Consider the following 40,396-nt stretch of genomic DNA (forward strand, 5'->3'; position numbering starts at 1 on the left):
AGAGAAGACACCTGATCATATTGCTTTGGTGTATGAGGATGTAAAGTTAACGTATAGAGAACTTAACGAAAGATCAAACCAATTGGCTCATTATCTTTTAGAAACATACAAAATCCAGCCTGATGAACTCATTCCCTTATGTTTAGAAAGATCGGAGCAGATGCTGATAGGAATCTTAGGAGTTTTGAAATCAGGGGGAGCGTATGTTCCTATGGATCCTAATTATCCTATGGATAGAATAGAACATATTCTGGGAGATACCAAGGCCAGAATGGTACTTGTTGAAGAAAATACAAAAGACAGATTATATGAGTACAAGGAACTAACAGCTACAGAAACAGAATCTTCAAACCTGAGTATTATAAGTCTGGATTCTTCAGAGATGAAAGCTGAAGTGAGTACTTGTTCTACGGACAATCCGAATGCAGAAGTAAGTTCAGGTGATTTATCGTATGTTATTTACACGAGTGGAACAACAGGAAAGCCAAAAGGAGTGATGATCGAACATAAGAGTGTGGTTCGTTTATTCAGTGCTACAGATCACTGGTATGGATTTACGGATAAAGATGTATGGAGTTTATTCCATTCGTATGTTTTTGACTTTAGTGTATGGGAGATGTGGGGCGCCTTGCTTCATGGAGGAAAGCTATTGATTCCTAGTTTAGAACAAACCAAAGATTTATATTTATTTTTTGATGTATGTCATAGGGAAGCAGTAACGGTATTAAATCAAACTCCCACAGCATTCTATCAATTTACAGAAGTGGCTTTATCTAAGGATGTAGAACTTTCTAGCCTTCGTTATGTCATATTCGGAGGAGAGGCTTTGAACTTTGCTTCTTTGGAACCTTGGTATGGTCGTTATTCTGAGGCTCCTCTTTTAATCAATATGTATGGAATCACTGAAACTACGGTTCACGTTAGCTATAGACCCTTAGATTCAGAAGAATTAGGAAGTGCTTCTATCGTAGGAACTCATATTCCGGATCAACGTATTTATGTATTAGATGAGTATTTACGTCCAGTACCCGTAGGAGCCGTAGGAGAATTGTATATAGGAGGAGCCGGTTTATCAAGAGGTTATTTGAATCTTGCTGAGCTTACCTCAGAGCGTTTTCTCTTGAATCCTTTCCAGAGTGAAGAAGAGAAGTCCATAGGTTATAATGATCGTATGTATAAGACTGGGGATTTAGGGCGTTATCTTTCGGGAGGAGATTTGGAATATATAGGCAGAAATGACTTCCAGGTAAAGATACGAGGGTATAGGATAGAGCTTGGAGAGATAGAAAACGCCTTATTGAGTTATGAAGGTATTCGTCAAAGTGTTGTACTGGCAAAGGAGAATAGTTCAGGCTTGAAATACTTGGTTGGCTATTATGTATCGGATGTTGCGGTGGATCATGAAGACTTATCTGTGTATTTATCAGGATTACTTCCAGAGTATATGGTTCCTTCTGTGTATGTTGATTTAGAAGAGCTTCCTCTTACAATTAATGGTAAGTTAGATCACAGGGCTTTACCTGAACCTAACTTCACAGGAGATAAAGAATATATTGCACCAGAAACTTCTCTTCAGCGAGATCTGGCAGCAATCTATAGCGAAGTATTGGGTTTACCTGTAGAAAGTATCGGTTTACACGATGATTTCTTCCGCTTGGGAGGAAATAGTATTATGGCTATTAAACTGATTAGCAAGATTCATCAAGGATTGGGCTTACAGGCCAGTGTAGCGATGGTGTTTAGCCATAAAACCATCTTTGGATTAGCAGGTGCACTTGAAGGTTTATCAATTGATATTGTAGAGATGATCCGTCCTATAGCGGTTCATCATCCTGAGCAGCAACTTTTATCTTTTGCTCAGGAGCGTTTATGGTTTATTGATCAATATGAAGGAGGAAGCTCTGCGTATAATATTCCTATGGTTTTTGGCTTGTCATCACAAGTTGATCTTAGCATTTTAAAAGAATCTTTTAAAGTTCTTCTATCAAGACATGATATTCTACGTACCTTGATTTTGACCAATTCAGAGGGAATAGGTTATCAGTATGTGAGTAATGAGGAGTTTAATATTAAAGAAACTGATGTATTTAACTCTAGAGAATTAGAAGATCTTATCTCTCAAGAAATCACTAGGGTTTTTAATTTGTCCCAAGAACTTCTTATTTCCGTTCAAGTATTTCATGAGAAAGAGAAGGCTAAAAATAATAATGATTATATCTCTTATATCAGTATTGTAATTCACCATATCGCCTTTGATGGCTGGTCTAGTGATATCTTTTTAGAAGAGCTGGGTGTTATCTATAGGGATTTGTTATCAGGTCATCCGGTTTCTTTACCCTCGTTACATATTCAGTATAAGGATTTTGCTTTATGGCAGAGATCTTATCTTCAAGGTGAAGTATTAGATAGACAGTTGAATTATTGGAAGACTAAACTTTCTGGAGTTGAGTCTCTAAATCTTCCTTTAGATTATGCTCGTCCTTCGGTTATTTCTTATGAAGGAAATACGGTACATTTTAGTATCGCAGATACTTTAGGTGAAGAACTTCGATTCTTGTCTCGAGATTTAGGAGTGAGTTTGTACAGTGTGATGCTAGGAGGTTACTATTTGTTATTATCCTCTTATTCGGGACAAAAAGATATTGTATTAGGCACTGTGGTAGCGAATCGTCATCATGCAGGTTTAGAGGATCTGATCGGCTTTTTTGTGAATACATTGGTTCTTCGAGAAGAGATTGATTATGGAGTATCAGTAAGAGATTTTATTTTGCAAGTTTCGGATTCAGTATCTCAGGCTCAGATGCATCAGGATGTTCCCTTTGAGAAATTAGTAGAAGAGTTGGGAGTGGTTCAGGATGTATCCCGTCATCCTTTGTTCCAGGTGATGTTTGGTTTACAGAGTTTTGGAAATGAAGTAAAGCAGAAATATGGAGATGGCTCTTTGTTTCATAAATTTGAAGGAAATGTTTCTTATGATGTAGCCAAGTTTGATTTAAGTGTTATGATAGATGATGGAGATTCTCTGTCAGGAAGCTTTAATTATGCTACCCATCTATTTAAAGAAAGTACGATTGATTATATGATTAAGACGTATGTATATCTTTTAGAACAGATGGTATGTCATCATAAAGAAAGTGGTTCAAAGTTACTGCTTGAAGACATATCTTGGATAAGAGAAGAAGAGCATAGGGGAGATGGAATCTTCTCCAATCTTTTGGACACTTATTCAGAATATGACACAACTGCTACCCTTCATGAGTTATTTGAGAGGCAAGTAGAGAAGACTCCTGATCATATAGCATTGGTGTATGAAGATGTAAAGGTAACGTATAGAGAGCTTAATGAAAGATCCAATCAGTTGGCTCATTATTTATTACAAAACTATCAAATCCAATCTGATGAATTGATAACCTTATGTTTAGAAAGGTCTGAGGAGATGTTAATTGCAATCTTAGGAGTCTTGAAATCAGGCGGAGCGTATGTTCCAATGGATCCTAATTATCCCATGGATAGAATAGAACATATTTTGGGAGATACCAAGGCTAGAATTGTAATCGTTGAAGAGAATACAAAAGACAGATTATATGAGTATAAGGAACTAATAGAAACAGAATCTTCAAACCTGAGTATCATAAGTCTGAATGGTTCAGAAATGAAAGCTGAAGTGAGTACTTGTTCTACGGATAATCCAAATATTGAAGTGAGTCCGGAAGCTTTAGCTTATGTAATTTATACCAGTGGCACAACAGGTAAGCCTAAAGGAGTAATGATAGAGCATAGGAATATAAATAGATTTATCCATTCTAATTTTACTAAAATAGGAGAATCAGATAATGTTTTAAGTCTATCGAGTTATCAATTTGATGGATCTATTTATGACTTCTTTTATCCTCTAGTATATGGAGGTAGTATAATCCTTTCAGATAAAGAGGAATTTCTTAATCCTGATGGTCTAAATGTTTTGTTGGAAAAGTATGCTATTACAAATTTGTTTATGACAACGGCTTTATTTAATATTGTAGTTGATTCACATTTATCCGGATTGACAAGATTGGATAGTCTTCTTTTTGGAGGAGAGCATGTATCAGTGAAACATGTGTCTAAGTTTAGAGATTTATATAAAGATACGAATTTAGTGCATGTATATGGTCCTACCGAATCTACTACGTTTGCTACCGCATATTCTGTTAATGTGTGTAATGAGGGATATATAAATTCAGTACCTATTGGATGTCCCATATCTAATACCACCACCTATGTTTTAGATGAGTATTTACGTCCAGTACCAATAGGAGCTGTAGGAGAATTGTATATAGGAGGAGCCGGTTTATCAAGAGGCTATCTGAATCTTCCTAAGCTTACTAAAGAGCGTTTTCTATTAAATCCTTTCCAGAGCAAAGAAGATAAAGAGATAGGTTATAATGGGCGTATATATAAAACGGGAGATTTAGTACGTTATCTTTCTGAAGGAGATTTAGAATATATAGGTCGTAATGACTTCCAGGTTAAGATCAGAGGGTATAGAATAGAGTTAGGAGAGATAGAAAGCGCTTTGTTGAGTTATGAAGGTATTCGTCAAAGTGTTGTATTAGCTAAAGAACATAGTTCAGGATTAAAATATTTGGTAGGTTATTATGTATCGGATACTTCATTTAATCCTGAAGACTTATCTGTATATTTATCAGGATTACTTCCGGAGTATATGGTTCCTTCTGCTTATGTTCATTTGGAATTATTCCCCATGACACTCAATGGTAAATTGGACCGAAGAGCCTTACCAGAACCTAACTTCACAGGAGATAAGGAATATATAGCACCAACAACGGTTCTTGAAAAACAATTAGCAGAGATTTATAGTGAGGTTTTAGGTTTACCAGTAGAAAGTATAGGTATCCATGATGATTTCTTCCGCTTGGGAGGAAACAGTATTATGGCTATTAAACTGATTAGTAAGATTCATCAAGGATTAGGCTTACAGGCAAATGTAGCAATGGTGTTTAGCCATAAAACTGTCTTTGGGTTAGCAGGAGTACTAGAAGGTTTAGAATCAGGAGTTAGTGAAATGATCCATCCTATAGCGGTTCATCATCCTGAGCAGCAACTTTTATCTTTTGCTCAGGAGCGTTTATGGTTTATTGATCAGTATGAAGGAGGAAGCTCTGCGTATAATATTCCTATGGTTTTCGGATTATCTTCAAGGGTTGATCTTAGCATTTTAGAAGAGTCCTTTAGAATTCTTCTGTCAAGACATGAGATTCTACGTACTTTGATTGTAACCAGTTCAGAGGGAGTAGGGTATCAGTATGTGAGTAATGAGGAGTTCAGTATTAAAGAGACTTATGTAGAGAGTTCTAAGCAGTTAGAAGATCTTATCTCTCAAGAAATCACCAGGGTTTTTGATTTATCTAAAGAACTTCCTATTTCAGTTTGTGTATTCCATGAGAAAGAAAAGACTAACACTAATAAAACAAAGAAAAAGCAGGATAACCAAAATAAGAGTGAGATTACTTCTTATATCAGTATAGTTATTCATCACATTTCTTTTGATGGTTGGTCTAGTGATATCTTTTTAGAAGAATTACGTGTTATCTATAGGGATTTGTTATCGAATAATCCGGTTTCTTTACCCTCGTTACGAATTCAATATAAGGATTTTGCTTTATGGCAAAGGGGTTATCTTCAAGGTGAAGTATTAGATAGGCAGTTAGAATACTGGAAAGGTAAGCTTTTAGAAGTAGGACCATTAAATCTTCCTTTAGATTATCCTCGTCCCTCAGCTATTTCTTATGAAGGAAATACAATACATTTTAGTATTTTAGATACTCTAGGTGAAGACCTTCGATTATTGTCTCAAGACTTAGGAGTTAGTTTATACAGTATAATGCTGGGTGGTTACTACTTGTTATTATCCTCTTATTCGGGACAAAAGGATATAGTATTAGGCACTGTGGTAGCGAATCGTCATCATGCAGGCTTAGAGGATTTGATAGGCTTTTTTGTGAATACATTGGTCCTTCGAGAAGAGATTGATTATGGGGTATCAGTAAGAGATTTTATTTTGCAAGTTTCAGCTTCAGTATCTGAGGCTCAGATGCATCAGGATGTACCCTTTGAGAAATTGGTCGAAGAGTTGGGAGTAGTTCAGGATGTATCTCGCCATCCTCTATTCCAGGTAATGTTTGGCTTGCAGAGTTTTGGAAGTGAAGCAAAGCAGAAATATGGAGATGGCTCTTTGTTTTATAAATTTGAAGGAAATGTTTCTTATGATGTAGCCAAGTTTGATTTAAGTGTGATGATAGATGATGATGGGAAAAGTTTATCTGGAAGTTTTAATTATGCTCAAGGATTATTCAAGGAAAGTACGATTGATCATATGATTAAGACGTATGTATATCTTTTAGAGCAGATGGTGTCTCATTCAAAAGATAATAGATCAGAGTTAAAACTTGAAAACCTCTCTTGGATAAGAGAAGAAGAGTATAGTGGGGATGGAATCTTCTCAGGTCTTTTGGATACTTATTCAGAATACGACACAAGTGTTACAATTCATGAGTTATTTGAGAGACAGGTAGAGAAGACTCCGGATCACATTGCTTTGGTGTATGAAGATGTAAAGTTAAGTTATAGAGAGCTTAATGAGAGATCAAACCAATTGGCTCATTATTTATTAGAACATTATCAGATTAGTCCAGATGAACTCATTCCTTTATGTTTAGAAAGATCCGAGCAGATGCTGATTGGAATCTTAGGGGTCTTAAAATCAGGGGGAGCGTATGTTCCCATGGATCCTAATTATCCTATGGATAGAATAGAACATATTCTGGGAGATACCAAGGCCAGAATGGTAATCGTTGAAGAAAATACAAAAGACGGATTATATGATTATAAGAAATTAATAGAAACAGAAGAAGAAGCTTTAGATATCATAAGCTTGAATAATTCAGAAATGAAAACTAAGCTTAGTAAGTGTTCCAATGATAATCCAAATGCAGAAGTAGGTTCAGGTGATTTATCTTATGTTATTTACACCAGTGGCACAACAGGAAAGCCAAAAGGAGTGATGATAGAACATAAGAGTGTGGTTCGTTTATTCAGTGCAACAAATCACTGGTATGGATTTACAGATAAAGATGTATGGAGTTTATTCCATTCATATGTTTTTGATGTGAGTGTATGGGAGATGTGGGGCGCCTTACTTCATGGAGGAAAATTATTGATACCCAGTGTAGAACAAACTAAAGATTTATATTTATTTTTTGATTTATGCTATAAGAATAATCTTACTGTATTATGTAAAACCCCTACAGCCTTTTACCAGTTTATAGAAGTGGGTTTATCTAAGGATGTGAATCTTTTTAAACTTCGTTATGTCATCTTTGCAGGAGAGGCGTTGAACTTTGCTTCTTTGGAACCTTGGTATGGTCGCTATCCTGAGAGTCCAAGTTTAATCAATATGTATGGTACAACTGAGACTACAGTTCATGCGAGTTATAGAGTGCTTGATTCGGGAGAGTTGGGGAACTCCTCTATGGTAGGAAAAAGTATTCCGGATCAACGGATTTATGTGTTGGATGAGTATTTACGTCCTGTACCCGTGGGAGCCGTAGGAGAATTATATATAGGAGGTTCGGGATTATCAAGAGGTTATTTAAACCTTGCTGAGCTTACCTCAGAGCGTTTTCTATTGAATCCATTCCAGAGTGAAGAAGAGAAAGCAATAGGTTATAATGATCGTATGTATAAGACTGGAGATTTAGGCCGCTATCTTCCGGGAGGAGATTTGGAGTATATAGGTAGAAACGATTTCCAGGTAAAAATACGAGGTTATAGGATAGAATTGGGAGAGATAGAGAATGGTTTATTGAGTTATGAAGGGATTCGTCAAAGTGTTGTACTGGCAAAGGAGAATAGTTCAGGATTGAAATACTTAGTAGGTTATTATGTATCGGATAATGCAGTTAATCATGAAGACTTATCTGTGTATTTATCAGAACGTCTTCCAGAGTATATGGTTCCTTCTGTGTATGTTCATTTGGAAGAGTTTCCTCTTACGATTAATGGTAAGTTGGATCGCAGGGCTTTACCTGAACCTAACTTCACAGGAGATAAGGAGTATATCGCACCAACGACTGTTCTTGAAAAACAATTAGCAGAGATTTATGGCAAGGTTTTAGGTTTACCATTAGAAAGTATCGGTTTACATGATGATTTTTTCCGCTTAGGTGGTAATAGTATTATGGCTATTAAACTGATCAGTAAGATTCATCAGGGATTAGGTTTGCAGGCAAGTGTAGCGATGGTGTTTAGCCATAAGACTGTCTTTGGATTAGCAGGAGTACTGAAAGATTTAGACTTAGAAGGAGGTGATATGATCCGTCCTATAGCGGTTCCTAATCCTGAGCAGCAACTTTTATCTTTTGCTCAGGAGCGTTTATGGTTTATTGATCAGTATGAAGGAGGAAGCTCTGCGTATAATATTCCTATGGTTTTTGGATTATCTTCCAGAGTTGATCTTAGCATTTTAAAAGAATCTTTTAAAATTCTTCTATCAAGACATGATATTCTACGTACTTTGATTGTAACCAGTTCAGAGGGAGTAGGATATCAATATGTTAGTGATCATGAACTTAGTATTAAAGAGACTTATGTGGAGAGTTCTAAGCAGTTAGAAGATCTTATATCTCAAGAAGTTAATAGAGTTTTTGATTTATCCAAAGAACTTCCTATTTCTGTTTGTGTATTCAATGATAAAGATGAAGTAACTTCTTATCTTAGTATAGTCATTCATCACATTGCTTTTGATGGTTGGTCTATCGATATATTTTTAGAAGAGTTATTATCTATCTATCAAGATTTGCTAACGAATAGTTCCGTTTCTTTACCCTTGTTACGTATTCAGTATAAAGATTTTGCTTTATGGCAACGGGATTATCTTCAAGGGGAAGTATTAGACAGACAGTTGGATTATTGGAAAGTTAAGCTTTTGGAAGTAGAACCTTTAAATCTTCCCTTAGATTATGCTCGTCCCTCAGCTATTTCTTATGAAGGAAATACAGTACATTTTAGTATTTCAGATACTTTAGGAGAGGAACTTAGACTCCTGTCTCGAGATTTAGGGGTTAGTTTATACAGTGTAATGCTGGGAGGATATTATTTACTATTATCTTCTTATTCGGGACAAAAAGATATTGTATTAGGTACTGTTGTGGCGAATCGTCATCATGCAGGTTTAGAGGATCTGATCGGCTTTTTTGTCAATACCTTGGTCCTTAGAGAAAAGATTGACTATGGAGTATCAGTAAGGGACTTTATTTTGCAAGTTTCGGATTCAGTATCTGAGGCTCAGATGCATCAGGATGTTCCCTTTGAGAAATTGGTCGAAGAGCTAGGAGTAGTTCAGGATGTATCCCGTCATCCTCTATTCCAGGTGATGTTTGGACTGCAGAGTTTTGGAAGTGAAGCAAAGCAAAAATATGGAGATGGCTCTTTGTTTTATAAATTTGAAGGAAATGTTTCTTATGATGTATCTAAGTTTGATTTGACAGTGATGATAGATGATGGAGGAGATTCTCTGTCAGGAAGCTTTAATTATGCTACCCATCTATTTAAAGAAAGTACGATTGATCATATGATTAAGACGTATGTATATCTTTTAGAACAGATGGTATGTCATCAAAAAGAAAGTGGCTCAAAGTTACTGCTTGAAGACTTATCTTGGGTAAGAGAAGAAGAGTACAGTGTAGATGGAATCTTCTCCAATCTTTTGGGCTCCTATTCAGAATATGATACCACGGTTACGATTCATGAGTTATTTGAAAGACAAGTAGAGAAGACTCCAGATCATATTGCTTTGGTATATGAGGATGTAAAGTTAAGTTATAGAGAGCTTAATGATAGATCAAACCAATTGGCTCATTATTTACTACAAAATTATGAGATTAAGCCCGATGAATTGATCCCTCTATGTTTAGAAAGATCGGAGCAGATGCTGATCGGAATCTTGGGAGTATTGAAGTCAGGCGGAGCGTATGTTCCGATGGACCCTAATTATCCCATGGATAGAATAGAGCATATTCTGGGAGATACTAAGGCTAGAATTGTAATAGGAGAAGAGAAGACTAAGGGTAGACTTTATGAATACACGAGTTTAATGGGCAGAGAGGGAGAATCTTTAAATATTATAAGCTTGACTACTTTAGACATGAAAGGTTCACTGAGTGCTTGTTCCAGAGAAAATCCGAATACACGCGTGAGCTCGGAAGCTTTATCGTATGTCATTTACACCAGCGGAACAACAGGAAAGCCAAAAGGGGTGATGATAGAACATAGAAATGTAGTTAATCTAATCGAGCAGCAGTCTATTCTATTTAGCTTGAATACAGTTCATTCTTCTTCAGATCCACAGAAAAGAGCATTATGGTATGCCAACTATGTTTTTGATGCTCATGTGTGGGATGTTTATTGTTTTCTTGCGTTTGGTCATTGCTTACATCTAATAAATAAAGAAATACAGAAAGATTTAAGTACATTACATAGATATATAGCTGAAAATGCTATACAGATAGCTTCTATTGCTCCTGTATTACTTACGAAAGAGTTAATCTTACCATTGGATACCCTTATTGTAGCAGGAGACATTACCCATCCTGATGTAATGGAGTGTTATACAAAGGAAGGGGTTGATATTGTTAATGGTTATGGTCCTACCGAGTCCACGGTATGTACTACTTATCATCATTACCATGAGGATCATAATCCTCTAAATATAGGTCGTTCTATCTCTAATATTATAACATACGTTTTAGATGGGTATTTACGTCCAGTACCAATAGGAGCTGTAGGAGAATTGTATATCGGAGGGGCTGGTTTATCAAGAGGGTATTTGAATCTTCCTGAGCTTACTAAAGAGCGTTTTCTGGTTAATCCTTTCCAGAACGAAGAAGATAGAGAGAGAGGTTATAATCGTATATATAAGACAGGAGATTTAGTACGCTTCCTGGCTAACGGGGAAATAGAATATATGGGCAGAAATGACTTCCAGGTCAAGATCAGAGGGTATAGAATAGAGTTAGGAGAGATAGAGAACAGTTTATTGAGTTATGCAGGCATTCGCCAAGGTGCAGTTTTAGTTAAAGAACATAGTTCAGGATTCAAATACTTAGTAGGTTATTATGTATCGGATGTTGCGGTGGATCATGAAGACTTATTCCTATACTTATCAGGTCTTCTTCCTGATTATATGGTTCCTTCTGTGTATGTTCATTTAGAAGAGCTTCCAATGACACTCAATGGTAAATTGGACCGCAGGGCCTTACCAGAACCTAGCTTCACAGGAAATAAGGAATATATAGCACCAACAACAGTTCTTGAAAAACAATTAGCAGAGATCTATAGCGAGGTTTTAGGGTTACCAGTAGAAAATATAGGTTTACATGATGACTTCTTTAGATTAGGTGGTAATAGTATTATGGCTATTAAACTGATTAGTAAGATTCATCAAGGATTAGGTTTGCAGGTGAGTGTAGCGATGGTGTTTAGCCATAAGACTGTCTTTGGATTAGCAGGTGCACTTGAAGGTTTATCAATTGATATTGTAGAGATGATCCGTCCTATAGCGGTTCATAGTCCTGAGCAGCAACGTTTATCTTTTGCTCAGGAGCGTTTATGGTTTATTGATCAGTATGAGGGAGGAAGCTCAGCGTATAATATTCCTATGGTTTTTGGGTTATCTTCCAGGGTTGATCTTAGCATTTTAAAAGAATCTTTTAAAGTTCTTCTGTCCAGACATGAGATTCTACGTACTTTAATTGTAACCAGTTCAGAGGGAGTCGGGTATCAGTATGTGAGTAATGAGGAGTTTAATATTAAAGAGACTGATGTATTTAACTCTAAAGAATTAGAAGATCTTGTATCTCAAGAAATCACCAGGGTTTTTGATTTATCCAAAGAACTTCCTATTTCAGTTTGTGTATTCTATGAGAAAGAAAAGAATAATAACCATGAGCTCAGCTCTTATATCAGTATAGTAATTCATCACATTTCTTTTGATGGTTGGTCTATCGATATATTTTTAGAGGAATTAAGAATTATCTATCAAGATTTATTATCAGGAAACCCGGTTTCTTTACCCTCGCTTCCTATTCAATATAAGGATTTTGCTTTATGGCAGAGATCTTATCTTCAGGGAGAAGTATTAGAAAAACAATTGGATTATTGGAGGACTAAACTTTCGGAAGTAGCGCCTCTAAACCTTCCTTTAGATTATGCCCGTCCTTCGGTTATTTCTTATAAAGGAAATACAATACATTTTAGTATTTCAGATACTCTAGCTGGAGACCTTCGATTCTTGTCTCAAGACTTAGGAGTTAGTTTATACAGTGTAATGCTGGGAGGTTACTATTTGTTATTATCTTCTTACTCGGGACAAAAAGATATTGTATTAGGCACTGTGGTAGCGAATCGTCATCATGCAGGCTTAGAGGATCTGATCGGCTTTTTTGTTAATACACCTGTCCTTCGAGAAGAGATTGATTATGGAGTATCAGTAAGGGACTTTATTTTACAAGTTTCTGATTCTGTATCAGAAGCTCAGGTGCATCAGGATGTACCCTTTGAGAAATTGGTAGAAGAGTTGGGAGTAGTTCAGGATGTATCCCGTCATCCTCTATTCCAGGTGATGTTTGGTTTGCAGAGTTTTGGAAATGAAGCAAAGCAGAAATATGGAGATGGCTCTTTGTTTCATGAATTTGAAGGAAATGTTTCGTATGATGTAGCCAAGTTTGATTTGACAGTGATGATAGATGATGGAGGAGATTCTCTGTCAGGAAGTTTTAATTATGCTACCCATCTATTTAAAGAAAGTACGATTGATCATATGATCAGTACATATATTTATCTCTTAGAACAAATCGTATCTAATCAGAAAGGTAGTCACTCTGAATTACAACTCCGAGATTTATCTTGGGTAAGAGAAGAAGAATATAAAATAGAAGGAATGTTATCCGATCTTTTGGATGCTACTATAGAGTATGATTCTACAGTTACGATTCATGAGTTATTTGAGAGACAAGTAGAGAAGACTCCTGATCATATTGCTTTGGTGTATGAAGATGTAAAGTTAACGTATATAGAGCTTAATGAGAGATCTAACCAGTTGGCTCATTATCTTTTAGAAACATACAAAATCCAGCCTGATGAACTTATACCTTTATGTTTAGAAAGATCGGAGCAGATGCTGATTGGAATCTTAGGAGTCTTGAAATCAGGAGGAGCTTATGTTCCGATGGATCCTAATTATCCTATGGATAGAATAGAACATATTCTGGGAGATACTAAGGCCAGATTGGTAATTGTTGAAGAGAATACAAAAGATAGATTATATGAGTACAAGAAATTAATAGAAACAGAAGAAGCTTTAGATATCATAAGCTTGAATAATTCAGAAATGAAAACTAAGCTTAGTAAGTGTTCCAATGATAATCCAAATGCAGAAGTAGGTTCAGGTGATTTATCTTATGTTATTTACACCAGTGGTACAACAGGAAAGCCCAAAGGAGTCATGATAGAACATAAGAGTGTGGTTCGTTTATTCAGTGCTACGGATCACTGGTATGGATTTACAGATAAGGATGTATGGAGTTTATTCCATTCGTATGTTTTTGATGTGAGTGTATGGGAGATGTGGGGCGCCTTACTTCATGGAGGAAAGCTATTGATTCCTAGTTTAGAACAAACTAAAGATTTATATTTATTTTTTGATTTATGCTATAAAAATAATCTTACTGTATTATGTAAAACCCCTACAGCCTTTTACCAGTTTATAGAAGTGGGTTTATCTCAGGATGTGAATCTTTCTAAACTTCGTTATGTCATCTTTGCAGGAGAGGCCTTGAACTTTGCTTCTTTGGAGCCTTGGTATGGTCGCTATCCTGAGAGTCCAAGTTTAATCAATATGTATGGTACAACTGAGACTACAGTTCATGCGAGTTATAGAGTACTTGATTCGGGAGAGTTGGGGAATTCTTCTATGGTAGGAAAAAGTATTCCGGATCAACGGATTTATGTGTTGGATGGATACTTACGTCCGGTACCCGTGGGAGCCGTAGGAGAATTGTATATAGGAGGGGCTGGTTTATCAAGAGGGTATTTAAATCTTGTAGAGCTTACAGAGGAGCGTTTTCTATTGAATCCTTTCCAGAGTGAAGAAGAGAAAGCAAGAGGTTATAATGATCGTATGTATAAGACGGGGGATTTAGGGCGTTATCTTCCGGGAGGAGATTTGGAATATATAGACAGAAATGACTTCCAGGTAAAGATACGAGGGTATAGGATAGAATTGGGAGAGATAGAGAATGGGTTATTGAGTTATGAAGGGATTCGTCAAAGTATTGTACTGGCAAAGGAGAATAGTTCAGGGTTAAAATACTTAGTAGGTTATTATGTATCGGATAATGCAGTTAATCCTGAAGACTTATCTGTGTATTTATCAGAACGTCTTCCAGAGTATATGGTTCCTTCTGTGTATGTTCATTTAGAAGAGTTTCCTCTTACGATTAATGGAAAGTTAGATCGCAAAGCTTTACCTGAACCTAACTTCACAGGAGATAAGGAGTATATCGCACCAACGACTGTTCTTGAAAAACAATTAGCAGAGATTTATGGCAAGGTTTTAGGTTTACCATTAGAAAGTATCGGTTTACATGATGATTTTTTCCGCTTAGGTGGTAATAGTATTATGGCTATTAAACTGATCAGTAAGATTCATCAGGGATTAGGTTTACAGACAAGTGTAGCAATGGTGTTTAGCCATAAGACTGTCTTTGGATTAGCAGGAGTACTGAAAGATTTAGACTTAGGAGGAGGTGATATGATCCGTCCTATAGCGGTTCCTAATCCTGAGCAGCAACTTTTATCTTTTGCTCAGGAAAGGCTATGGTTTATTGACCAGTATGAAGGAGGTAGTCATGTGTATAATATTCCTATGGTATTTGGATTGTCTGAAGATATAGATATGAGAGTTTTAAAAGAGTCCTTTAGAATTCTTTTATCAAGACATGAAATTCTACGTACTTTGATTTTGACCAATTCAGATGGAATAGGTTATCAATATGTTAGTGATCATGAACTTAGTATTAAAGAGACTTATGTGGAGAGTTCTCAGCAGTTAGAAGATCTTATATCTCAAGAAGTTAATAGAGTTTTTGATCTTTCTAAAGAACTTCCTATTTCCGTTCAAGTATTTCATGAGAAAGAGAAGGCTAAAAATAATAATGATTATATCTCTTATATCAGTATTATAATTCATCATATCGCCTTTGATGGTTGGTCTATCGATATATTTTTAGAAGAGTTACGATCTATATATCAAGACTTGTTAACGAATAGTTCCGTTTCTTTACCCTCGTTACGAATTCAATATAAAGATTTTGCTTTATGGCAACGGGAATATCTTCAGGGGGAAGTATTAGACAGGCAGTTGGATTATTGGAAAAATAAGTTAATAGGATTAGAGGCCTTACATCTTCCTTTAGATTATGCCCGTCCTACACGGCTTTCTTATGAGGGCCATACAGTATGTTTTAATATTCCAGAGAGCTTAGATGAAGACCTTCGATTGTTGTCTCGAGATTTAGGAGTTAGTTTATACAGTGTGATGCTAGGCGGTTACTATTTGTTATTATCTTCTTATTCGGGACAGAAGGATATTGTATTGGGAACAGCAATTGCTAATCGCCATCATGCAGGTTTAGAGGATCTGATCGGATTTTTTGTAAATACCTTAGTCCTTAGAGAGAAGATTGATTATGGAGTATCAGTAAAAGACTTTATTTTGCAAGTTTCAGATTCTGTATCAGAAGCTCAGATGCACCAGGATGTTCCCTTTGAGAAACTGGTAGAAGAGTTAGGAGTAGTTCAGGATGTATCTCGTCATCCTCTATTTCAAGTGATGTTCGGATTACAAAGTTTTGGAAGTAAAGCTAAGCAGGAGTATGGAGTAGACTCTCTTTTTCAACAAATTGAAGGAAGGCTTACTTATGATGTAGCCAAATTTGATTTAAGTGTGATGATAGATGATGATGGAGAAAATTTATCAGGAAGCTTTAATTATGCGATCGGTTTATTTAACGAAATTACGATTGCTCATATGATTAATACATATGTATATCTTTTAGAGCAGATGGTATATCATCATAAAGAAGTTGGTTCAAAGTTACTGCTTGAAGACTTATCTTGGATAAGAAAACAAGAATATGGGGCAGAGGGAATTTTAGATACCTATTTAGAATATGATAGGACAGTTCCGCTTCATGAGTTATTTGAGAGACAAGTAGAGAAGACTTCGAATGATATTGCTTTGGTGTACGAAGATGTAAAGCTAACGTATAGAGAACTTAATGATAGATCTAACCAATTGGCTCATTATCTATTACACAATTATAAAATTCAATCGAATGAACTCATTCCATTATGTTTAGAAAGGTCAGAGGATATGCTTGTTGCCATCTTAGGAGTCTTAAAATCAGGCGGAGCGTATGTTCCTATGGATCCTGGTTATCCTATGGATAGAATAGAGCATATTCTTAAAGATACCAAGGCGAGATTGGTAATAGGAGAAGAATATACTACTCAAAATTTCGTTGAATTTAATCTTAGTGTTATAAGTTTAGATAGCCCAGACATAGAAAACTCACTCAATAGCTGTTCCACAGAAAACCCAAATACAGAAGTAAGTTCAAGTGATTTATCTTATGTTATTTATACCAGTGGAACAACAGGAAAACCAAAAGGGGTAATGATAGAACATGGTGGGGTTGTGAACTTGGTTTCTGATTTATATTCTCGTTATGACTTAAATAGCGCAGATGTTATTCTTCAGTTTGCTAATTATGTTTTTGATGCCTCTGTTGAACAAATGTTTTTGGCTCTTTTACATGGGAATACTTTAGTTTTGATCAAAGATAAAAGCTACTTGAATGAAGAATTATTTTTGAAAACGCTTTCTGATCATAAGGTATCTTATATGCATTTAACCCCTTCCGTATTAAAAGGGATGGATGTCACAAAAGTTAAGAGTTTACGAATATTAAATTCAGGAGGAGAACATTTAGCTGATGATTTATATAATCGATTACAGAATAAACAATTTAGACTGGTCAATTCCTATGGCCCAACAGAAACAACAGTTACTTCTATAGTTAATACGGGAAATGGCTTTAATAACATAGGACGTGCTATAGCCAATACGACAACCTATGTCTTGGATGAGTATTTACGTCCAGTACCCGTAGGAGCTATAGGAGAATTGTATATAGGAGGAGTTGGTTTATCAAGAGGTTATTTGAATCTTGCTGAGCTTACAGCAGAGCGTTTTCTATTGAATCCTTTTCAAAGCGAAGAAGAGAAAGAGATAGGTTATAATGATCGTATGTATAAAACAGGAGATTTAGTCCGTTATCTTGCTAATGGAGATTTGGAATATATAGGCAGAAATGACTTCCAGGTTAAAATCAGAGGATTTAGAATAGAATTAGGAGAGATAGAGAATGGGTTATTGAGTTATGCAGGTATTCGCCAAGCAGTAGCCTTAGCTAAGGAGAATAGTTCAGGATTCAAATATTTAGTAGGATATTATGTGTCCGATATTCCAGTGAATTATGAAGACTTATCAATGTACTTATCAGGATTACTTCCGGAGTATATGGTTCCTTCTGTGTATGTTCATTTAGAAGAACTTCCTCTTACGATAAATGGAAAGTTAGATCGCAAGGCTTTACCGGATCCTAACTTCACGGGAGATAAAGAATATATTGCACCAGAGACTTCTCTTCAGCGAGATCTGGCAGCAATCTATAGCGAATTATTGGGCTTACCTATTGAAAGTATCGGTTTACATGATGACTTTTTCCGATTGGGAGGTAATAGTATTATGGCAGTCAAATTGATTAGTAAGATTAATCACCAGTTAGGAGTCCGGATAAAGGTGTCTGATGTTTTTCAAGGAAAGACGATTGGAGTATTATCCTCAATTATTATTATCTCTAAGCCGGAATACAAACCGGTAGTCTCTCTTAATAATGCAAATACTAAACCTAATATGTTTATGATTCACCCAGGAGGAGGGGGTTGTGAAGTGTATCAATCACTTGCAGATCAATTAGATGGGGATTATCATTGTTATGGCGTAGATTCTTACAATTTGTATCATGAAGAAAAGATAGATAACCTCAACCATTTGGCTATGTATTATCTTGATCATATAGATAAAATACAAAAGGAAAGCCAACAGGAAGAGTATATTTTATTGGGATGGTCTTTGGGAGGTCAGATTGCGTTGGAAATCGCTTCAGAATTAGAAAATAGAGGTTGTAAAAACATTAGAGTTTATTTATTGGATACGATTCTCAAGCATTCAGATTCCGAGTTGATGAAATTGAATATGATATCCTTTTCAGATGAAGCTATCAGTCAAAGATTTCATGTTCCTGTGGATAGTGATTATTTTATACAGGCTAAAAATTTACTGATGACAGAGCTTCTGATTGATGAGCAGAATATTTCTACTCAATTGAAATACACAAAGACTATACTGTTAAAAGCAATGCTGAAAGGCAACTTAGAAAATCAATTGCTAGCAGAGTATTTACATAAACTAGCTTATAATAATGTGGATAAGATACTTGAGGATCAAAATCTATTAAAAGTATATCCTATGAAAGCGTCACATCAGACGATATTAAAAGAAGAACAGGCTATCATAGATATTATAAAAGTAGTGGAAGTTCCTAGTTCTGTAGATTAAATACTTAAAGTATTTACGAGATCATTTTACTGAAATGATAAATAAACATTAAGTTCAGGCTTGGATCATTAAGATCTGAGCCTAACTTTTATTTAATTTAATAATAATAACGACCCGAAATTCAATTTATTTAAGTTAGATTTTTAAAATCTATTAGAGTGTCTATTTACTTCTACTTTATTTGTGTTCTATTGTATTGCTATTGAGTTTTTTCCTAATTGCCCTCATAGAGTAGTTTAGATAAAATTAAATATTTCATGGTTGTGGGACTATAGTTTTAATTATAAATTATTAAAATTAATTTTATACTGCACCAGAAACAATAGAACGAATCTATTAGTAAATCATTTTTAAAACCATTTTTTACCTCTACCTTTAACATTCAAATAAAAAATATGGGTTCGTTACAAGCACAAGCGTTTTACAAAATTTTTAAAGAGGAAAGTGAAATTCCAGAAGAATATAAAGTCCCGGAGATCCATCAAAGAGAGTACCTTCTCAATGGTGAATTAGTTGAGTGGAAAGGAGAAGTTACTAATATTTATTCACCCATTTGTATTCCTACAGAAAATGGTTTGGAAAGAAAACTATTAGGAAGTGTTCCGAATACAGGTCCGGAGGAAGCGATGGAGGCACTAGAAGCTTGTGTGGAAGCATATCATGATGGATTAGGAGAATGGCCGATTATGTCAGTAGAGGAACGTATTAAATGCATGCAGAAATTTGTGTATTTAATGATTCAGCAACGGGATTTAATCATTAAATTATTGATGTGGGAAATTGGTAAAACGTTAGCTGATTCTACCAAAGAATTTGATCGTACGGTGGAATATATTAACCAAACAATTGATGCTTTGAAAGATTTAGACCGTGAATCTTCACGTTTTCAACAAGCGGAAGGGACTATTGCTCAGATAAGAAGAGCTCCACTTGGAGTTGTATTGAGTATGGGACCATTCAACTATCCACTAAATGAAATTTTTACGACACTCATTCCGGCTTTGATCATGGGTAATACTATTTTATTTAAATTACCTAAACATGGTGTTTTAGCTCATTATCCATTATTAAATGCATTTAAAGAAGCCTTTCCAAAAGGAACTGTAAATACATTGTATGGAAAAGGAGCGGATATTATTACACCTATTATGGAAAGTGGAAAAGTAAATGTGCTAGCTTTTATAGGATCCAGCAAAGTAGCTAATGGGCTGAAGAAGCTTCATCCTAAAGTGAATCGTCTAAGAGCTATTCTGAGCTTAGATGCAAAAAATGCAGCCATTATTACAAAAAATGCAGATTTAGAAGTTGCTGTAAATGAATGTATTTTAGGAGCGCTTTCTTTCAATGGGCAAAGATGTACAGCTCTTAAATTAATATTTGTTCAAAAAGATATTGCTGAAGAATTTACTAAAAAATTAACAAGCGCAGTGTCGGAAATGAAAGCAGGCCTTCCATGGGAAAAGGATGTGAAAATTACTCCGCTTCCTGAAGTTAATAAACCTTCTTATCTTAAAGAGTGTATTGAAGATGCCCTATCAAAAGGTGCTAAAGTTTTAAATGAAGAGGGAGGTTATAATGAAGCTTCATTTGTTTTTCCGGCAGTTGTTTACCCGGTGAATCATGATATGAAATTATATCATGAGGAACAATTTGGACCGATAATACCCGTTGTTCCTTTCGAAAGTATTGAAGAACCTATAGACTACCAGATAAGTGCTTCGCATGGAATGCAGGTAAGTATTTTTAGCCAAGATCCTTCAGAAATAGCAAGTTTGATTGATCCTTTCGTAAATTTGGTAAGCCGTGTTAATATTAATTGTCAAGCGCAAAGAGGCCCTGATGTTTTCCCATTTACCGGAAGAAAAGATAGTGCTGAAGGAACACTATCCGTTTTTGATGCACTTCGTTCTTTTTCCATTCGATCTTTAGTGGCAACTAAGCTTACAGAGTCGAATAAAGCATTATTAAATACAATTGTTAGAGAACATGATTCTAATTTTTTAAGTACAGATTATATTTTTTAAAATAATAGAAATATAAATCCCTCAATGCTCTTTATAAATAGGATTGAGGGATTTTTATATGAGTTCTATATTGTAAGCTTTCGAAAAGAGCATTTTTATATCTCTATAAGTCTTTGGATATAGGAGGGAATTGTTTCGTTTTTTTCTCTCCCCCTCAATCTCATTAATCACCCAGTCTAGCTGAGGGTCTTTGTTTTCAATAATATCTTGCATACTTTCTGTTATTGCAATATCAGGAATAACTCCTCTTTTAGTATTAGAAAATTGGATATTGGGTTTTACAAGAAGTAATCCGATAGGTAAATTAATCTTAGAATGAGGAAGTTTTTGATAAGAATAGAACCCAGCTACTGTTCCATCGTTTGCTCCTCCAGTTTCTTCACCGATGAGTATCACTCGTTTATCATTTTTAAGCTTAGCCGTAATAATAGAAGATGCAGAAAAACTGCCTCCATTAATCAATACAAAGATTTTCCCCTGAAATGCATCTTTATTAGGCTTGGTAGGCTTGTCCGCTCTCATTTTATAATACACTGATCCATCTTTTTTATACGTACTAAAGCTTTGTGCAAAAAAATAAGTAGGATAAAGAAGGCTTTTAAAAATATACTGAAAAGGATTACTTTTTCTAAAGTAATTTGTTTTTAAAGGAGTTGATGTAGAATTGACCTGAGAAGGTTTTATTAATGAAAAAGATTCAGAAGTAAGATAAGAATATAAATTATTAATTTCATATAAAGAACCTCCATAATTATTCCTAATGTCAATAATAAGGTAGGAGGAGTGAGCTGTTTTAATTTTTGAAAAGGTCTCCTTATAAAATTTACTCGAATAATCTTGGGAAAAACTTTTTATTTTAATATACGCAATAGTTTTATCCGTATCTAAAAATTTAAAACTTCGATTATAGGAATCACTTAATGGAACATAATCATTAATTTTTCTTTCTGCGGTTCTTTTTTCTTGTGCTTTATCTTTTTTGATCTCTTCTTCCGATTTGGCTTCTCGCTTTAAGGTGTATGTTTTTTTCTCATGGTTATAAAGAGTTTTAATCGTAGCTTTCTCATTAAAACCATATTCTGCAGTATAAAAATTAAAAAATACATCTTTCAGAAAATAAGGCTGAAAGGTATTATTGAGTCCATCACTGTTGATTAATTTTTTATATTTTTTGATGTATTCTGAAACGGGAATATCATTAATAGATAAAATTTCGGTTCCGGGTTTTATATTTTCTATAGAGTCATTATTCTTTATAATGTATAAATGGTCATCTTTTATATAATATTCAAATCGGCTGAATATTCCTTTTTTATGTTCAAGAGCTTTAATTTCTTTGTGGGTGAATTTCTTTCTTGGAATTCTTAATGCAAGATGCCCTTCCCGAATAGAAGCAATAACAGGTTGTAGTTTGAAATAAAATTGTATAGGAGTAAGAGGCTTGTGAAGGGTTTTCTTTAAACTATCAAATTTAAAATCCAATTCTTCTTTGGAAATATACCAATATAGTTGAGGATGCATTTCCTTAAGCTTTGAATAGGAAAAATCTACATCTTCTTTCATTTGATCAGGAGATATACAAGTAGTTCTCTGTTCATTATATTTTTTGATGGAAATACATGAACTTAGACCAAAGAAAATAATTAATAAAATTAATATTATTGGATAACTTTTCAAAGTTTTTTGCGTTTTTTTTAAAACAGCTAAGTTAAAAATATAAAATTATATCATAAATCAAACGTAATATAAATTATTCTGAAAATATTATAATTTTAGTTAAAAAATACTATTTCATGCGTTTTTGATTTCTAATTGATGATAAAAGTCAATACATTTGATGTGTATTTTTTAAAACGAATGATGTATTCAATAATTATTATAGTTATTTTGATAATAGCAATATTTTATATTATTATCAATCAAGAAGTATTTGGAGCAGAGCCGAAAGGGAAAAGACTAAAAAGGGTTCAACAATCAAAATTATACAAGAATAAACAATTTCATAATCTTAGTTTTACACCTTCCATTGCAGAAGGCCATAGCATGCCTAAAGTGATGTATGAATTCTTTTTCGCGAAAAAAAATCCACTTTTAAAGCCGTTAAAAAGTATTCCCTCAATTCATACAGACCTTAAAAGTATTCCAAAAGATACAGATGTTTTCATTTGGTTGGGGCACTCGTCTTATTATATCCAGCTCAATGGTGTTTCTTTTCTGATTGATCCTGTTTTAAGCTTGTATGGCTCCCCATTTAAATTTTTTAATAAAGCATTTGCCGGTGCCGATATTTATAAACCTGAGGATATTCCGAGTTTGGATTATTTGTTGATTACTCACGATCATTATGATCACTTAGATTATCCGACAGTAAAAGCCATAAAAGATAGAGTAGGAAAAGTCATTTTACCATTAGGAGTGGGTGCACATTTGGAAAAATGGGGATATAAAGAAAATCAATTAATTGAGGAGGAATGGGGAACAGAAGTTATGTTGAAAAATAATATGAAGATTACTTTTACCCCTGCAAGACATTTTTCGGGAAGAACAATGAAGAGAAATATCACACTTTGGACCTCTTTTGTGTTAGAAACGCCAACCCGGAAAATATTTTTAGGAGGGGATAGTGGCTATGATACCCATTTTAAAAAAATAGGAGATCAATTCGGACCATTTGATTATGCCATTATTGAGAACGGGCAGTATAACGAAGCATGGAAGTATATTCATGCATTACCGGAAGATGTGGTTCGGGCAAGTATAGATATCAATGCAAAAAATATAATACCTGTTCATTCTTCAAAATTTGCTTTAGCATTACATGCTTGGGATGAACCTTTAAAGAAAGTAACAAGTCTAGGTGAAGAAGAAAATTTAAATATTTTAACTCCAATGATTGGAGAACCTTTATATTTAAATGAATCAGAACATCAATTTAGAAAATGGTGGGAGGAATAATATAATTTTATGCATGCCAGATTTCTTTGTATCTCTTAGGATGATTTTCAAACTGTTGTCTTACAAAATCACATTCAGGATCAATCATTAAATTTTGTTCCTCAGCATAGCGAACCAACTCATCCAAAAGCATTTTAGCATATCCTTTACCTTCACGTTCTTCGTTAAGCTTTGTATAATATACAATTAATAACCTTCCATCAATTTCTATGGACATATAGCCTTCTTTTTGATTATCAATTAATATCTGCAATTCATCTTGATAGGGCGATATTTTAAATTTTATATTTTCCATAATGTGAGATCTTGGTAGTTAAAATATAGTTTGGTAGAAATTTATGACACTTAAAATTACAAAATTTAAATTTAATAAAGGTATCTATAGGATATACATTGACAAAATTCACATTTTTTAATGGTTCAATGATTAATTATTTAGAACTTTGGTAGCTAAAATTTTGTCAATTCTATTTCCATCTTTATCAATAATTTCCAGGACTAAGTTTTCAATAGTAATGGTGTCTCCGGTTTTAGGAATTATATGCTTATTATGGATGAAAAGTCCTGAAACACTTATGAAATTCTTCTCAATTTCTTTTTCGATTTCAAGGTGGAAATATTTTTTAAAATCATAAATAGAACATTTTCCGTCAATAAGCCATGAATTTTCATTCCGTTTAATAATATCAGATTCCTTATCAAAACCATCAGGAATATGACCTACCAAATCATCCAGAATATCATTTAAAGTAATAATTCCTTTGGTAGTTCCATATTCATCGATAGTAATAGCCAAATGAGATTTGTTATTTTGAAAGTTTTCCATCAGCGGATATATAAAAGAATTTTCACTCACGAAAATGGCCTTTCGTATATGTTGCCTTACATTGAATGCGTCATGATCGAGATCAAATAGATCACGCATTTTTACTATTCCAATAATATGATCTATATTATTTCCATCCGTTACGGGATAAGTGGAAAAAGAACTGTTTTTTATTTTGTCTTTTACGGTTTTATAATCATCATCGGCATCTACGGTAATAATTTTTGATCGATGAGTGGCGAGAGAACTTACTTTTCGTTCCCCCAGTTCAAACGCATTCTTTAATACATCATGTTCCTTTTCTTCTATTATACCTCCTTCTTTTCCTTCTTTAATGATGGATTTTATTTCTTCTTCAGTTATGCTTTCTTTTTCATCATTTTGGATTCCGAATATTTTTAGAATACCTTCATTAGTGATAGCCAATAACCAGACAAAAGGAGATGCTATTATAGACAGCCAATACATAGGTTTTGCAATAAGAATAGCAATTTTTTCGGGAAACTTTAAACCTAATTTTTTCGGAATCAGTTCTCCAAAAAGAATAGATAAAAAGGTAATGAATGAAACTATGATTATTGAAGCTATGCTGTGAGAATATTCCGGGAAAAAACCAAAATGGGAGATATATTGCGAAAAATCTGAAGTCAGACGATCTCCTGAATAAATCCCTAAAAGAATTCCAATTAGGGTAATTCCAATCTGAACAGTGGATAAGAACTTACTAGAATCCTTAGATAATTGTAAGGCAATCTTTGCATTAGAATTATCTTTTTTAATTTCAGCTTCGAGTTTAAAATTTCTTGTGGATACTAAAGCCATTTCTGACATGGAAAAAATGCCATTGAGTATGATAAGTAGAATGATAATTATAATTTCCATATCGAAATAATAGGTGAAGGTGTTGTATAAATATAGATAATATTTAAAATGTTTTTTATGTATTATTTAATTTTAACAAATATTGGGAGTGTAATATTGTTCTTTGGCATTTTAATTGACATGTCAGATTATAGTTTAATTTAGTAACTAAATGTTCCGAATTTTACCTAGTTATGTCTCTTACATAAACCAATTTTCAACTATATATTCAATTGTAATGATCGATTTTTAATAGTCGGTCATTTTTTATTCTTTTAATATTGTTTGAATTCTATATCACAATTTTCCAATTCTTATTATAATTTTGTATCTATAAATTTATATCACAAAAGGTCCTGACAATGAAATAAATGAGTTTTGGATCTTCTACTGATTATAGTTTTTATGACAAAATTAAATGATAGAAATGCACTCTCTTAAAAACAAAAATCAATTTATTGCTACTATTTTAGCTTTTGCTGTAATCCCTATGTCTGGGTTGGCAACAGATATTTATCTACCTTCCATGCCAAGTATGGCAACAGAATTACATCAGCCCGAAAGTAATATCCAACTTACCCTATCTATTTTTTTAATCAGCTATGGAATAACACAATTTTTTGCCGGGAGCATTATTGATTCATTTGGGAGATATAGGGTTTCATTAATATCACTCGCTTTATTTGTTGTTTCTTTCTTTATTACAGCCACTACTCAAAATATCATGATAATTTATGCAATGCGTATTTTACAAGGGATTTTATCGGGTTTTGCTGTCGTTTCAAAAAGAGCATTTTTTGTAGATGTTTATGAGGGAGAACGTCGAAAACATTATCTGAGTATTATGACGATAGTATGGTCGGTAGGGCCAATTATAGCACCTTTTATCGGGGGATATTTACAAAAGCATTTCGGATGGCAATCTAATTTCTATGTACTAGCAGTATATAGTTTACTTTTATTAATATTAGAATTTATATTCTCTGGTGAAACTTTAAAATCTAGAAATCCATTTCATATTGAATTTTTAATAAAAGAGTACGAATCTATGTTTCGTGCAAAAGATTTTTTTTACGGAATGTTGATGTGCGGATTGAGCTATTCTATGGTTATGTTCTTTAATCTGTGTGGATCTTTTATTATTGAGCATAAAATGGGATATTCCGAAGTGATAGCAGGATATGTTTCCCTTGTGCTGGGATTTGCTTGGATGATAGGTGGATTTTTAGGGAAAGCATTAATAAATAAGACATTTCTGCCTAAAATTAGATATGCCAATATGGTACAATTAGCTTTAATATTAGCCATGTTTCTTGCATCATATTTTATATATAACATTTTTAGTCTTGTTATTTTTGCATTTTTAATCCATATAACAGCCGGATTTATTTTTAATAATTATTTTACTTATTGTATTGGGCGATTTCCAAATTCTGCAGGACTTGCAGGAGGACTTACGGGAGGTGTTGCTTTCATCATTACATCAGCAATTAGTTATGGAGTTGTAGCACTAATAAAACCGGAGATACAATTAGAAGTTGCAGAGGGATATTTTATAATGGGAGCGTTAGGATTCTTAATTGTAAGTATGGTTAGAATAAGAAAGGCACATACATAAAAGGTCTGTCATAATATTGATTATCTTTACATATCCAATAAGGAGCAACTTACAATATGAAACGTTCAGGAACCGCAGATTTACCCCTTCACTATGGCAAAGTGCCGCCGTGGTTATATGAACGAATGTCTATTTTGGGACTTTCCATTATAGAAGTAATTTTAATGGATTATGATAAAGATGAAGTTCTTCGTAGATTAGCTGATCCATTTTGGTTTCAGAGCTTTGGAGCTGTCTTGGGAATGGATTGGCATTCCTCTGGAATTACTACTTCCGTAATGGGAGCTTTAAAACGTTCTATTAATCCTAATTCTCAAACTCTTGGAATTTACATATGTGGAGGAAAAGGTAAATTTTCCAAGGATACTCCTTTAGAGCTAATGCAGATTGCTGATAAAACAGGATTAAATGGAAATGAATTGGTAAAAGCGAGTAAGCTTTCAGCAAAGGTGGATAATACAGCCATTCATGATGGATACCAACTGTACTTGCATAACTTTATTTTAGCAGATAATGGAAATTGGAGTGTAGTTCAGCAGGGAATGCATGAATCCGATGGAACAGCGAGACGATACCATTGGCACTCAGAAAATATAGTATCTTTTGTGGAAGAGCCTCATACTGGGATAAATGGTATATCAAGAGGGAAAATTTTGAATCTTACCGATGATAAAGCAAAACAAACCAGAAAAGGGATATTGGATATTTCCCATACAGATTCTATAAAAATAATGAGTGATTTTTCACGATTAATTCTTCCAGCACATCATGATGTGAAGGCTAGCGATGTAGACCTAAAGCGTCTCGGAGCCCTTTTATATGTAACACGTGAGCAACAACCTCAAAATTTTGAAGACTTATTATTATTGGAAGGCGTAGGCCCTCGAACGATGCAATCTTTGGCTCTTGTAAGTGAAGTGATTCATGGAACTCCAGCAAGATTCACGGACCCAGCAAGATTTTCTTTTGCTCACGGTGGAAAAGATGGACACCCTTTCCCTGTGCCCACTCAAATTTATGATGAAAGTATTGATATTCTTAAAAAAGGAATTGAAAAATCAAAACTAGGGAACTCTGATAAATTAAAAACATTAAATAAGTTACATCAGATTGTTACTGCTACAGAAAAGGACTTTACTCCTAATTTTGACATTCAGGAAGTTATTGAAGAAGAAAGACAGACTTCTTGGAAATATGGAGGCAAAACTGTTTTTGGAGATGCACCAAAACCATCAAATCCCAAAGCAATTCAATTATCATTATTTTAAAAGAGACTGAAAAATGTAAAATATGATAATTTACTTATTGATTTTATTAATATTTTACATGAATACTCCAATAAATACTTTATTTTTAGAGAAATAAAATATGTGTTTGATGAGTTATAAAGCCTTGGACATTTGTTATAATTTTTCATTTTTTTTACCTGAAGAACTTGATGAAATATTTCACGCTCACGAAAAAGTGACATTTCAAAAAGGAGATTTCATTCTTGAGGAAGGAAAAACCGCAAACGAATATTATATTCTGGAAAAAGGTTTGGTCCGTTCATTTGTAAATGATTTTAGTGGAAATGAGGTTACCACCCATTTTTTTGTGGAAAATGAGGTGATTATTGAGGTTTCTTCTCTTTTTCAAAGAATTCCAACACAAGAAAATATTGTCTGCATAACAGATTGTGAATGTTGGAAATTTAATTTCGAAACTTTTCAGAATTTATTTCATAAAATCCCTAATCTAAGAGAATGGGGGAGAGCTTGGATGTCACATCAACTTTTTGTTTACAAGCAACGTTCTGTAGAAATGTTTACTCTTTCAGCAACAAAAAGATATCTGAATCTTTTGGAACAAAAACCTCACGTTATTCAGTGTGCTCCCCTAAAACAAATTGCTTCATATCTCGGTGTTACAGATACTTCTTTGAGTAGAATTCGTAAAGAATTGGTTTCACATCCAAAGAAAAACTAAATCTTGTCTTATGACAAGTAGATTCTCATAACAACTAGGTAATTTTGAGTAAAAGTTTAACACTAATAGTTGCAAAATGGGAATCAATCAAATCTATGTAAATCTTCCTGTAAAAGATATCCTGGAAACGAAAGAGTTTTGGGCTAAACTCGGGTTTTCTATCAATGATAAATTTTCAGATGAAAATGCAATTTGTGTGATAATGAAAGAAGACCAGATCTATGCCATGTTTTTGAAAGAAGAATATTTTCAAACCTTCATCAATAAACCAATTGCGAAGGGAAATACCACACAGGTCTTTTTCGCAATTGGGGTAGATAGTCGTGAAGAAGTTGATCAACTCGTGAAAATTGCCCTTGAAAATGGAGGTTTACAATACGAGGAACCTCAAGATTATGGATGGATGTATCAAAATTCATTTTTGGATTTAAATGGTCATGGATGGGGAATAACCTATTCTGATATTTCTCAACTTCCTGAAGAATAAAGGGTAATCAAAGGTTTTGCACACAAAACCGGTACCATAGAGTCTGCAGTATATTAAATGTAAAATATTAATTCAAACAAAATGGACACACCAAAATCAAAAAAATTAGACATTATTATTCCTGCTTTTAGAGGCCATAGTCAGAACTTTTTGATGGCTCTTGACGGAATTTCGGAGGATGATGCAGTGAAAAGAGTGGAAGGAAGAACCAATCATATCGTTTGGATGGTGGGGAATTTCCTAGATATGCGTTATGCTATGGGGAATATACTCGGGCTTCAAGAAGAATTTGAGTATAAAGATTTTTTCTTTCAAGGGAAAGCGTTGGATGAAAATTTACATTATCCTTCTTTGCAAAACCTGAAGGCTGATTTTCATAAAATTTCACCTTTGGTATATCAAAAGTTACTTGAAGTTTCAGATGATGAACTAGATAAAGCTTTTCCTATGGGAATGAATATTGAATTTTTTCCCGAGACTGTCTTGAATTTTATAGGAATGTGTATCGGTCGTGAAGATTATCTATGCGGACAAATTGGGTTGATGAGAAGAATTTTTGGATATGAAGGAATGAAATATGATTTTGATAAAGATTTAAAATACTAACCCATGAATCAAGTTGATAAAGGCTTTAAGTATGGTAACGGAATTCAGATGTACTATGAAATTTATGGCTCAGGAAAACCGTTGGTTTTAATTCATGGCGGAGGCTCTTCAATTGTATTTGATTTTAAAGAAGTTATTGAAAGATTGGAAAATCAGTTTCAGTTGATTGGTATTGATTTGCAAAATCATGGAAGATCTGAACATCGTGATATTCCGGAAACATTTGAACAGGATGCTCATGATGTAATAGCTGTTTTAAAAGAACTAGACATTAAGAAAGCTTCCTTTTGGGGATTTAGTAACGGAGGAAATACGGTGATGCAAATTGCACATCTTTATCCTGATGCTGTTGATAAACTTATCGTAGCATCGTCATTTTTTAAAAGAACAGGAATGATAGACGGTTTTTTTGAAAGTATGCAAGATGCCACATTAGAATCTATGCCCGAAGCGCTTAAAATTAATTTTCTAAACCTAAATCCTGATTTTTCAAGGTTGGAAAATCTTTTTGATAAAGATAGTAAAAGAATGCAAACATTTGAAGACTGGGATGAATCCATTCTGAAGTCTATTAAATCTCCAACACTATTTATGGCAGGGGATAAAGATGTTATGAAACCTGAACATGTGGTTGAAATGTGGCGCTTAGTAGAAGATTCACACCTATTAATTGTCCCGGCGACTCATGGTTCTTACATGATGAGTGATTTAGAGGGGACTATTGATGAAGACTTAATAGACTCGACAGTTAATGAGGTAAAGAAATTTCTAAATATTTAATGAGAATAGGTTGCTATACCCACTCAATATATTTCATTATAAAATAATTAATCATAAATATTAAAATAACGATCATGGCTAAATTAAATCCATACTTGAATTTTGATGGAAAAGCTGAAGAAGCTTTCAACTTTTACAAATCGGTATTTGGGGGAGAATTTCTTGGAGAAATTCATAAAATGGGAAATGCACCAGGAACTGAAAACTTATCCGATGAAGAAAAGAACAGGGTGATGCATATTGCATTACCTATAGGAAATGACTTGTTAATGGCTTCGGATATTGTACCTAGCTTTGGACAGAATCTTAAAGTGGGTAATAATAACTACGTTTCTATTTTCCCGGAATCAAAACAAGAAGCAGATAGGCTTTTTAAAGGACTTTCCGAAGGTGGAAATATAGAAATGCCTATTGAGGATCAGTTTTGGGGTGATTATTTTGGAAGCTTTCAAGATAAATATGGTGTTCATTGGATGGTGAATTATAATGAAGAATACACAAAATAATCTTATATTTAAACTAAATTATAGAAAGGGGTAGCAATATGGATGAGCTACCCTTTTATTCCACTATTAAAAATAAAGTATATGGAACCTATTAAAATTGATATTACTATTTTGGCCCCTGTCCAAAAAACATGGGATTATTTTAATGAGCCCAGGCATATTACAAAGTGGAATTTTGCTCATGAATCATGGCAATGTCCGGCATCTGAGAATGATTTGAGATTGGGTGGGAAATTCAAACATCGAATGGAGGCTAAAGATAAAAGTTTTGGATTTGATTTTGAAGGAATATATGATGAAATTATTACCCATAAGAAAATCAAGTATCATATGGAAGATGGACGAAAAGTTGAAATAACTTTTGAGAAATTGGATGATAATACAACAAAAGTTACGGAAGTGTTCGACCCGGAAAAACAAAACTCTTTAGAGATGCAAAGAGAGGGATGGTATGCTATTCTTGATAATTTTCATAAATATGTTGAAAATCACTAATCTCCCTTACTGTTATGATAAACTTAATAATAATGGCGAAATGTTTGAGCTCTATTTGTGACGTTAATCATAATAGAAAAGAAGATTTTTTGAAAGGAGTAATTGCCTTGCCGGCAAGGAGAGCTTTGGAAAAAGAAAAAATAGATTCTTTGGAAAAACTCTCAGATTATTCTGAAAAAGAGATTATTCAGTTTCACGGCGTAGGTAGGTATACCATTGAAAAACTAAAGATGTATATGAAAGAACATAATGTCTCTTTTAAAACAGAAAAATTTATAAATAAACAATAACCTATATATTGAGGTAATTTATAAAACTTAAATTATAGCGTATGAATAACGATATTTTTCCATGCCTTTGGTACGATGGAAATGCAAAAGAATCTGCTGAATTCTACTGTGAAATATTTGATGGACAAATCACTGCCGACACACCCGTTGTAATGAATATTGAATTGTTTGGACAAAAGCTTATGTTGTTGAATGGGGGCCCTCATTTCACAAAAAATGCCTCAGTTTCTTTGATGGTGATTTGTGAAACAGAAGAGGAAGTACAAAATTATTGGGATAAACTATTTGATGGAGGAATGATTTTAATGCCTTTGGACTCTTATTCTTGGAGTAAAAAATATGGATGGATTCAGGATAAATATGGCGTTACGTGGCAAATTTTTTTAGGAGAAAAGTTGACCAGCCAAAAAATAATCCCAACATTAATGTTTATTCATAAAAACAATGGAAAAGCATTGGAAGCGATGGAGCTGTACACGAAAACGTTTCCCAATTCTAAAATAGGAAATATATTGAGATATGGAGACGGAAGTGAAGGACACCCTATTTCTGAACCTGCTGAAAACATTCAGCATGCCCATTTTGAAATTGATGGGTATAGCTTATTTTGTATGGATAATTCTTATGATCATGCATTTGATTTCAATGAAGGAATTTCAATGGTAGTAATGACGGATGATCAGGAACAGACAGATCGCTATTGGAATATATTGACTTCAGATGGGGGAAGAGAAAGTATGTGTGGCTGGCTTAAAGATAAGTTTGGATTTAGCTGGCAAATTGTTCCTAAAAGGTTAATTCAGCTAATGAGTGATTCAGATCCACTAAAAGCACAAAAAGTCGTCCAAGCGATGATGAAAATGCAGAAAATTATCATTAGGGATTTAGAGAAAGCGTATTCTTCTTAGGTTTTCGGCTTAGTGTTTGATGCTATTTAGAAAAGATTTGCTTATGAAAACACAGAACAAGTCAGAATCCAAGTCAAAAGTCCCTAAAGAGGGAGTATTCCCTGAAATTATTCGTGAAAATTATATTGGAAGTCAAAAACTGAGTGGTAAAAAAGCATTAATTTCCGGAGGAGATAGCGGAATTGGTCAGGCAGTTGCCGTTCATTTTGCAAGAGAAGGAGCCGATATAGCTATCATTTATAAGGAAAATGATAAAGATGCAAAGGAAACCAAAAAATTAGTAGAGAAAGAAGGCCCAAAATGTATTTTATTGAAAGGTGATATTTCAATGAAAACCTTCAGAACCGAATGCTTAAATAAAATTCGAAAAGAGTGGAAGGGATTAGATATTTTGGTTAATAATGCGGGAGTTCAATTTCCCAAAAATAAAATTGAAAATATCTCGGACAAACAAATCCAACAAACATTCAATATTAATATCATTTCAATGATTGCCCTTACAAGAGATTGTATATCACTACTTAAAAAGGGAGGAAGGATCATCTGTACAACATCAGTAACTGCGTATCGAGGAAGTGATCATCTTATAGATTATTCATCAACAAAGGGTGCTATCACAACATTTATTCGTTCTTTAGCGGTAAATTTAGCTGAAAGAAAAATCCTTGTGAACGGAGTGGCTCCCGGACCTATTTGGACGCCTCTTGTAAAAGAAACTTTTGAAAATCTTTCTACATTTGGAAAAGATAATCCATTAAAAAGGGCAGGACAGCCATCGGAGGTAGCTCCAGCCTATGTTTTTCTAGCTTCGGAAGATTCTAGTTTTATTACAGGAGAAATCATTCATGTGAACGGAGGGGATTTCGTAGGAGGTTAATATGGTAATACTGATAACTATGGAAACATTAATTTTTGAAATTCAAATACATGCATCTCCTGAAAAAGTATGGAGTATACTTTGGGATGATATTTCTTATAGACAATGGACTACCGCTTTTACGGAAGGTTCATTTTATCAAGGGACATTGAAAGTAGGAAGTATAGTTAAGTTTTTTGATCCTCAGAACAATGGTATGTACAGTAGGGTAGAGAAAAATATTCCCAATAAAGAAATGAAATTTTTACATCTTGGTGAAATTTATGATGGAGTAGAGGTTCCTCAAGATTGGGGTGAAGCAACAGAAGCGTATATATTGGAAGAAAATGAAGAGGGAACGTTGCTAAAAAGTAAAATTAATACCTCTGATGAATTTAAAGGTTTTTTTGAAGAAAAATTTCCAGTAGCATTAGAGATTGTGAAAAATCTTTCGGAAATTCAATTGTAAAAATAGGTATTTAAAGACTTAAATCTATTTTTGAATTAATGTCAATTGCAAAATTTTAAAATATGGAAACATTATCTTATGAAAAAATAATTGATGCTCCCTTACAGAGAGTTTGGGATGCCCTGTGGGGAACTGAAACATATAGTGAATGGACAAAATTTTTTGGTCCAGGATCTAGTATGAAATCAGATTGGAAAGTAGGAGGGAAAACGTATTTTGTGAATGCAGAAGGAGAAGGAATGGTATCTACGATTGATACTTTGGATCAGCCTAACCAAATTATTTTTAAACATTTAGGAATGATCGATAAACAAGGAAATGAGGATACCCAAAGTAAAGAAGTTATGGAATGGAGCGGGTCATTTGAAAAATATATTTTAATAGATTTTGGAGGTAAAACTAAATTGCATGTTGAGGTCCAAACAGAAAAAGACTGGAAAGACCATATAGATAAAGGATTTATAAAAGGATTGGAAGTTGTTAAAGAACTGGCTGAGAACTCATGAAGTTATTAATCATTCTTTTTACAGCATTTATCCTAGCTTTATTGGGAACGAAAATTTTTCAGGGAAGCTGGGATTTTTTATATTCCGGAAACTTTGGAATGACGGTTTTTATCATATTTACAGGATTAGCACATTTTAAATTTCAAAAAGGAATGAAAATGATGATTCCCGATTTTATTCCTTATAAAATGTTTTGGGTATATTGTACAGGCTTTCTGGAAATTGCGGCAGGAATTGGCTTAATGATTCCTTCAATTCGAGAACTAACGGCAATACTCCTAATTGTTTTTTTTATGTTGGTTTTTGTTGCTAATATAAACTCATCAAAGAAAAAAATTAATCTTTTCAAAGCAGATTTTTCTGGACCAGGAATGGATTATCTATACAAAGAAAGAATTCCTATGCAAATTATTTTGATAATTTGGACATGGTATTTTGGAATTTACTTACACTAAATTAAATATATATTTATGAGAAATAACTTATCTTTATTTTAAAAATAACCTTTATTGATAATTTAAATAAAACATGAGTTATGAATATAAATGTAAAACTTTTAACAATTACCCATATTGTAGTATCCACAATTATGATAGAAGCACAAACTTCAACAACAAAAGCGTTGCCGGGGGATCCAACACTTCCATCCTCCAAAGAGAATCTTGACAAATTAATTTCTTATGACAAAGGAAATTTTAAATATAAAGTAGAAGATTATTTTGCACGACCAAAGGCGTCTCAATTTAAAATTTCTCCAGATGGAAGTTATTTATCTTATAAAGAGAAAGATCAGGATAAAAAAAATCATGTCTATGTAAAAGATTTGAAAACAGGCCAAATAACAAAGGCTTTGGTAGAAAAAGATGATCTGATTAGAAGCTATGGTTGGTTAGATAAAAAGCGTCTTTTTTACACACAAGATAAAGGAGGTAATGAAAATATTCATCTGTATGCAGCAGATATCGATGGGGGGAATTTAAAAGATTTAACTCCTTTTGAAGGAATTACATTAGGTTCGGTAAGACTCATTAAAGATACTGATTTTGTTATTGTTACTATGAATAAGAATAATAAGCAAATTTTTGAACCTTATAAGATAAACTTTAAAACAGGAGAAATGACTCAACTTTATGAAAATAAAGACGTCAACAATCCAATAGATGATTATCTTTTTGATAAAGATGGAAATTTAAGAGGATATATAGTCCTTGAGAATGGTCTTACAACCAAAACATATTATAAAGATTTACAGACAGATAAATATAACCTTCTTAAATCAACAGATTGGAAAGATACTTTCAGTATTATCAGATTTAATGACAACTCCAAAAATAAAGATGAGGTGTATGTTGTTACCAATTTGGATAGTGATAAATCTAGAATTATTCTTTACGATGCCAAGAAAAATGAAATCATAAAAGAAGTATATGCTAATCCGGTATTTGATGTCAGTTCTATAAATGTGTCCGGGAAAAATAGAAATTATGAACTTGATTATGTGAGCTACAATGGGATTAAGAGTGAGACGATTCCAATGAGTGATTTTTATAAGAAAGTTCATACTAAATTACAATCAGAGTTTGTGGATAAACAGTTCTTTGTTGTGTCCGCAGATGATAATGATAATAAACTTTTAGTTATTGTAGATAGTGATAAATTATATGGAAAATATTACGAATACGATACTAAAACTCAAAATATAAAACTTCTTTTTGATCTTATGCCTCAGCTTAAGGAAGAGGACATGGCAGAAATGAAACCGATAGAATTTAAGAGTAGAGATGGTTTGACTATTCATGGTTATATTACTTTGCCAAAAGCAGCTTTAGAAGGTAAAAAAGTTCCATTAATTGTTAATCCACATGGAGGACCTCAAGGGATAAGAGACGATTGGGGCTTCAATCCTGAAACGCAATTATTTGCAAGTAGAGGCTATGCTACTTTGCAAGTTAATTTTAGGATTTCAGGAGGTTACGGAAAGGAATTCCAAAACTCGGGTTACAAACAAATTGGAAGAAAAGCGATGGATGATGTAGAGGACGGGGTGAAATATGTGATTGAGAAAGGCTGGGTAGATAAGGATAAAATTGCTATTTATGGAGGTAGCCATGGAGGGTATGCTACTTTAATGGGGCTTATTAAAACTCCAGATTTGTATTCTTGTGGAGTTGACTATGTCGGAGTATCTAATATATTTACCTTTTTTGAGTCCTTTCCGGAATATTGGAAACCTTATAAAGAAATGGTAAAACAAATATGGTATGATCTTGATAATCCTGAAGAAGCTAAAATAGCAAAAGAAGTATCTCCCGTGTTTCAAATTGATAAAATTAAAAAACCATTATTTGTAGTTCAAGGAGCTAATGATCCAAGAGTGAATATTAATGAATCTGATCAGATCGTGAAGGCAATGCGAGCCAAAGGATTTGAAACACCATATATGGTAAAGTATGATGAAGGTCATGGATTTGGAAAAGAGCCTAATAGAATTGAATTATATAAATATATGATGGGGTTTTTTGCTCAGAATTTTAATAAATAATAAATTACTACAAACCTAATAGATTATATCGATATTCGTAATATCGATATTTTTTTGCTTTTAGGGGGATGATATTTTAGTCTGGTATGTTTGTTGTACTAAGGCGACAAACACAAATGATGAAAAAAAATATTTATGTAGTACTTTTTGTACTACTCTATTTTTTGTTTCCCATATCCCTGAAAGCAAAAACTAATACGTTGGTTCATTTTAAAGAATCATTAGACTCTATCTTCGATGCATTGCAAACTAAAAATTATAATGATATTAAATCATTGTTTGCTTTTAATGCTAAAATAGTAAATTTTCCTTCTGGACAAAATGATGTAATTATTCCTCAACTTTTAAATGTATTGCCCACTCCAAGTGCCTATGTTTTGAATAATGTAGAAATTGAAGACAACAATACCTTAATTAAGGTGGATTATGTTGTTAATAAAAAAAAGATGACGGGAAGTTTTATATTTGGTAAAGATCATAAAATCATTTATTGTGATATTGTAAGTGATGATAAATCATTTAGCAAAAAATTAAGTACTATTAAAGCAGTTCCGAATGGTTTTAGAACCAATTTTTTGATGGATAGTAAGCTTATTTATGTGAAAGCAATTCTTAACGGTAAAGAAGAATTATTTTTATTAGATAGTGGCTATTCTGATATGATTTTGAATTCCGATAAAATGGATAAGAGGGATTTAAATTTTTCCAATAGCTCATTGTATGGAGTAGGAGGTAAAGGACATCCTGTTGAAACCACAAGAATTAATATTTTTAATTGGGGAGGGAGAATTAAGAAATGTAATTGTGAAGTTAAAGCAGCACCCCTATCTTATTTGAGCAAAGATAGTATTCAGCTAGCGGGTATTATTGGCTATGATATGATAAAAAATAGTCAACTAACATTTGACTATTCAAAGTATATTCTTAAAGTAGATTTTCATAAAGATTCAGATAAAGAAATTTCGGAGAATGGTAATCTTGTTATGAAAATACCATTTAAATTAAAAGGGCATTTACCCGTATTTCCTGTAGAGATTGAGGGTAAAACCTATAATATGGGATTAGATACTGGTGCTACTACTAATTTAATGAGTAGTAAGTATTTATCGAATTTAAATAGTTCTCTTTATGATATGGGTGAAAATAAAGTGAAGGGGTTTAATGGAGTAATTCATCTTAAAAAAGGTAAAATTTCAGAGACTAAAATTGGAAATATTAGTTTTAATGATATGAATTATAGCTTTAATAGTGAAGTCTCTAAACAATACAATGTAGACGGTGTATTAGGGTATGAATTCTTAAAAAAATATATAACAGTAGTGGATTATAAATCAAACGAAATTCGTTTATATGAAGGAAAATAAACTTTTTTATTATTATATTTAATTATGGGTAACGGGAAGCACATTGTGCTTCCCGTTTTTTAATTAATTTTCAGAGAGATAGTAGCTATACGTAATGAAAAAAAAATTAAATTTATTAAAGTAAAACCAAAAGCATAACCGTCATATCAATATGGAGGTTGTCGAAAAAATAACAATGCCACAAGAGGAGAAAGAAAATATCATTTCACAGGCCGTATCTAACTACGGAGGTAAATTGATGTCGTATATTCGTCCTAAAGTGAAAAATACAGAAGATGCAGAAGATATTCTGCAAGAAGTATGGTTTCAATTTAGTAATCTGACTAATCTCTCCGAAATTGTGAATATTGGAGGGTGGTTATATAGGGTAACTGCAAATAAAATAACAGATCGGTATCGTAAAAAGAAAACAGAAAATCTTGAAGATTTTGTGTATGAAGATGAGAATGGAGAGTTTTCTATCAAGGATATATTATTAATGGATGATACGGCAGGGCCTGAAATTAAAATGTTTCAAGATGAAATTTGGAAAAAGTTGTTTGATGCATTAGAAGAGCTACCGGAAAAGCAAAGGCTTGTCTATGTAGAAAATGAATTGAATGATAAGACACTTCAGGAAATAGCTGATGAGCAAGGTGAGAATATTAAAACCATCATCAGTAGAAAAAATTATGCTGTGAAGCATTTAAGGAAAAGACTGAGACAATTATATGAAGATTTAAATAGTTAGTAAAGAGTAAATTATGAATCATAAACACAAAAAAGGCTGGATTTTGTTTTTAGTATGTCCACCATTAATTTTTCTGGGAGTCACGTGGATTGTGATGGCTCTCTGGAATTGTGTTCTTCCTGAAATTTTGAGCGTAAAATCAATAACATATTGGCAGGCCATGGGAATATTGATTTTAAGTAAAATTCTTTTCGGAGGCTTTCATTTTGGTAAAGGAATGAGAGACTTTAAAGAAAGAAAAATGAAAGAAAAAATGGAAGGGTTATCTCCGGAAGAGAGGGAGAAGTTTAAAGAAGTTTGGAGAAACAGATGCGAAAGCGGGTTTTTTAACAGACGTCAAAGAAATAGTGAATAATTTGAAATTTATATAAAAGTAGTAAAGTAAAATTAAAAATTATTCGTCTAAATAAAAAAAAAGTAGTGAAATTTAAAATTTTGAAAAAATGAAAAATTCAGTATTAAAAGGTGCTCTTGGAGCATTAGCCGTTGTGGGCGTAGCATTAGTTGCTAAAAAAGTAGCACAAAGAAAAAAGTTTATGAAAGGTATTTTTGATGAGTATGGAATTAAAGAAAAATCACCTTTCGGTCTTGCTGATAGAATTAGGGAGATGAACGATGAACAATATCAAGAACTTAGAGGGAGATTTAAAAAAGAATTTGCTTCAAGATGTTGCCGTAAAGATGATGCTTGCAAAGCGTAGATCGTAAATGAAACTAAATTGAAATTGTTAATTTCGGGGCGGGAAGCTTTGCTTCCCGCCCCGAAATATTTATGATGTATTACAGTATAATGTTCTGTATTTTAT

25 protein-coding genes are annotated in these 40,396 nt (G+C 33.5%); 22 read left to right on the top strand and 3 right to left on the bottom strand.

What is annotated here, in order from left to right; all coding sequences use genetic code 11:
* Window positions 1-18,799: non-ribosomal peptide synthase/polyketide synthase (locus CHRY9293_RS14720; protein ID WP_162033673.1), on the top strand; the 18,799-nt coding region annotated here is incomplete at its 5' end.
* Between the two features lie 395 nt (window positions 18,800-19,194).
* Entirely contained in the window at window positions 19,195-20,823 is a 1,629-nt protein-coding gene (locus CHRY9293_RS14725; RefSeq protein ID WP_162033674.1) for an NADP-dependent glyceraldehyde-3-phosphate dehydrogenase, read from the top strand.
* Window positions 20,824-20,877: 54 nt separating this feature from the next.
* On the opposite strand, the gene CHRY9293_RS14730 is transcribed toward CHRY9293_RS14725, so the two are convergent.
* Window positions 20,878-22,386, bottom strand: coding sequence for a S41 family peptidase (locus CHRY9293_RS14730; RefSeq protein WP_228455553.1), 1,509 nt, complete (start codon window positions 22,384-22,386; stop codon window positions 20,878-20,880).
* 297 nt (window positions 22,387-22,683) lie between these two features.
* On the opposite strand from CHRY9293_RS14730, the gene CHRY9293_RS14735 reads away from it, so the two are divergent.
* Window positions 22,684-23,778 (top strand): MBL fold metallo-hydrolase, encoded by a 1,095-nt coding sequence (locus CHRY9293_RS14735; RefSeq protein WP_317173930.1) that lies wholly within the window; start codon window positions 22,684-22,686, stop codon window positions 23,776-23,778.
* Window positions 23,779-23,785: 7 nt separating this feature from the next.
* On the opposite strand, the gene CHRY9293_RS14740 is transcribed toward CHRY9293_RS14735, so the two are convergent.
* Complete coding sequence (locus CHRY9293_RS14740; protein WP_122547647.1) at window positions 23,786-24,073, bottom strand: GNAT family N-acetyltransferase; 288 nt, start codon at window positions 24,071-24,073, stop codon at window positions 23,786-23,788.
* 132 nt (window positions 24,074-24,205) lie between these two features.
* Window positions 24,206-25,486, bottom strand: coding sequence for a hemolysin family protein (locus tag CHRY9293_RS14745; protein WP_162033677.1), 1,281 nt, complete (start codon window positions 25,484-25,486; stop codon window positions 24,206-24,208).
* A 397-nt stretch (window positions 25,487-25,883) separates the two neighbouring features.
* On the opposite strand from CHRY9293_RS14745, the gene CHRY9293_RS14750 reads away from it, so the two are divergent.
* From CHRY9293_RS14750 to CHRY9293_RS14840, 19 genes are all read left to right on the top strand, one after another.
* Window positions 25,884-27,083, top strand: a complete 1,200-nt coding sequence (locus CHRY9293_RS14750; RefSeq protein WP_228455554.1) for an MFS transporter — start codon at window positions 25,884-25,886, stop codon at window positions 27,081-27,083.
* A 56-nt stretch (window positions 27,084-27,139) separates the two neighbouring features.
* On the top strand, window positions 27,140-28,351 hold the full coding sequence (locus tag CHRY9293_RS14755; protein WP_162033678.1) for a DUF763 domain-containing protein: 1,212 nt from the start codon (window positions 27,140-27,142) through the stop codon (window positions 28,349-28,351).
* A gap of 109 nt (window positions 28,352-28,460) precedes the next feature.
* Window positions 28,461-29,051, top strand: a complete 591-nt coding sequence (locus CHRY9293_RS14760) for a Crp/Fnr family transcriptional regulator (protein ID WP_162033679.1) — start codon at window positions 28,461-28,463, stop codon at window positions 29,049-29,051.
* Between the two features lie 76 nt (window positions 29,052-29,127).
* Window positions 29,128-29,538, top strand: coding sequence for a VOC family protein (locus CHRY9293_RS14765; RefSeq protein ID WP_162033680.1), 411 nt, complete (start codon window positions 29,128-29,130; stop codon window positions 29,536-29,538).
* An 81-nt stretch (window positions 29,539-29,619) separates the two neighbouring features.
* Complete coding sequence (locus tag CHRY9293_RS14770; protein ID WP_162033681.1) at window positions 29,620-30,144, top strand: DinB family protein; 525 nt, start codon at window positions 29,620-29,622, stop codon at window positions 30,142-30,144.
* A gap of 3 nt (window positions 30,145-30,147) precedes the next feature.
* Window positions 30,148-30,924, top strand: coding sequence for an alpha/beta fold hydrolase (locus CHRY9293_RS14775; protein ID WP_162033682.1), 777 nt, complete (start codon window positions 30,148-30,150; stop codon window positions 30,922-30,924).
* 74 nt (window positions 30,925-30,998) lie between these two features.
* Window positions 30,999-31,430, top strand: coding sequence for a VOC family protein (locus CHRY9293_RS14780; RefSeq protein WP_122547640.1), 432 nt, complete (start codon window positions 30,999-31,001; stop codon window positions 31,428-31,430).
* 81 nt (window positions 31,431-31,511) lie between these two features.
* Entirely contained in the window at window positions 31,512-31,925 is a 414-nt protein-coding gene (locus tag CHRY9293_RS14785; protein ID WP_122548265.1) for an SRPBCC family protein, read from the top strand.
* A 32-nt stretch (window positions 31,926-31,957) separates the two neighbouring features.
* Window positions 31,958-32,215 (top strand): helix-hairpin-helix domain-containing protein, encoded by a 258-nt coding sequence (locus tag CHRY9293_RS14790; protein WP_228455555.1) that lies wholly within the window; start codon window positions 31,958-31,960, stop codon window positions 32,213-32,215.
* 41 nt (window positions 32,216-32,256) lie between these two features.
* Window positions 32,257-33,123, top strand: a complete 867-nt coding sequence (locus CHRY9293_RS14795; RefSeq protein ID WP_162033684.1) for a VOC family protein — start codon at window positions 32,257-32,259, stop codon at window positions 33,121-33,123.
* A 43-nt stretch (window positions 33,124-33,166) separates the two neighbouring features.
* Entirely contained in the window at window positions 33,167-34,000 is an 834-nt protein-coding gene (locus CHRY9293_RS14800; protein WP_162033685.1) for an SDR family oxidoreductase, read from the top strand.
* Between the two features lie 19 nt (window positions 34,001-34,019).
* Complete coding sequence (locus CHRY9293_RS14805) at window positions 34,020-34,448, top strand: SRPBCC family protein (protein WP_162033686.1); 429 nt, start codon at window positions 34,020-34,022, stop codon at window positions 34,446-34,448.
* A 62-nt stretch (window positions 34,449-34,510) separates the two neighbouring features.
* Window positions 34,511-34,954 carry an SRPBCC family protein gene (locus CHRY9293_RS14810; RefSeq protein ID WP_162033687.1) on the top strand — a complete coding sequence of 148 codons (444 nt, stop codon included), beginning with the start codon at window positions 34,511-34,513 and terminating at the stop codon, window positions 34,952-34,954.
* Window positions 34,951-35,409 carry a DoxX family protein gene (locus CHRY9293_RS14815; protein WP_162033688.1) on the top strand — a complete coding sequence of 153 codons (459 nt, stop codon included), beginning with the start codon at window positions 34,951-34,953 and terminating at the stop codon, window positions 35,407-35,409. Before CHRY9293_RS14810 ends, CHRY9293_RS14815 begins: the two co-directional genes overlap by 4 nt.
* An 80-nt stretch (window positions 35,410-35,489) precedes the next feature.
* Window positions 35,490-37,496: a S9 family peptidase gene (locus tag CHRY9293_RS14820; protein WP_162033689.1), complete on the top strand. Its 2,007-nt coding sequence runs from the start codon at window positions 35,490-35,492 to the stop codon at window positions 37,494-37,496.
* A 119-nt stretch (window positions 37,497-37,615) separates the two neighbouring features.
* Window positions 37,616-38,860 carry a retropepsin-like aspartic protease gene (locus CHRY9293_RS14825; RefSeq protein ID WP_162033690.1) on the top strand — a complete coding sequence of 415 codons (1,245 nt, stop codon included), beginning with the start codon at window positions 37,616-37,618 and terminating at the stop codon, window positions 38,858-38,860.
* 175 nt (window positions 38,861-39,035) lie between these two features.
* A complete protein-coding gene (locus tag CHRY9293_RS14830; protein ID WP_183148101.1) occupies window positions 39,036-39,590 on the top strand; it encodes an RNA polymerase sigma factor in 555 nt (184 codons plus the stop codon).
* Between the two features lie 13 nt (window positions 39,591-39,603).
* Window positions 39,604-39,945, top strand: coding sequence for a hypothetical protein (locus CHRY9293_RS14835; RefSeq protein WP_162033691.1), 342 nt, complete (start codon window positions 39,604-39,606; stop codon window positions 39,943-39,945).
* Between the two features lie 88 nt (window positions 39,946-40,033).
* Entirely contained in the window at window positions 40,034-40,291 is a 258-nt protein-coding gene (locus CHRY9293_RS14840) for a hypothetical protein (RefSeq protein ID WP_162033692.1), read from the top strand.
* Window positions 40,292-40,396 lie beyond the last annotated feature (105 nt).

The organism is Chryseobacterium potabilaquae (genome assembly GCF_902728265.1).
Classification (GTDB): Bacteria; Bacteroidota; Bacteroidia; order Flavobacteriales; family Weeksellaceae; genus Chryseobacterium; species Chryseobacterium potabilaquae.

Bases quoted from the DNA above. Each gene is read 5' to 3' on its own strand.
- CHRY9293_RS14725 (WP_162033674.1), top strand. From the start codon at position 19,195: ATGGGTTCGTTACAAGCACAAGCGTTTTACAAAATTTTTAAAGAGGAA.
- CHRY9293_RS14730 (WP_228455553.1), bottom strand. From the start codon at position 22,386: ATGAAAGAAGATGTAGATTTTTCCTATTCAAAGCTTAAGGAAATGCAT.
- CHRY9293_RS14735 (WP_317173930.1), top strand. From the start codon at position 22,684: ATGTATTCAATAATTATTATAGTTATTTTGATAATAGCAATATTTTAT.
- CHRY9293_RS14740 (WP_122547647.1), bottom strand. From the start codon at position 24,073: ATGGAAAATATAAAATTTAAAATATCGCCCTATCAAGATGAATTGCAG.
- CHRY9293_RS14745 (WP_162033677.1), bottom strand. From the start codon at position 25,486: ATGGAAATTATAATTATCATTCTACTTATCATACTCAATGGCATTTTT.
- CHRY9293_RS14750 (WP_228455554.1), top strand. From the start codon at position 25,884: ATGATAGAAATGCACTCTCTTAAAAACAAAAATCAATTTATTGCTACT.
- CHRY9293_RS14755 (WP_162033678.1), top strand. From the start codon at position 27,140: ATGAAACGTTCAGGAACCGCAGATTTACCCCTTCACTATGGCAAAGTG.
- CHRY9293_RS14760 (WP_162033679.1), top strand. From the start codon at position 28,461: ATGAGTTATAAAGCCTTGGACATTTGTTATAATTTTTCATTTTTTTTA.
- CHRY9293_RS14765 (WP_162033680.1), top strand. From the start codon at position 29,128: ATGGGAATCAATCAAATCTATGTAAATCTTCCTGTAAAAGATATCCTG.
- CHRY9293_RS14770 (WP_162033681.1), top strand. From the start codon at position 29,620: ATGGACACACCAAAATCAAAAAAATTAGACATTATTATTCCTGCTTTT.
- CHRY9293_RS14775 (WP_162033682.1), top strand. From the start codon at position 30,148: ATGAATCAAGTTGATAAAGGCTTTAAGTATGGTAACGGAATTCAGATG.
- CHRY9293_RS14780 (WP_122547640.1), top strand. From the start codon at position 30,999: ATGGCTAAATTAAATCCATACTTGAATTTTGATGGAAAAGCTGAAGAA.
- CHRY9293_RS14785 (WP_122548265.1), top strand. From the start codon at position 31,512: ATGGAACCTATTAAAATTGATATTACTATTTTGGCCCCTGTCCAAAAA.
- CHRY9293_RS14790 (WP_228455555.1), top strand. From the start codon at position 31,958: ATGGCGAAATGTTTGAGCTCTATTTGTGACGTTAATCATAATAGAAAA.
- CHRY9293_RS14795 (WP_162033684.1), top strand. From the start codon at position 32,257: ATGAATAACGATATTTTTCCATGCCTTTGGTACGATGGAAATGCAAAA.
- CHRY9293_RS14800 (WP_162033685.1), top strand. From the start codon at position 33,167: ATGAAAACACAGAACAAGTCAGAATCCAAGTCAAAAGTCCCTAAAGAG.
- CHRY9293_RS14805 (WP_162033686.1), top strand. From the start codon at position 34,020: ATGGAAACATTAATTTTTGAAATTCAAATACATGCATCTCCTGAAAAA.
- CHRY9293_RS14810 (WP_162033687.1), top strand. From the start codon at position 34,511: ATGGAAACATTATCTTATGAAAAAATAATTGATGCTCCCTTACAGAGA.
- CHRY9293_RS14815 (WP_162033688.1), top strand. From the start codon at position 34,951: ATGAAGTTATTAATCATTCTTTTTACAGCATTTATCCTAGCTTTATTG.
- CHRY9293_RS14820 (WP_162033689.1), top strand. From the start codon at position 35,490: ATGAATATAAATGTAAAACTTTTAACAATTACCCATATTGTAGTATCC.
- CHRY9293_RS14825 (WP_162033690.1), top strand. From the start codon at position 37,616: ATGAAAAAAAATATTTATGTAGTACTTTTTGTACTACTCTATTTTTTG.
- CHRY9293_RS14830 (WP_183148101.1), top strand. From the start codon at position 39,036: ATGCCACAAGAGGAGAAAGAAAATATCATTTCACAGGCCGTATCTAAC.
- CHRY9293_RS14835 (WP_162033691.1), top strand. From the start codon at position 39,604: ATGAATCATAAACACAAAAAAGGCTGGATTTTGTTTTTAGTATGTCCA.
- CHRY9293_RS14840 (WP_162033692.1), top strand. From the start codon at position 40,034: ATGAAAAATTCAGTATTAAAAGGTGCTCTTGGAGCATTAGCCGTTGTG.